Origin of the sequence: Cuspidothrix issatschenkoi CHARLIE-1, assembly GCF_002934005.1 — a bacterium.
GTDB lineage: Bacteria > Cyanobacteriota > Cyanobacteriia > Cyanobacteriales > Nostocaceae > Cuspidothrix > Cuspidothrix issatschenkoi.
This window is the reverse complement of the sequence record NZ_PGEM01000076.1, coordinates 1-57,671: the sequence shown is the minus strand read 5'-3', so window position 1 is coordinate 57,671 and position 57,671 is coordinate 1. Positions and strand designations below refer to the sequence as shown.

At 38.0% G+C, this 57,671-nt stretch carries 42 protein-coding genes, 2 tRNA genes and 3 pseudogenes (1 of these 47 running past the window's edge); 30 read left to right on the top strand and 17 right to left on the bottom strand.

The annotated features are described in order from the left end of the window. Together CUN59_RS11235 and CUN59_RS11230 are read left to right on the top strand one after the other, a co-directional pair. Positions 1–77 carry the final stretch of a Ycf46 family AAA ATPase gene (locus CUN59_RS11235; RefSeq protein ID WP_104387918.1) on the top strand. 1,441 nt of this gene lie to the left of the window's left edge, so only the last 77 of its 1,518 coding nucleotides appear in the window; its start codon lies off the left edge, out of view; the stop codon is at positions 75–77. Positions 78–293: 216 nt separating this feature from the next. Then, positions 294–707: an SH3 domain-containing protein gene (locus tag CUN59_RS11230; RefSeq protein WP_306460510.1), complete on the top strand. Its 414-nt coding sequence runs from the start codon at positions 294–296 to the stop codon at positions 705–707. A gap of 159 nt (positions 708–866) precedes the next feature. Here CUN59_RS11230 and hppD read toward each other — a convergent pair whose 3' ends face one another. Together hppD and CUN59_RS11220 are read right to left on the bottom strand one after the other, a co-directional pair. Then, complete coding sequence (hppD, locus tag CUN59_RS11225; RefSeq protein WP_207765414.1) at positions 867–1,922, bottom strand: 4-hydroxyphenylpyruvate dioxygenase; 1,056 nt, start codon at positions 1,920–1,922, stop codon at positions 867–869. Positions 1,923–1,970: 48 nt separating this feature from the next. After that, positions 1,971–2,678 carry an SDR family oxidoreductase gene (locus CUN59_RS11220; RefSeq protein WP_104387916.1) on the bottom strand — a complete coding sequence of 236 codons (708 nt, stop codon included), beginning with the start codon at positions 2,676–2,678 and terminating at the stop codon, positions 1,971–1,973. 101 nt (positions 2,679–2,779) lie between these two features. Between CUN59_RS11220 and CUN59_RS22005 the strand changes: the two are divergent. Next, positions 2,780–3,031, top strand: a pseudogene (locus CUN59_RS22005) (restriction endonuclease); the annotation flags it as partial. 142 nt (positions 3,032–3,173) lie between these two features. Here CUN59_RS22005 and CUN59_RS11210 read toward each other — a convergent pair. Together CUN59_RS11210 and xseA are read right to left on the bottom strand one after the other, a co-directional pair. Further along, entirely contained in the window at positions 3,174–4,523 is a 1,350-nt protein-coding gene (locus CUN59_RS11210) for an NYN domain-containing protein (protein WP_104387915.1), read from the bottom strand. Between the two features lie 75 nt (positions 4,524–4,598). Continuing rightward, positions 4,599–5,813: an exodeoxyribonuclease VII large subunit gene (xseA, locus tag CUN59_RS11205; RefSeq protein WP_104387914.1), complete on the bottom strand. Its 1,215-nt coding sequence runs from the start codon at positions 5,811–5,813 to the stop codon at positions 4,599–4,601. A 450-nt stretch (positions 5,814–6,263) separates the two neighbouring features. On the opposite strand from xseA, the gene plsX reads away from it, so the two are divergent. From plsX to nth, 6 genes and pseudogenes are all read left to right on the top strand, one after another. Then, positions 6,264–7,289 (top strand): phosphate acyltransferase PlsX, encoded by a 1,026-nt coding sequence (plsX, locus tag CUN59_RS11200; protein ID WP_104387913.1) that lies wholly within the window; start codon positions 6,264–6,266, stop codon positions 7,287–7,289. A 209-nt stretch (positions 7,290–7,498) separates the two neighbouring features. Continuing rightward, positions 7,499–8,500, top strand: a complete 1,002-nt coding sequence (locus CUN59_RS11195; RefSeq protein ID WP_104387912.1) for a beta-ketoacyl-ACP synthase III — start codon at positions 7,499–7,501, stop codon at positions 8,498–8,500. 72 nt (positions 8,501–8,572) lie between these two features. Continuing rightward, positions 8,573–9,454, top strand: a complete 882-nt coding sequence (gene fabD, locus CUN59_RS11190) for an ACP S-malonyltransferase (protein ID WP_104387911.1) — start codon at positions 8,573–8,575, stop codon at positions 9,452–9,454. Positions 9,455–9,559: 105 nt separating this feature from the next. After that, complete coding sequence (locus CUN59_RS11185) at positions 9,560–9,757, top strand: hypothetical protein (RefSeq protein WP_243406922.1); 198 nt, start codon at positions 9,560–9,562, stop codon at positions 9,755–9,757. A 150-nt stretch (positions 9,758–9,907) separates the two neighbouring features. After that, positions 9,908–11,435: pseudogene (locus CUN59_RS11180) on the top strand (IS5 family transposase). A 136-nt stretch (positions 11,436–11,571) separates the two neighbouring features. Next, a complete protein-coding gene (nth, locus tag CUN59_RS11175) occupies positions 11,572–12,228 on the top strand; it encodes an endonuclease III (protein WP_207765413.1) in 657 nt (218 codons plus the stop codon). Between the two features lie 180 nt (positions 12,229–12,408). Here nth and CUN59_RS11170 read toward each other — a convergent pair whose 3' ends face one another. Further along, positions 12,409–13,170, bottom strand: a complete 762-nt coding sequence (locus CUN59_RS11170; RefSeq protein ID WP_104387909.1) for an SDR family oxidoreductase — start codon at positions 13,168–13,170, stop codon at positions 12,409–12,411. A 77-nt stretch (positions 13,171–13,247) separates the two neighbouring features. Beyond that, entirely contained in the window at positions 13,248–14,060 is an 813-nt protein-coding gene (locus CUN59_RS11165) for a DUF8623 domain-containing protein (RefSeq protein ID WP_104387908.1), read from the bottom strand. An 85-nt stretch (positions 14,061–14,145) separates the two neighbouring features. Here CUN59_RS11165 and murG point away from each other — a divergent pair, with 85 nt between their 5' ends. The 7 genes from murG (at position 14,146) to CUN59_RS11130 (ending at position 22,108) form a co-directional block, all read left to right on the top strand. Then, on the top strand, positions 14,146–15,219 hold the full coding sequence (gene murG / locus CUN59_RS11160; protein WP_104387907.1) for an undecaprenyldiphospho-muramoylpentapeptide beta-N-acetylglucosaminyltransferase: 1,074 nt from the start codon (positions 14,146–14,148) through the stop codon (positions 15,217–15,219). 143 nt (positions 15,220–15,362) lie between these two features. Then, the gene (locus CUN59_RS11155; RefSeq protein ID WP_104387906.1) at positions 15,363–15,980 is read left to right on the top strand and encodes a hypothetical protein; all 618 of its coding nucleotides are present in this window, start codon (positions 15,363–15,365) and stop codon (positions 15,978–15,980) included. 499 nt (positions 15,981–16,479) lie between these two features. Further along, on the top strand, positions 16,480–17,265 hold the full coding sequence (locus CUN59_RS11150) for a DUF502 domain-containing protein (RefSeq protein WP_104387905.1): 786 nt from the start codon (positions 16,480–16,482) through the stop codon (positions 17,263–17,265). A gap of 67 nt (positions 17,266–17,332) precedes the next feature. Next, on the top strand, positions 17,333–17,968 hold the full coding sequence (nusB, locus tag CUN59_RS11145) for a transcription antitermination factor NusB (RefSeq protein WP_104387904.1): 636 nt from the start codon (positions 17,333–17,335) through the stop codon (positions 17,966–17,968). A 268-nt stretch (positions 17,969–18,236) separates the two neighbouring features. Continuing rightward, positions 18,237–19,700: a signal recognition particle-docking protein FtsY gene (ftsY, locus tag CUN59_RS11140; protein ID WP_104387903.1), complete on the top strand. Its 1,464-nt coding sequence runs from the start codon at positions 18,237–18,239 to the stop codon at positions 19,698–19,700. Between the two features lie 700 nt (positions 19,701–20,400). Then, complete coding sequence (locus CUN59_RS11135; protein WP_104387902.1) at positions 20,401–21,786, top strand: PP2C family protein-serine/threonine phosphatase; 1,386 nt, start codon at positions 20,401–20,403, stop codon at positions 21,784–21,786. Positions 21,787–21,901: 115 nt separating this feature from the next. Then, positions 21,902–22,108: a hypothetical protein gene (locus CUN59_RS11130; protein WP_207765412.1), complete on the top strand. Its 207-nt coding sequence runs from the start codon at positions 21,902–21,904 to the stop codon at positions 22,106–22,108. Between the two features lie 49 nt (positions 22,109–22,157). On the opposite strand, the gene CUN59_RS11125 is transcribed toward CUN59_RS11130, so the two are convergent. Further along, entirely contained in the window at positions 22,158–22,763 is a 606-nt protein-coding gene (locus CUN59_RS11125) for a Uma2 family endonuclease (RefSeq protein ID WP_104387901.1), read from the bottom strand. Positions 22,764–22,906: 143 nt separating this feature from the next. After that, on the bottom strand, positions 22,907–24,220 hold the full coding sequence (locus tag CUN59_RS11120; protein WP_104387900.1) for a hemolysin family protein: 1,314 nt from the start codon (positions 24,218–24,220) through the stop codon (positions 22,907–22,909). A gap of 270 nt (positions 24,221–24,490) precedes the next feature. Between CUN59_RS11120 and mfd the strand changes: the two genes are divergently transcribed. From mfd to CUN59_RS11090, 5 genes are all read left to right on the top strand, one after another. Continuing rightward, positions 24,491–28,030 (top strand): transcription-repair coupling factor, encoded by a 3,540-nt coding sequence (mfd, locus tag CUN59_RS11115; RefSeq protein ID WP_104387899.1) that lies wholly within the window; start codon positions 24,491–24,493, stop codon positions 28,028–28,030. A gap of 1,918 nt (positions 28,031–29,948) precedes the next feature. After that, positions 29,949–30,404 carry a helix-turn-helix domain-containing protein gene (locus CUN59_RS11105; protein ID WP_104387898.1) on the top strand — a complete coding sequence of 152 codons (456 nt, stop codon included), beginning with the start codon at positions 29,949–29,951 and terminating at the stop codon, positions 30,402–30,404. Positions 30,405–30,763: 359 nt separating this feature from the next. Beyond that, on the top strand, positions 30,764–31,048 hold the full coding sequence (locus CUN59_RS11100; RefSeq protein WP_104387897.1) for an HU family DNA-binding protein: 285 nt from the start codon (positions 30,764–30,766) through the stop codon (positions 31,046–31,048). Between the two features lie 26 nt (positions 31,049–31,074). Next, complete coding sequence (cobD, locus tag CUN59_RS11095; protein WP_104387896.1) at positions 31,075–32,148, top strand: threonine-phosphate decarboxylase CobD; 1,074 nt, start codon at positions 31,075–31,077, stop codon at positions 32,146–32,148. Positions 32,149–32,327: 179 nt separating this feature from the next. After that, positions 32,328–33,785, top strand: coding sequence for a dihydrolipoyl dehydrogenase family protein (locus CUN59_RS11090; protein WP_133164016.1), 1,458 nt, complete (start codon positions 32,328–32,330; stop codon positions 33,783–33,785). 190 nt (positions 33,786–33,975) lie between these two features. Here the strand turns inward: CUN59_RS11090 and CUN59_RS11085 are convergent, their stop codons facing one another. Further along, positions 33,976–35,688 (bottom strand): DUF3685 domain-containing protein, encoded by a 1,713-nt coding sequence (locus CUN59_RS11085; RefSeq protein ID WP_104387894.1) that lies wholly within the window; start codon positions 35,686–35,688, stop codon positions 33,976–33,978. Between the two features lie 226 nt (positions 35,689–35,914). Between CUN59_RS11085 and CUN59_RS11080 the strand changes: the two are divergent. Continuing rightward, positions 35,915–36,217, top strand: a pseudogene (locus CUN59_RS11080) (bifunctional hydroxymethylpyrimidine kinase/phosphomethylpyrimidine kinase); the annotation flags it as partial. A 277-nt stretch (positions 36,218–36,494) separates the two neighbouring features. After that, complete coding sequence (locus tag CUN59_RS11075; protein ID WP_104387893.1) at positions 36,495–37,127, top strand: hypothetical protein; 633 nt, start codon at positions 36,495–36,497, stop codon at positions 37,125–37,127. Positions 37,128–37,201: 74 nt separating this feature from the next. Here the strand turns inward: CUN59_RS11075 and CUN59_RS21430 are convergent, their stop codons facing one another. After that, positions 37,202–37,366 (bottom strand): hypothetical protein, encoded by a 165-nt coding sequence (locus CUN59_RS21430; RefSeq protein WP_165790186.1) that lies wholly within the window; start codon positions 37,364–37,366, stop codon positions 37,202–37,204. A 356-nt stretch (positions 37,367–37,722) separates the two neighbouring features. Here CUN59_RS21430 and CUN59_RS11070 point away from each other — a divergent pair, with 356 nt between their 5' ends. From CUN59_RS11070 to CUN59_RS11055, 4 genes are all read left to right on the top strand, one after another. Then, entirely contained in the window at positions 37,723–40,452 is a 2,730-nt protein-coding gene (locus CUN59_RS11070) for a type I restriction endonuclease subunit R (protein ID WP_104387892.1), read from the top strand. Positions 40,453–40,924: 472 nt separating this feature from the next. Beyond that, positions 40,925–41,392 carry an IS200/IS605 family transposase gene (tnpA, locus tag CUN59_RS11065; protein WP_104387891.1) on the top strand — a complete coding sequence of 156 codons (468 nt, stop codon included), beginning with the start codon at positions 40,925–40,927 and terminating at the stop codon, positions 41,390–41,392. Positions 41,393–41,547: 155 nt separating this feature from the next. Beyond that, complete coding sequence (locus CUN59_RS11060; protein ID WP_104387890.1) at positions 41,548–43,296, top strand: type I restriction-modification system subunit M; 1,749 nt, start codon at positions 41,548–41,550, stop codon at positions 43,294–43,296. A gap of 413 nt (positions 43,297–43,709) precedes the next feature. After that, entirely contained in the window at positions 43,710–44,858 is a 1,149-nt protein-coding gene (locus CUN59_RS11055) for a restriction endonuclease subunit S (protein ID WP_104387889.1), read from the top strand. Positions 44,859–44,860: 2 nt separating this feature from the next. Here CUN59_RS11055 and CUN59_RS11050 read toward each other — a convergent pair. The 5 genes from CUN59_RS11050 to CUN59_RS11030 all read right to left on the bottom strand — a co-directional run bounded on the left by CUN59_RS11050 (position 44,861) and on the right by CUN59_RS11030 (position 48,169). Continuing rightward, positions 44,861–44,934: transfer RNA gene (locus CUN59_RS11050), tRNA-Val, on the bottom strand. A gap of 235 nt (positions 44,935–45,169) precedes the next feature. After that, positions 45,170–45,242: transfer RNA gene (locus CUN59_RS11045), tRNA-Phe, on the bottom strand. A 75-nt stretch (positions 45,243–45,317) separates the two neighbouring features. Next, on the bottom strand, positions 45,318–46,151 hold the full coding sequence (locus CUN59_RS11040) for a metal ABC transporter permease (RefSeq protein ID WP_104387888.1): 834 nt from the start codon (positions 46,149–46,151) through the stop codon (positions 45,318–45,320). A 50-nt stretch (positions 46,152–46,201) separates the two neighbouring features. Then, a complete protein-coding gene (locus tag CUN59_RS11035; protein WP_207765415.1) occupies positions 46,202–46,984 on the bottom strand; it encodes a metal ABC transporter ATP-binding protein in 783 nt (260 codons plus the stop codon). Positions 46,985–47,185: 201 nt separating this feature from the next. Further along, on the bottom strand, positions 47,186–48,169 hold the full coding sequence (locus CUN59_RS11030; protein ID WP_104387887.1) for a metal ABC transporter solute-binding protein, Zn/Mn family: 984 nt from the start codon (positions 48,167–48,169) through the stop codon (positions 47,186–47,188). Positions 48,170–48,483: 314 nt separating this feature from the next. On the opposite strand from CUN59_RS11030, the gene CUN59_RS11025 reads away from it, so the two are divergent. Next, a complete protein-coding gene (locus tag CUN59_RS11025) occupies positions 48,484–50,064 on the top strand; it encodes an iron uptake porin (RefSeq protein ID WP_104387886.1) in 1,581 nt (526 codons plus the stop codon). A 177-nt stretch (positions 50,065–50,241) separates the two neighbouring features. Here CUN59_RS11025 and CUN59_RS11020 read toward each other — a convergent pair whose 3' ends face one another. Together CUN59_RS11020 and sbcD are read right to left on the bottom strand one after the other, a co-directional pair. Then, positions 50,242–51,168 (bottom strand): cobalamin-binding protein, encoded by a 927-nt coding sequence (locus CUN59_RS11020; RefSeq protein WP_104387885.1) that lies wholly within the window; start codon positions 51,166–51,168, stop codon positions 50,242–50,244. A 482-nt stretch (positions 51,169–51,650) separates the two neighbouring features. Next, positions 51,651–52,895, bottom strand: coding sequence for an exonuclease subunit SbcD (sbcD, locus tag CUN59_RS11015; protein ID WP_104387884.1), 1,245 nt, complete (start codon positions 52,893–52,895; stop codon positions 51,651–51,653). 144 nt (positions 52,896–53,039) lie between these two features. Here sbcD and CUN59_RS11010 point away from each other — a divergent pair, with 144 nt between their 5' ends. Next, positions 53,040–53,816, top strand: a complete 777-nt coding sequence (locus CUN59_RS11010) for a hypothetical protein (RefSeq protein WP_104387883.1) — start codon at positions 53,040–53,042, stop codon at positions 53,814–53,816. 590 nt (positions 53,817–54,406) lie between these two features. Beyond that, entirely contained in the window at positions 54,407–56,878 is a 2,472-nt protein-coding gene (locus CUN59_RS11005; RefSeq protein WP_104387882.1) for an ATP-dependent Clp protease ATP-binding subunit, read from the top strand. Positions 56,879–57,671: the final 793 nt, after the last annotated feature.

The window sequence follows — 57,671 nt, the reverse complement described above, 5'->3', positions numbered from 1 at the left end:
CAGCAGCCGGCAGAGCGCGTCTAGCATCTAAATATACACCTTTAAGTGAACGCATTCAACGTCAGGAAAAAAATTAAAACTTAAAACTTAAAACTTAAAAAGAACCCTGTTCTATTGCCTCTTGCCTCTGGTTACTGAGCGACTTGTACTGAGCTGGCGATGCCCTGAACTAGTCGAAGGGTCGAAGTAAGTCGAAGTATTCCCTGTTCCCTGTTCCCTGCTATATGTTGACAAACTTACTTAAATTTATACTTGGTTTTGTTTTAGCTCTTGCGGTTTTATTAGGTACTAGTTTGACAGTTGCCCTCTATTTTGTCAATCGTACCGCCGTATCTCCATCCAAACCGATCTTTGCCAATGATAATCCTTCCAGCCAACCCAAAAAGCCTAAAACCAGTCCTAAACCTCAATCTAAAAAATCAGCTACACCAACCCCAAAACCAACCCCAAAACCTACAGAAACTCCCACGCCAACACCTAAACCAACACCACCAAATGCTTACACAGGAAATATAACTTGGGCAGAAGGGCTAAGTATGCGATCCGAACCGAATACAAACTCTCCCACCATCGGTGGTGTTGGAGGTAATAAAAAAGTAATTGTTTTAGAAGAAAGTGATGATAAAAAATGGCAAAAAATTCGCATTGCTGATACAGATCAAGAAGGTTGGGTAAAAGCAGGAAATATTCAGCGTTCCGAACAATAAAATTCTTGTGGGGTGGGCATCTTGCCCGCAAGATGTGTACCTCATACCTTGGCAAACTGCTGTAAATTGATCACAGAAGTCAGGGATCTGGGTACAAACGGAAAACCCAAACGCCAACAGCAATACTATTTCACATCCTGCATCCTGCCTTCTCCTGTATTACACAAAACCACGTTTAATTTGTTCATTTTCAATAGCTTCAAATAAAGCCCGAAAATTACCCTCTCCGAAACCTGGAGCAAGAGAACGACGTTCAATAAACTCAAAGAAAAAAGTTGGCTCATTGAAAATTGGCTGGGTGAAAATTTGCAATAATAACTGTCCTAAAGGTGCATTTTCATGCCAATCTATGAGAATTTGTTGATCAGTAATAGCTTGTAATTCTCGTGATGAAAGAGGGAATTGATCACGCTGTTCTAATTGATAATAATAGTTTTCAGGCACAGATAGAAAATATAAACCAGCAGACCGAAAGCGACTGATAGTATCAACAATATGCCCCGTGTGTAAAGCAATATGTTGAATCCCCGCCCCTCGATTTACCTCTAGAAATTCTTGAATCTGCGAATTAGGTGAAGCTGGTTCATTAATAGGGAATTGCACATTCCCATCAGTAGAAATCATTACCTGACTATGCAACCCAGAACGGTCAGTTTTAATATTGAAAGTTTGCTGAGGTTGAAAATCAAATATGTTTTCATACCAATTAATAGCATTTTCTAACTCACCCATACCCACATTTAAAACCAGATGATCAATAGCAGTAATGGGAGCATGAAAGATATTTTCAACCTCTACTATTTTTGTCTTTTCTCTGGTAATTAATGTATGGTGCAAACTACCCCAAGCGGCAAGTTTTGCATACTTGTAAGATCCAACATCTTCAAGCGGATGCAGAACTGTTGCGCCATAGCTGATAGCCTTTGCCGTCAATGCTTCCACATCTTCAACAGCAAAAGCTATGTCAGCCACACCAGGAGGATGTTGACGCAAAAATTCCGCCACAGGGCTAGTCGGTAAAATGGCAGAAGAAAGTAAAAAGTAAACAGAACCACTTTTCACCACTTCTGTACAAGTATGCAAAGATTTGTGATGATGAAAAAGACTCCCCAAAATGCCATCATTTACAGCTTGGAAACCTAGACAATATACAAACCAATCTCGCCACTTGCGGGCATCTTCAACATAGAAATGAACGTGATCAATTCGCAGCATAATTTTTTCAAAATCCAGGATTAATGATCACAATTTATTTGTTACATACTAGAAAAATAAGTGACTATCCGGTTGAATATTAATTTCCATGGGTATGGCTTGGGGTTCGGCCGATAAAGCATAGAAAATCGCATTGGCGGCTGTTTCACAACTGAGCATTTTATTCCGATCTACTTTTAAATTTACATTGTCCCAAAAAGGCGAATCTATTCCCCCAAAATAAAAAAGCGTCATTTTCACACCAAACCGTTTTAGTTCTTCTGCCATACATTTACTAAAGCCAACAACACCAAACTTAGAAGCAGAATAAGCCGCAGCCATAGGCATAGAATGTTTACCCAGAATACCCACCACATTACAAATATGGCCAGATTTACGTTTTTGCATTTCTTTAGCTGCTGCTTGAGTCGTGTAAAAACAGCCCTTTAAATTCAGATCCAGCATTTTTTCTAAATCTGCTGGTTCAATATTGTTGTAGGCTTTGAGAATACCTGCTCCGGCGGCATTTACTAAGACATCAATCTGTCCAAACTGGGCTATTGTCCTTTGAATTAATGCTTCCACCTGTTGGGGTTGAGTTATATCTGTGGGAACTATCAGCACATTTGCCCTCAATTCATTTGCTAATGCAGCCAAATTTTCCCCATTCCTAGCAGCGAGTACCAACCGCGCCCCAGTAGGTGCTAATTGACGAGTTAAAGTTGCACCAATACCACCAGTAGCACCAACAATGACAATCACTTTATCTTGTAGCATCACAATATTTACATTTCTTTACAGACTATATTTATCATACCGTTAATCTCAGTGTTGTGGGTGTAATACATCTTTGAGCTTGCTGGAGTCATCTATAAAGGGGCAATTCAGCAAGTGGAATTGATTTCCCCGGGTTACTCGTTGATATCAAAGTAACCAGCGTTAAACAACCGCAGTCATCTTGTCCTTTCAAATCTGCGCGGCAGAAAATTTCCGGGTTGGGATATTCCCTCATTATATTTGTTTACGAAAAAGTAGATAACAGTACAAATCGGACTGCAACATTGAGTATTTTGAATACCATTTTTGTGAGTTCTGAAAGAACAGCATATTTTCAAATGATTCGCGGAATACTAACTTCACATTAGCAATTGATTTCTACTCTTCTTTGATTTTTTAGGACGAAAAACGCCCAATAAAAACTAGTATTTTGAATAGCTTAGACCTATCTATTTTATCAAAGCAGTTATCCACCTATTCTTAAAATCACACAAATCATAGTTCCGAACTTTTCATACTCACTTCCCATCTATTACCTACCTGCTGAATTTGCAAAGATTTACAAGAACGAATGAATTTTACAAAACTACCCCCAATATGTAATTCTTTAATTTGTTCAGTTATTGATTTATGATATTGCTGATAAAATTTACTGCCTAAAATGCTAATATCCACAGATTTATGATTATCTGTACTATTTGCCTCAAGCAAAATATTCCTAATTACTTTCTCTAAATCTGCGGCTGAGTTAATACTAGATAATTGTGGAGTTGTTGCTAATTGTGAATCATTCTCGACAGATTCTGACTTTTCTAGATGGTGTTCAAACAGTGTCACATATAATTCTGATTTTTCATCAATTTGATGAACTACAAAATCAGATGGATAGTTCATAAATACATCTTTAGCTTTTTGACCAGGGAAGTGATGAGCAATAATTTGGCTAATAGTTAATTGATATTTATTTTTAAATTGTTTAGATAGTAGAGAAAGTCTAATCCAATAATTGGCAGTTTGTTTCTGCTGTAGTTTAATTAAACTCTTAACCTGCATAATAAACTGCTCTATAGTTGGTATCTCTGGTAAAGGTTTGAGTGAATAATTAATAGTTGCACTGGTAGCAGTATTAAATATTTTCATATTCTCCCCTTGCTGAGTGACATGATAGACCAATATGCCATTTTGCTGTAAGGTATTGCATAAATTAGTCATTACTTTATCTGATGAACAAACAAAAACTTCTTGCACATGAGGATAACGTTCATGAATAGAAGAACCGACTGCAATCATTTTGCCATCAGCATTATCCCTACCCGCAGGAACATGAATTAAATCATAACCACGTTCATGTAATTCTATATCTAACTTACCGCGATTTGACCAATTAGCAAAAGCTATTTTCACTTGTAGGGGATAAGTACAAGTTGTAGTTAAAAACTTTTCTGTATGGGAATTAAGTTGTAAGTTTTCTGCATCTAAAAGTAAAACGGCCATGGCCGAAGATTGACGTAGAGGAGAATGGCTGGTATTTAATTGCTGATTTTCAGGATTTAACTGGTCAATAGAGGCAATTAAATCTAATATTATTTTTGAATCAAAAGCCCCAGCAACAAGAATTGCTTTGAGAGATAATTGCAGTTTTTGTAATAGTTCATCCCATGTTTGAGTTTGACTAAGTATGGTGATAAACTTGGTAATTAAAGCCGATTTATTTGCGGCTATTTGCCAATTAATAGTTCTATATTTTGCAATCAATAACTCTGGTTGCTGTTGTTGAATAGCAATAATTGATTGATAAATAGAGATAGAAATTTTTTGTAATAGGACAGAATCATGATAGGACATAGCTTACATCGTACCGTAGAGCATCCTGGACATGAAGTATAAAGTCTGAAAATATACTTTCTGATGACTTAGGCTTCAAGTAACTTCTATAACTTTAACTGTTACCTTACCCTGTGCCAACTGAATCACTAAATTTTCTCCTATGGTTAATTCTGCCCCAGAACGAGGAATAGTTCCATTCTCTGTTCTCACTACGGCATAACCACGCTGGAGAACGGCTTGGGGGTCAATACTAGCCAATTTTTGCCGTAACATTTCTAAATGTTGGCTGGCTTGTTGCAATTGTGTCGTTGTTACTTGTAGTAATTGCCGATGTTGCCAAGATAACTTTTCTCTTTCCTGTTTTACTTGTCTATCTAACCGTAATTGCCGCAGGCGGTTTTTTAATCCTTGTATCTGTTTTTCCCTTGCTGTTAATAATGAATTGACAGCTATAAATAAGGCTGTAATTCTCTGGTGGTGATGAATTTGTAAATCAGCAAGGGAGGGAACTACTGTTTCGGCGGCGGCTGTCGGTGTATGAACACATACATCTGCAACTAAATCAGTTAAGGATTCATCCCGTTGATGTCCAATACCAGTAATGACGGGGATAGAACAATTAGCAACAGCCATCACGACTCTTTCATCATTAAAACACGCTAGTTCCTCAACTGCTCCACCTCCTCTAGATAAAATTAATACTTCGGCGCGACCATCTTTAATCACTCTTTCAATGGCTTTAACTATGGATGTAGGTGCTTGTTCACCTTGGACTGTGGCAGGGGAAAAGAGGATGTGTAAGCCCGGATATCTTTGTTTGAGGGTTTTTTGAATATCACCCCAAGCGGCGGCCGTAGGGGAAGTAACTACAGCGATGGTTTGGGGATGTGGGGGCAGCGATCGCTTTCTAGCTGTATCAAATAGTCCTTCAGCCTCTAAGCGTTTCTTCAGTTGTTGATAGCGTAAAGCTTGTAAACCTACACCCGCTGGTAAAACTTGCCAAACAGTTAATTGATATTCGCCTCTTTGGGGATAAACACGGATGCTACCTAAAATAATTAACTGTTCACCGGCCACAGGCATTTGTGCTAATTTTGCTAGTTGACTATTCCAGGCGACGCATTTAATAGAGGCTGTACCATCAGTATCTTTTAACGTAAAAAATAACCCACTGCGGTGATGACTAGCACTGGAAACTTCTCCTGTTACCCACACTTGTCTGAGGATTTGATCTTGTTCTAATAGCAAGCGCAGATAGTCAGTTAAACCAGCGACGGAAAGGGTATGATCAGGAAGGTCAAAATTCATGGGATTTTAGATTCACCCAATGGATAAATCTAGAGGTAAGTTGTTATACTGAAATTAAAATCAAATCCCATACAAATGTCAATCAAAATTAATCCTAATACCATTTCTTTGTGAAGTTGCATATAATTTACCCCCCGGCTTCGCTGGATTCCAATTATGTGCATATTTATAGAAGATTAGTATATAGAACTTACGCAAAATATCTCTGAAACCCTCCTTCCTTCCTTTCCTCCGTTTATTCGTGGTTCATTATTTCGTGATTTGTGCGTAAGTCCTCATAATAAAAGACTTTCAACCCCGTTCCCTGCGATGCACTGAGCTTGTCGAAGTGTTCCCCGTTCCCTCTATTTCTGAAAACAAAACCCTAATTTCTAATTGTTTTTTAAGAATTGACAACTTTTAAGTGTTGCAATCTGATAAAATTTGTAAGGTTTCTTTGAGCTAGGAGCAATGGGATCGACTGGTGTAAGGATCGCAATTGACGCAATGGGGGGAGATCATGCACCCTCGGAAATCGTCCTCGGCGCACTGCGGGCGAAGGAAGAGTTGGGTGTGAAAATACTATTGGTTGGTGATCCCCAACAAATTGAGGCTGTGATACCGCCAAAAACGAATATGGCAAATTTAGAGATTGTTCCTGCCCAGGAAGCGATCACTATGGATGAAGAGCCTCTCAATGCAGTTAGACGTAAACGGCAAGCTTCCATCAACGTAGCGATGGATTTAGTCAAAAATAAACAAGCAGATGCCGTGTTTTCTGCTGGACATTCTGGTGCAGCAATGGCATCAGCCTTGTTACGCTTGGGAAGATTACCAGGAATTGATCGCCCAGCAATTGGTACAGTATTTCCGACCATCAAAGCTGGAAAACCCGTGATGATCCTCGATGTCGGTGCTAATGTAGACTGTCGCCCTAAATTTTTAGAACAGTTTGCAGTCATGGGTTCAATTTACAGTCAGTATGTTTTGGGGACAGAACAACCCAAAATAGGTTTATTGAATATTGGCGAAGAAGACACTAAAGGTAACGAATTAGCTCTCCGCGCCCACCAATTATTACGGGAAAATACTCAAATTAATTTTACTGGTAATGCTGAAGGGCGTGATGTATTATCTGGTGAATTTGATGTGATTGTATGCGATGGCTTTGTCGGTAATATTTTATTAAAATTTGCTGAAGCAGTTGGAGGCGTAATCCTACAAATTCTCCGAGAAGAATTACCCCAAGGGTTACATGGTCAAATTGGTACAGCCATTTTAAAACCCAACCTCAAGCGCGTTAAACAGCGCATGGATCATGCTGAACATGGTGGTGCTTTGCTATTAGGCGTTAGCGGTATTTGTTTTATTGGTCATGGCAGTTCCCAAGCACCATCTATTTTTAGTGCCATTCGCATGGCTAAAGAATCTGTAGATAATCAGGTGTTAGAAAGACTCCAATCCCAATATCAAATTCTACAAAAAGAAAGCAGTTAGCTATTACTTCTCCTATAGTGAAGATACTATGCTAACAGCCATTTGTCACTTGTCATCCAATTTTAGATTTCGGATTTTAGATGAATAAATACAATTTTTTATCAATCTAAAATCTAAAATTGGGATTGTCATTGGTACTCGTTATTAATGCTTACAAACAAGACAACTGACAATTAATAACTGACAATTGACAATTGAGGATATTAAGAGTGCAAAATTTTTTTCACAGTGGCCTAGCAATTACAGGTAGTGGTTCAGCAGTCCCAACCACCTGTTTAGATAATCAAGATTTAACCCTATTGGTAGATACATCCAATGAATGGATCACCAGCAGAACCGGGATTAAACAACGGCGGTTAGCATTACCCCCTGACTCCCTCACATCATTAGCTACTGCTGCTAGTCAACAGGCCATTGCATCCGCTGGTATTACCGCAGCAGATATAGACTTAATTTTGCTGGCCACCTCTACCCCTGATGATCTATTTGGAACAGCTTGCCGAGTTCAAGGGGAATTAGGCGCGACCAAAGCCGTCGCCTTTGACTTAACCGCCGCCTGTTCTGGCTTTGTCTTTGGTTTAGTCACAGCCGCACAATACATCAGGACTGGTGTTTACAAAACTGTACTCTTAATTGGTGCTGATATCCTCTCTCGTTGGGTAGATTGGCAAGATAGACGTAGTTGTGTATTGTTCGGTGATGGGGCTGGAGCAGTCGTATTACAGGCAAATACAAGCGATCGCCTACTAGGATTTGCCCTTAAAAGCGACGGTTCTCAAAACGAACATCTCAACGTAGCCTATCAGCCCTCAGCCAAAGAACTCACCCCAGAAATTGCCGTATCTCAAGGCAAATATCACCCCATCACCATGAACGGCAAAGAAGTCTATCGCTTTGCTGTGCAAAAAGTCCCAGAAATTATAGATAAAGCCCTATTTGCAGCTAACATTAAAGTTGAAAATATAGATTGGCTTGTATTACATCAAGCAAATCAACGTATTATTAACGCCGTTGCTGAACGCTTAAATATTCCTGGAAATAAAGTCATCAGCAACGTTGCCCACTATGGTAACACCTCCGCCGCATCTATCCCCCTGGCCTTAGATGAAGCAGTGCGAGCCGGGAAAATTCAACCCAATGATATCATTGCCACATCTGGCTTTGGTGCTGGACTCTCCTGGGGTGCAGCCATTTTTCAATGGGGAAGATAGGCAATTAAAAAATTAAAAATCAGACAACTAACAACTAACAACTGACAACTGACAACTGACAACTGACAAACAATGACTAAAACTGCTTGGGTGTTTCCCGGACAAGGTTCTCAAGCCCTGGGGATGGGCATAGACTTATTAAATCTACCATCTGCCAAGGAAAAATTTATTCAAGCTGAGGCAATTTTGGGCTGGTCTGTGATAGATATCTGCCAAACTGATATTGATACCTTATCACGGACACTTTATACCCAGCCTAGCTTATATGTGATCGAAAGTATTATTGCCGATATTTTGCGCGAAAGAGGACAACAACCGGATCTAGTTGCAGGTCACAGTCTAGGGGAATATATAGCTTTGTATGTCGCTGGTGTGTTTGAATGGTCTGCTGGACTCCACCTAGTCAAACGCCGCGCCGAACTCATGGATAGCGCTGCTGGTGGGATGATGGCAGCTTTAATGAACTTTAACCGACAAAAATTAGAAACCGTCATTAGTGCCACACCTGATGTAGTTTTAGCCAATGATAATAGTCCCGCCCAAGTCGTAATTTCTGGAACTCCTGATGCTGTACAAGCTGTAATTTCTCAAGTCAAAGCCAGGCGGGCTATCCCTTTAAAGATTTCAGGCGCGTTCCATTCTCATTTAATGAAAGCAGCAGCAACAGAATTTCAAGAAGTTCTCGACTCAGTTGTTTTTCAGTCCGCAGTTGTTCCAGTTTTGTCTAATGTTGACCCAGTTCCCGCAATAGCAGCAGACACTTTAAAACAGCGTCTTTCCCAACAAATGACAGGTTCAGTTCGTTGGCGAGAAATTTCATTACAACTAGCAGAAAATAGTGTGGAAAAAGTTGTGGAAATAGGTCCTGGTAATGTATTAACTGGTTTAATAAAACGGACTTCTCCTAACTTGATTTTGGAAAATATCCGTAATGCTGGGGAATTACCAAATTAGCATTTTCAACTATAACAATTCTGTTTGATTTGTGAACATGGACAGAGTTAGATCCCCGACTTCTCTAAGAAGTCGGGGATCTTGTCATTTTCAACAAATAGAAGAATGGAAGCAAGAAGGAAAAGAAGAAGGACAACTTTATTTGATAACTTCTCTTCTGGAAGTAGTTTGGATGCTGAGTTATCTGGTTTGGTAGAAAAGATTGCTAATATTGCCATTTCTGAACGCAGTCAGTTACTTCTTTCCTTGGGTAATTTATCCCGTGAGGAGTTGTTACAAAGATTGCAGAATGAGGAAGTTTAGGGTACATTTTTTAATGTGTTTTTTTATATAGGGTTTGCTGAACAAAGCGAAAAGCCAGATAAATCAAGAGTTTAAGGGTCAGAAAAAAGGAACAAAGTGGAAGGAAAAGGGGTAAAATAGGTAAAAATCCTTGCATCAAGGTGCATCAAAATGTATCGCAAACAAAAACAACAAGACACACTACCGGAAGAGTTTGAACTACCCTTTGGGGGGAAACTGGCAGCAGATAACCGTTGGGTAATCCTGGCGAAAATAATACCTTGGACAGAATTTGAAGCAGAATACGCAGCAATATTTACAGCAAGTATAGGCGCACCAGCCAAAACATTTAGAATGGCATTGGGAGCATTAATAATTAAAGAAAAATTAGGAACAAGTGATAGAGAAACAATAGAACAGATTAGAGAAAACCCTTATCTGCAATACTTTATAGGAATGTCAGCCTATAGTAATCAAGCACCATTTGACTCATCAATGCTAGTTCATTTTCGAGAAAGAATAGATATGAACCTAGTCAACAGGTTGAATCAGAAGATAGTTAAAAATGTATTAGAAAATCAAGAAGAGGAAGAAGTAAAAGCAAAAAAGTCAAAGGACGAGGATTTAAAAAGTGAGGTGACAAATCGAGGTAAATTAATATTAGATGCCAGTTGTGCGCCAGCAGACATCAGTTATCCTAGAGATTTAGAATTATTAAATCAGTCCAGAGAGCACACAGAAACAATTATAGATATATTATATAACTCTGTAAAAGTAAAAAATAGCAATAAACCCAAAACCTACAGAAAAATAGCCAGAAAAGATTATTTAGTAGTAGCCAGAAAAAAGAAAGTCAAATCCACTGAAAGAAGACAAGCTATCAAGAAGCAACTGCAATATATCAAAAGAAACCTAGGGCACATTCAACAACTAATGAATGGGGGTGCATCACTCTTAGAATTGAGCAACAGACAATACAAAATGTTGCTAGTAGTGGCAGAAGTTTATCGTCAACAACTATGGTTATATGAACATGAAGAACGGAGTATAGAAGACAGAATTGTCAGTTTAAGTCAACCACATATTCGTCCAATAGTTCGTGGTAAAGCCGCTAAAAACACGGAATTTGGGGCAAAGTTTTCAGCTAGTTGCTTCGATGGCTATGTATTTTTAGACCATATTAGTTGGGATAATTTTAATGAATCAGGGGACTTAAAATCACAGGTTGAAGCTTACAGAAATTACACCGGATATTATCCTGAATCTGTTCATGCGATGCACTGAGCGCAGTCGAAGTGTAGATAAAATTTATCGCCACAGGGAGAATCGAGCTTGGTGTCAGGAAAGAGGGATTAGAATCAGTGGTCCACCACTGGGTAGACCACCTAAAATTGTCAGCAAAGAAACAAAGAAACAAGCTATTGATGATGAACGAATTCGTAACTCTATTGAGGGGAAATTTGGACAAGGTAAACGAAGATTTAGCCTGGGTAGAGTTATGGCTAAATTGCCTCATACTTCTTTAACTTCTATTGCCCTAACTTTTTTGGTTATGAATCTTTCTACTCTGTTATCACGGCTTTTGTCGGGGTTTTTATGTCCATTTTTCAAAATTATGTCTTTTTTCCCTGGCTTCATTAGTGAAATTTATTATTTAGTAAAGTTTAGACAACAAAAACTTATCTTTATTTCTGCCTGACTACCCACTCAATTCTCCTCAAGGTTTTTTTCGACTTTTTCAGCAAACCCTAAGTAGTTACAATAAGTTAAACTGTAGGTTACGTTAGCGATAGTGTAACGCATCTTAATTATCTTCAACATTAAAAATTATCAGAGTGACTCGTAAATCATTAACTAAAAAACAACGCGCTTTAGAAATTCTTTCTCGTTTGCACAATCTTTATCCAGATGCAACTTGCTCTTTAAATTATGCAACTCCTGTACAATTATTAGTAGCCACCATTCTTTCTGCCCAATGCACAGATGAAAGAGTTAATAAAGTCACACCAGAATTATTTGGGCGATTTCCTGATGCGGAAAGTTTAGCAAATGCGGATATTTTAGAATTAGAAGAATTAGTCCGTTCTACAGGTTTTTATCGCAATAAAGCCAAAAATATCAAAGCTGCTTGTCAGATGATTGTCAGTGATTTTAACTCAGTTGTTCCTAACAAAATGGAAGAACTGTTAAAACTTCCAGGAGTAGCGCGAAAAACTGGAAATGTGGTTTTAGCCCATGCTTATGGTATTAATGCAGGTGTAACTGTAGATACTCACGTCAAGCGGTTAAGTCAAAGATTAGGGTTAACAAAAAATACTGAACCAATTGGAATTGAAAAAGATTTAATGCAATTATTACCCCAACCAGAATGGGAAAATTGGTCAATTAGATTAATATATCATGGTCGTGCTGTGTGTAAAGCCCGTTCTCCTGGTTGTGATGTTTGTGAGTTGGTTGATGTGTGTGATATGAAGATGGATAATGGGCGGTAGAATATTTGCTAAGATTCCCATTTTCATCTATGATTATGTAGAAATATTACAGCAGTTTGTGAAGGTATGATGTACGCATTTTGCGGGCAAGACTTGTACTGAGCTTGTCCTTCGCGTAGCTTGGCGTTAGCCATAGTATACCCGCACCACAAAAGTTTGATTATTCCAGGTTGTTGATCTTTATTTCCGCCGATTAACTAAAGTCGCGCTGGCTTGGTCAACTGGCATTAATACAACCTCATTAATATTAACATGACTAGCTCTAGTGGCACAGAAAAATATCACATCAGCCACATCATCAGGAGTTAGAGGTTTAACACCTTCATACACCTTTTTAGCGCGTTCCGTATCACCATGAAAACGCACTTCACTAAATTCTGTTTCTACCATCCCAGGATCAACCGAAGTCACCCGCACAGGAGTTCCTAATAAATCTTGTTTTAAGCCTTCGGAAATGGCTCTCACAGCCGCCTTTGTGCCACAATAAACGTTACCACCAGGATAGGTTTGATGTCCAGCAATAGAACCAATATTAATGACATGACCAGAATTTCTGGACACCATTCCCGGTACAACATAACGGGTGAGGTAAAGCAAACCTTTGATATTAGTATCAATCATTTCTTCCCAGTCTTGAAAGTCGCCTTGATACAATTTATCTAAGCCGCGACTTAAACCAGCATTATTAATGAGAATATCAATATTACACCAAGGGGAAGGTAAGTTATTAATAGCAGATTCTACTGCCAAGCGATCGCATACATCAAGTGGCAATAAATGAATTTTATCAGATGGAATATCTAAAGAATTAGCTACTTCCTGTAGCCTTTCCCAGCGTCGTGCCGCTAAAATTAGTTTTGCACCAGCATCAGCAAAAATTTTGGCACAAGCAGCACCAATACCGCTACTTGCACCAGTAATAAAAACAATTTGGTTTTGCATGGATAGGTAATTGGTAATGTTTTGATTCCTATTTTCTGCCAACAGTCAACAGTCAACTGTCAACTGTCAACTATTCCCTATTTTTTCACTACTTGTAACCGTTGAGTAATAATTGTCATATCTTCACCCCTGCGAATGACAGCAGAAACCCATTGAGTACCAGGATTAGAGGGTGCGCGTCCTATTTTAAAGAGTCCTCCAGCACTGAGAAACTCTAAATTTGCTATTGTTGGGTTAAGGAGTTTATTAACTTGAATAGGTTCTTCCATTGCTGCACCCAGCAAAAAGTCATCACCTAATGGTTCTTGAACAATGGCATCAAAGCTATATTTTTCACCAACTTTTACCTGTTGTGGTAGTTTTATCTCTACTTGGGGTGGTTTACTACCAGAGGTGAGTTGAGTCCGTTCTGATAAAATATCTTGATGAACAATTTTTGATCCTGTGATCCGTTGTCGTGATTTAATAGTAGATTGAAGAATTAAATTATTGTTATTCGGTGCAGCTAACCCGTTAATACTGGTCACTGTTTCCGCAATGATTGTATTACCTTCAGATTTCCAAGACTCTAGGCGGGTTGTATAACGCAATTTAGGATATCTTTTCCACAGTCTTGTTAAAGCTTGTTCCATGACTTTGCGGTTTAAACCATCACCATGAGTAAATGTGGGGCTGTAAAATTCCATTACCCCGTTGACATTGCCTTGGTTAGCAGCGTTGTTAATCTGTGTTAAAAGGTTGGTGAGTGTAGCGGGGGCATTCTGTGGTTCACCTGCTTGGGCAAATTGTCCCATACCAGAAAAACCAATTGCCAGTAAACTAGAGAGCAAGAAAACACCAAGCGGTAATGTTGTGTTACGTTTCATTAATAAAGGGATAGTTTTAGTCATTAATAAGATTTTACTGATTTGATGATAGAAAATAAGGAATTTGTTTTATCTTAATGAAGCTGGGAGATAAATGGTATAGCAGGGAATGATAAATGCACCAGGTAAATTACTTATAGCAGCTAGTGGGACAGGTGGACACCTGTTTCCAGCGATCGCATTAGCTGAAAAACTGCCAGAATTTGAGATTGAATGGCTAGGTGTGCCAAATAGGTTAGAAAATCAGCTAGTTCCAGAGACATATCCCTTAAATACTGTTGCTGTTGAAGGTTTTCAGCAAGGTTTAAGTCTTGGTTCTCTACGTATTTTGTTTAACTTGCTGGGTGGGATTCTGGAAGTAAGACGGATTTTAAAGCAGGGAAATTTCCAAGGAGTTTTCACCACAGGGGGGTATATTGCCGGACCTGCGGTAATTGCAGCGCGTTCTTTGGGTTTACCTGTAGTTTTTCATGAATCTAATGCTTTACCTGGTAAAGTTACCCGTTTTTTTGGTCCTTGGTGTGATGTCGTTGCTATAGGTTTTGATGTAGCTAGTAAATCCTTACCCAAGAGTAAAACTGTATGTGTGGGTACTCCTGTACGTTCTCAGTTCTTGGAACAAGGAGAGAATAATAGTTTAGACTTACCTATCCCCGATAATGTTCCCCTAATTCTAGTTTTTGGTGGCAGTCAGGGCGCTGTAGCTGTAAATAAGTTAGTACGACAATGTGCAGATACTTGGTTTAAGGCTGGTGCTTATATAGTGCATTTAACAGGTGATAATGATCCTGATATTAAAACTCTTCAGCATCCTCAATATATTGCTTTACCTTTTTATAATAATATGTCGGCTTTGTTACGAAGGGCGAATTTAGCTATTAGTCGTTCCGGTGCGGGTAGCCTGACAGAATTAGCAATTTGTGGTACACCAGCCATTTTAATTCCCTATCCCTTTGCGGCGGAAGATCATCAATCCTATAATGCAGAAGTGTTTACTAAAGCTGGTGCAGCTTTATCCTTTAAACAATCAGATTTAACACCAGAAATATTTACCTCTCAGGTTTTGAATTTGTTGCAGTCTCCAGGGAAATTGGCGAAAATGGCAGAGGCTTCTCAAGCGATCGCTGTTCCTGATAGTGCGGATAAATTAGCAATCTTGGTAAGAGAAGTGATGAAACATTAGTTTTCTATAGCAGGTGACAGGTGACAGAGTTGAAAAGATTTTGGGGTTCTCATTTAACTGCATACCGCTATTAAAAATGCCAGCAAAAGCTTATGAAATGAGCTTTTTTAATTTTTAATTCCGCTTAGATATCAGGAGATAATATGACTAAACAAAAAATTCTCCAAGAAGGACAATCTTACACTTTTCGCTCCTATTTTGAATTACCCTACGACATAGAAGAAATTCTAGCGGAGTTAGGTTATTCATTTATCAAACAAGCTATTAGTCTACCCAAGACTGCTAACCCATTACAAAACATTGCAGAACTTAAAAATAAAATCACATCGTTCTTACCATTGGTCAGCTTAAATAATGAAACAGCTAGACGAGAAACTTTAGTTTCACCTCTGCTTTTAGAAGTTATTACTTATTGTCAATGTCAGATGAAAATAGAATATCCAATTAATGTCAATAATTGGTTAAAAGGAAATCTAGATTACTTATTACGTTCTCATCAAAGTTTATTAGTAATTGAAGCTAAAAATGATGATTTAACAAGAGGATTTACTCAACTTGCAGTAGAGTTAATTGCTTTATCGGAAATTGAAGAAAATAAATCTGTGTTTTATGGTTCTGTAACTACTGGAGAAATTTGGAGATTTGGTAAATTAGATCGTCAACAACAACAAATTACCCAAGATATGACCCTTTTAAGAATCCCTGATGATATTGAAGAAATAGGTCATATATTAGTTGGTATTTTAGAAATGCAAGAGTGAACAACAAGTTTACTAAGTTGTTGCACCGTTAAATTCTGTAACCACAATTTATATTAACTTTGTGGTATAATACCGTTTATGGATGAAGATATGCTTTATTTTTCGTTGTAGAGACTTTCCGCCGGAACGTCTCTACAGAATTTATTTGGCACATCCTCACATAGAATTATACAAACTAAAAATAGTCATTGCCAAATTATGAGCATTTGGTGATATGGCGCGGTAGGATAGATAATATCTCTCAGACTTGCAACAATCATTTACAATTATTACAAAGATAAGTAAAGCTCTCATAGATTTACCAGCCGTAGCCACGGTGTAATGATGCCCATATTTATGTTGAACTAGAAAATGGCTAATTTTTGTACCAACAGGTTGTTTTTACACTATTATAAACGGGTACAAAAGGCATTTTCCAGGATGAGAAATAATCTGTTGCAAGATACTGATACTTGCTGTCATCAGTTTCTAATATTCCCAATGTGACTAATTTGCTCTTATGGACAATAATCACAACAGTTTTACTCAGCTAAACAAGGAGAATCAGGGTTTGGTAATGGAAAGGTTGAAACAGGACTTAAAAAATGACCTGATTGCTGGTTTATTGGTCATCATTCCCCTAGCAACTACCATCTGGTTAACAATTACCATAGCCACCTGGGTGATTAATTTTCTCACCCAAATACCCAAACAACTCAATCCCTTTGATGGCTTAAACCCAATTCTGGTAAATATACTTAATTTATTAGTCGGATTAGCAGTACCACTATTAAGTATTCTGATTATTGGCTTAATGGCCAGAAATATTGCAGGACGGTGGTTATTAGATGTAGGCGAACGCTTACTACAGGCTATCCCTCTCGCAGGTCAGGTATATAAAACTCTCAAACAACTATTAGTAACTCTCCTCAAAGATTCTAATGGCAAATTTCGCCGTGTCGTCTTAGTAGAATATCCGCGTCCGGGAATTTGGGCGATCGGTTTTGCTACAGGAGCAATTGCTACCGAAATCCAAAATCAACTCTCCCGTCCTGTCATTAGTTTATTTATCCCCACCACTCCCAACCCGACCACAGGTTGGTATGCAGTAGTACCAGAGGCAGAGGTAATTAGCCTAGAAATGTCTGTAGAAGATGCTTTCAAAATTATTATCTCTGGTGGGATAGTCGCCCCCAATGTTCAGTCTCCCCAACTAAATGCCGCAATAGCAGAATCAGACTTAGAAATAAAACACCGGGTAATGGAGATAATAGATCCGGAACTGGATACTAACCTAGCAAAGTGATCAAAAAATAGATAAGCTTATTGTTTAACTGTGCCATAACTCACATATTTTTATCTTTTCCAACTGTATGCAACGTCGTAAACCCCAACAAATAGCCCGTGAATTGGCACTGTTAAGCCTTAGCCAATTGCCCATCAACCCTAAAAAACTAGATACCCTATCAGATGAACAATTAGTTTCTAAGTTAGTTTTAGGCGCGGTTCGTAGCCTCACCTTAGAAGTACAGGATACATTGAACAATGCCGCAGGAGAACTACAACGCAGTAATGAACGAGTATTAACTAGCGAAACTAGAGCCTCTGACTTGAATACAGCTAGAACTATGCTAAAAGAGGCTATTTCCTACACCCAAACGGCTATTAATCAACTAGGTGCATCCGTTGACTTTCCTGAATTGATTCAATTAGCTAATCAAGATAAGGAAGTACGTAACTATGCTAAAGCTATTATTATTACCGTCAGCGAAAATCGCCAGGCAATTGAAGAATTTATTTCTCAGGCATTAGTAGATTGGCAAGTTACCCGTTTAGCCCAAATTGATCGAGATATCTTGCAAATATCCGTTGCCGAAATGAAATTCATGCAAGTTCCCCCAAGTATCGCTATTAATGAAGCCGTAGAGTTAGCTAAACGCTACAGTGGAGAAGATGGACACCGATTTATTAATGGTGTTTTGCGTCGTGTTAGTGAAAACAAAAAGTAATTGAAAGTATGGGGTCATTGGTAGCTGCTAATGGGAAAATTATTCCTTTGGGTGGGGAAACCCCGCCCCTGCTGACCGGAATTTTAGATTTTAGATTTTAGATTAAAAATTTAATATAGGTTCGGAGTCCTTGAGGATGGAAAAAAAAGTAATCCTAAATCCTAAATTTCCGAGCTTCTACACTTTAGGGTGTAGTCGATCCAAAATCCAAAATCGTAAATCCAAAATTGAGTGACTTCTAATTAAATTTTTATCTGAATCAACTGCAATGACTTTTAATTGGTTTCGTCGTCCAAATAGTGAATCTGCCGAAGTTCCTACTCCTGCAACTCAGGAAGAAACACCCGCACCAGAAGCAACCCCATCAGAAACAACAACACCGGACACGGCGGACTTGTTGGCATTTGCCAAGGCTGCTTATAAGAATATTCAAGAAAAACAGGTGGAAACAGAAACACCCGTAGCGGTGGAGGAAGAAACACCAACAACAACAGAAGAAGTGACTGCACCAGTGACAGAAATTACTGAAGATATTGTCACTCCCACGGAATCGGAACCGGAACAAATAGAAACCCCTGCCCTATCCTTCCTAGAACGGGCGGCGGCGGAAAGAGAAGCCAAGCAGGAGAAATTAATTGCTAGTGCCATAGAAACCCCTGCACCGGAAACAGCGATCGCTATTACAGAACCAGAACCCACGCCAGAAGTAGAAGTTATAGAACTGGAATTTGATGATGGTTTTGTGTGGTCTGCGGAGGTTTTAGCCGCCCAAGGTAGAAAAGCCGAAGATATTTCCATTGAAGAAATAACTTGGTTGAAAAAACTGCGTCAAGGTTTAGATAAAACCCGGCGAAATATCCTCAACCAAATAAAATCAATTGTTGGTCAAGGGCCTCTTAATCAAAATGCTGTCAATGAAATTGAAGCCTTACTATTACAAGCAGATGTAGGTGTAGAGGCAACCGACTATATTATTAATGCCCTACAGAAAAAACTTTTAGCAGAAGTTACCCCACCAGAACAAGCGATCGCCTATCTCAAACAAATTCTGAGGGATATACTAGATGCACCCCTAGCCCACAAACCACCATCTAGTTTTGCCCCCACAAAAGACACCCTCACTATATGGTTAATGACTGGCGTAAATGGCGCGGGAAAAACTACAACCATCGGTAAACTTTCTCACCTCGCCCAAAAATCCGGTTATAACTGTTTAATTGGTGCTGCTGATACCTTCCGTGCGGCAGCAGTGGAACAGGTGAAAGTATGGGGACAAAGGAGCGGTGTAGAAGTTATCGCCAATCCAGGTAAAAACACAGATCCAGCCGCCGTAGTCTTTGATGCCATTACAGCCGCCGAGGCCAGACAAACCGAACTACTGTTAATAGATACTGCTGGCCGACTGCAAAATAAGAAAAACCTAATGGACGAACTGAGTAAAATTCGGCGCATCATCGCCAAAAAAGCCCCCAACGCCCATGTTGAATCTCTGTTAGTGCTAGATGCTACCTTGGGACAAAATGGACTGCGCCAAGCAGAAGTATTTTCCCAAGCCGCTCAACTTAGCGGCGTTGTCTTAACCAAGTTAGACGGAACAGCCAAAGGAGGCGTAGCCCTGGCTGTTGTCCAGCAGTTAGGCTTACCCATCCGTTTTATTGGTGCGGGAGAAGGAATTGAAGATTTGCGTCCCTTCTCTAGTTATGAATTTGTAGAGGCATTATTAAGCGGTTAAATTATTCTTGATCATTGGTTTGACGGTTGACGGTTAACCGTTGACTGTCACCTGCTTCTTCACTTGTCAAAAAATCAAGAATTTTTTCATGAAAGAAATCTATCTAAGGAAACATTTCGAGAATTTGTGGTATATAGGTTAAATGTTTGCAGTCAATCTTTGGACATTTTCTATGAAAACCATAATCACAACCATGTTTTGAAGGATATCCTAGCCAGTGAGAAGTGATCCATCAGTTTACTAAAAATCTATCGAGTTTTTGGGTAAACGATGACCTAATATCTATTCTTGCAGCTACAGAGTCAAATTGGATAGCTGTAGACAAGATGATTAGGACATAGAAGCTGAAATTTAGATTTCTTAATGTCACCTGTTAACTATCACCTTGAATGTTTACCTTTTATTTCTCAAGATATATGAAGGACTCAGGGAGTTATGAAAAAATTAGAGGCTGCTAATTAATCATAAAAAATACTGATTGTCAAGGAACTATTTTTAACAAAAACTTAGCAAATTCATGATGATTGGGAATTAACTTAAAAAATGTCCTCAGCATCAGCTAATACTTAAAAATCACCTGTAACGGTTTTTCTACTCTTGCTAAAATCGTAAATCTCGTTCAATATGATTTAACAATTTATCAATTAAGAGTATTTATAAAGAATCACAAATTTGGTATTCTCAACTGCAATATTAACCTGTGTCCCAATATCCTTCCCATCCTACTGATAGTAATAGCAGTGCCGCAACAGATGTCACTCCTGTGGTGGCACTGAAAGAACTTGTGGCCAGGCTGCATCGAGAACAAAATAAAATTCAAGACTTACTGAGTTCTTTAGGGTTTGCCCTGAGAAGCTTTAATAACTTAAATCAATTTTTGGAACTAATTCCTCTCATGGCTACCAGAGTAACAGATGCAGAAGGTAGCGCACTTTTTCTTTATAAACCTAACGGACAAGTTAGATTAGAACAACTACATTGGCAAGATAGTCAGCAAAGAAAAAATATTAGAAAAGCTCTAGAAACTGCTAGTAGTCAAATTACACTTTTACCTAATTCTGTATCTCCAGCTATCTCTACAGGAATTTTAGATGAACAAATGCACCGTTATTTAGGTGCAGATGTGCAGGTTTTTGGTACAGCAATTTTAGTTAAACATACAGAACGGGGTTGGCTGTATGTTTTAAGTCGTGATCCTGAATATAGTTGGACAGAAACTAGACAAAAATTAGTCCGGTTAGTGGCAGATCAAACAGCAGTAGCTATTGACAATGATGAATTAGCTGTGGAATTGAGGAAAAAAGAACGGTTAGATCAAGAGTTAGAAATTGGTGCGGAAATTCAACGCCGACTTTTACCCCGTCAATGTCCTAATATTCCCGGTTTGGCTTTAGCAGCGCGTTGTAAACCAGCTAATCGTGTGGGTGGTGATTACTATGATTTTATTCCCACCCATCAAAACCAGTTAAAAGCCAAATCACAGGAAGGGAAAGAAAATGGTAGGTGGGGTTTGGTAATTGGGGATGTGATGGGTAAAGGTGTTCCCGCAGGTTTAATTATGACGATGTTGCGGGGAATGTTGCGAGGTGAAGTTTTGCATGGTAACTCCCCGGCAGGAATTTTACAAAATTTGAATCGGGTTATGTATGCGGATTTAGAAAATTCCCATCGCTTTGTAACGATGTTTTATTCTGAATATGATCCGAAAACACAGATTTTATCCTATAGTAATGCAGCCCATAATCCGCCTTTGTGGTGGCACGCAGCGACAAAAAGCGTCACTCGTTTAGATACATTGGGAATGTTAATTGGTTTAGATGCTAATAGTGAATATGAAGATGCTCAAGTTAAATTAGAATCTGGGGATAAGGTCATTTATTATACTGATGGTTTGACGGATGCGGTGGCGGCGGGGGGCGATCGCTTTGATGAAGATAATTTTGTTACTTCTTTCCGCACAGCTTGTAAATATTGCAATACTCCTCAAGAAATTGTGGAATATCTATTTGATCAAGTTGAACAATTTATTGGTTTTGATCGGCAAAATACCGATGATATGACATTAGTTGTGTTACAGATTGTATGAGGTAAAAGGTAAGGGAGAAAAGTAAAATTCATCACTGACTTTTAAAGAAATATCAGATTTGTGATCCATTTTAACTAATCAAAGTAAAATTTTAGAAACTAACTTTGATGTATTTATGAAAAGCCCTATCCAAAAAATATTATTTAGTTGTTCTGGTACTGGTAAAAGTTTCAAAATTGAACATACAATTATTACCAGATTAGGGTTAATTAATACTTCTCCTAATGTCATCAAAACAGTATTTCATCCTGAATATACCTATGGTGATTTTATGGGAAAATTAGTCCCCATAACAGAGGAGGAGGTTATTGTACCTCACTGAATTGAAAAATTCCATTAATTCAGCTAAAAATTTCATTCCCAACTAACATTTACCTTGGCATAACATCATCAAGACGCAGTTGCAGACTAGGTAAAATATGAGATTTAATAAACTCACCTAACCGATATTTTTGCTGGTTGTAATCTTCACCAATTAATTGACAAACTGTAAATGTTGGCTGTTTTGGTTTACCAATAAAAACAACACCACCTAACCCCCGATAATCAACAATCCAATATTCAGGAATTCCTAATAAAGCGTATTCTTCAACTTTACGTGCATAATCTGTTTCCCAGTTTGTGCTAACAACTTCAACTACTAATTTAATTGATTGTCCTAAAGCAATAACTGGTTCATGTTCCCAAAAAGGTTCATGGTGCAGCACAGTTTCATCTAATACTACAACATCAGGACGGCGGGCTGTGGCTGCTTCTGCGAAAGGACGGATTAGACAGGTACGAGGAATAAACCAAGGAAGTTTTTGGGCAGTTATAGTAATACCTATGTGAGTAGCTATTTTACCCCCAACAGTTTCATGAGGTCCAGTTGGTTCGATATCAATCAGTTCCCCATCTGCAAGTTCATAGTGGGGGTTATTACCATATTGGATAATAAATTCTTCCAATGTTAATGGTTTTGTTAATGCTTGAACCATAAGTCACCTGCATCTTTCGCTGTGCATTATTATAGCTAAATTTTACTAATATTTTGGCAAGAATTGAGGTGAGGCGATAAGATCCCCCACTCCTTTTATGTAGATAAAAAAATGCTCTTCATTCTAAGCTCCTTACTTCATTGCTAATTGTCATTACTAATTACCTTCGGTACTACTAGCACCTTATCAACCCGATTTCCGTCCATATCCATAACTTCAAACCGCATACCATCCCATTCAAAATGATCGGCGGCGGCGGGAATACGTCCTAAATGGGTGATAACAAAACCGCCCAATGTTTGATAATTTCCTCTTTCTTCAGTTTCTAATTCTTCGAGATCAAAAAGTTCTAAAAACTCTTCTATTCCTAACATTCCATCTACTAACCAAGAACCATCTTCTCTTTGTACTGCTTGGGGTTCTTCTTGTCCTGGTTCTGCGGGAACATCCCCAACTATTTCACTCATGATATCATTGAGGGTAACTAAGCCTTGAATGACACCATATTCATCTACCACTAAAGCCATGTGTGTGATGGTTTGTTTGAATAATTCCAAAACTTTTAAACCGCGTGTACTTTCAGGAACAAATACCGGTTGACGTAATCCTAGAGTCAGATCAAAAGATTCATTGCGTAAACTTCTAGCTAATAAATCTGTGACAGGAATAATACCCAGAACATTATCTAATCCTTCTTGACAAACAGGATAGCGAGAATAACCACTTTCTACCATTTTGTGGCGATTTTCTTCAGGGGAGTCGTCCAAGTCTAACCAAACTATATCAGGGCGGGGTGTCATTAAGTAGGTAACGGGGCGATCGCCTAACCGGAATACTCTTTCTACCATGTCTTGTTCGGCTTCTTCAAAAGTTCCCGCTTCTGTCCCTTGTTCGATTAAAATTTTAATTTCTTCTTCCGTGACTTGGGGTTCTTCTGAAGGGGTAATTCCCAAAACTCTTAATACTAAATCTGTCGATGCACTCAAAAGATAAACTATAGGTGAGGCTATTTTTGCTAAGGCCCGCATGGGGATAGCCACAAAAGCAGCAATTTTTTCGGGGTTATTTAAAGCCAGACGTTTGGGGACGAGTTCACCGACAATTAAGGAAAAATAGGTAATGAGTAAAACCACTATGCCAAAGGCGATCGCATTACTATAATTAGCTAAAATTGGAACTAGCTTGACATAATCTTCTAATCTTCTGGCAATGGTCGCACCACCAAAGACACCATTAAGAATATTAATGAGTGTAATCCCCACCTGGACGATAGATAAAAAATGGTTGGGCGATTCGGCGAGTTTTAATGCAGCCCTAGCATTGACATCTCCTTGGTTGGCTAACTGCTGTAGTCTGACTTTCCGGGCGGAAACTACGGCCATCTCCGACATCGAAAATAAACCGTTGGCAAAAATTAGGACTAAAATTGTTAAAAGCTCAAAACTGATGGAAGACATTTTTAAAATTGCTGGTATAAAGAGTAAAATTATACAGAGGTTGGCAATCTAGTTTATTTACACATTTTATTAGTATCCAGTATTTTAGGTGATTATCTAAATACTTTGACTATATACAAAGTCATAGTTATATTTTTTTGTCTATTAGCCGTTATGGTTTATTCTTGGGCATTCATGGTCAAGAGTAGGATTAAAACTTTTAAAATAGTTGATATAAACTGCTTTTAGATTTTGACATCACTAGCGACTTCCTTTTTTAACGTAAAACTTATGGCCTTTTCTTCTATTGTACGTGCTTTGGCGCGATCTCCTCTCACCGCAGAACTCATTACTAAACTCAACAAACAGCAGGAATTGCGGTTAAATGGTATTTCTCGTCTCCCCAAGGGACTGGTAGCTTCAGCATTAGCAAGTTATGAAGATCAGGATCTGTGTGTATTTTGTGCTACTTTAGAGGAAGCTGGCCGGGTTTTCGCCCAGATGGAAGCCATGGGATGGAAAACTGTCCACTTTTACCCCACTTCCGAAGCTTCTCCCTATGAACCTTTTGACCCTGAAAATGAGTTGAGTTGGGGTCAAATGCAGGTTTTAGCAGATTTGGTTAATGGTCAGTCGTCAGTTGTCAGTGGTCAGTTGCCAAAACAAAGAACGGCGATAATTGCGACGGTGGGGGCGTTGCAGCCACATTTGCCACCACCGGAGGCGTTTAAATCATTTTGTGTCACTTTAGAAAAGGGGATGGGATTTGATTTGGATGGGTTTGGAGAAAAAATCACGATTTTGGGATATGAACGAGTTCCCCTGGTGGAAACGGAAGGACAATGGAGTAGACGGGGGGATATTGTGGATGTGTTTCCGGTGTCCTCCGAGTTACCTGTGCGCTTGGAATGGTTTGGCGACGAAATTGAACAAATTCGGGAATTTGACCCCGCCACCCAGCGTTCAGCCTTGGATAAGGTAGGAAAACTTACCCTCACCCCCACAAGTTTTGCACCAATTGTTTTAGATGGGCTGAAAGATAATACAGCATTAGATGCTGACACTTTCCCCCCTTTGCTAGGTAATTCCGAAGGAAGTCGGCGATTTTTGGGGTTAGCTTTTACAAAACCCGCTTCATTACTGGACTATTTACCACAAAATACCCTTGTTGCCATTGATGAACCAGAACAATGTTATGCTCATAGCGATCGCTGGGTGGAAAATGCTCAAAGTCAGTGGTCATTAGGGGCGAAGCATTTGGAAGATAACTTATCGGTAGTCACAAAAAATAGTTCTGCAAATGCTTCGCCCGTACATTTATCAGTTGAATTACCTAAAATCCATCGCAATTTTGATGAGTGTATAGCAGAAATTAGTAATTTTAAAAAGTTATATTTATCGGAATTATCAGAAGAAAATAGTGGTCTGAATTTAGGGAGTAGACCTTTACCTGTTACACCCCATCAATTTGCCAAGTTAGGGGAAACAATTAGAAAGGAGAGGGAACGCAATTTTGCGGTTTGGATAATTTCGGCTCAACCTTCCCGTTCTGTTTCTCTGCTGCAAGAACATGATTGTCCTGCCCAGTTTATCCCTAATCCCCGCGATTATCAAGCTATTGATAAACTACAAATTAATCATATCCCCATCGCTCTTAAATATTCCGGTTTGGCAGAATTAGAAGGGTTTATTTTACCTTCTTTTCGGTTAGTAATTGTCACCGATAGAGAATTTTATGGACAACATTCCTTAGCTAATTTTGGCTATGTCCGTAAACGTCGTCAAGCCACATCTAAACAAGTTGATCCTAATAAATTACGTCAAGGAGATTTTGTAGTTCATCGTAGTCATGGAATTGGTAAATTTGTCAAATTAGAAAGTTTAACAATTAATGATGAAACCCGTGATTATTTAGTTGTGCAATATGCAGATGGTTTATTAAGAGTTGCTGCTGATCAAGTTGGTTCTTTATCTCGATTTAGAACTAATGCAGATAAACCTCCAGAACTTCATAAAATGACCGGAAAGGCTTGGGAAAATACTAAAAATAAAGTTCGCAAAGCCATTAAAAAATTAGCAGTAGATTTGTTAAAACTGTATGCCGCACGTTCTCAACAACAAGGTTTTTCCTATCCCCAGGATATGCCTTGGCAAGAAGAAATGGAAGATTCTTTCCCCTATCAACCTACCACAGATCAACTAAAAGCCGTACAAGATGTGAAACGGGATATGGAAAGTGAAAGACCGATGGACAGGTTAGTATGTGGAGATGTGGGTTTTGGCAAAACAGAAGTTGCAATTCGGGCGATTTTTAAAGCTGTCACCGCAGGAAAGCAAGTGGCACTTTTAGCACCAACAACAATTTTAACGCAACAGCATTATCATACAATTAAAGAACGGTTTGCACCCTATCCTGTGAATGTGGGTTTACTAAATCGTTTTCGTAGTGCGGAAGAAAAACGCAATATTCAAAAGCGTCTCGCAACGGGAGAATTAGATATAGTTGTCGGAACACATCAATTATTAGGAAAAGGTGTGCAATTTAAGGATTTAGGACTTTTGGTAATTGACGAAGAACAAAGATTTGGAGTTAATCAAAAGGAAAAAATCAAAAGTCTCAAAACCCAAGTTGATGTTCTCACTCTTTCGGCAACTCCTATTCCCAGAACCTTATATATGTCATTATCAGGAATTCGGGAAATGAGTTTAATTACCACTCCACCTCCCACCAGAAGACCAATTCAAACTCATCTCGCACCTTTAAATTCTGATATTGTCAGAAGTGCAATTCGTCAAGAATTAGATCGAGGTGGACAAGTATTTTATGTAGTTCCCAGAGTTGAAGGAATTGAGGAAACAACAACAAAATTGCGAGAGATGATACCAGGAGGAAGATTTGCGATCGCTCATGGTCAAATGGACGAAAGCGAGTTAGAATCAACCATGCTGACTTTCGGCAATAATGACGCTGATATTCTTGTTTGTACAACAATTATTGAATCTGGTTTAGATATTCCGCGAGTCAATACAATATTAATTGAAGATGCCCACCGTTTTGGTTTATCTCAATTATATCAATTACGTGGTCGGGTAGGACGTGCCGGAATACAGGCACACGCATGGTTATTTTACCCTAAACAAAGAGAATTATCCGATGCAGCCAGACAAAGATTAAGGGCAATTCAAGAATTTACACAACTTGGTTCTGGATATCAATTAGCAATGCGAGATATGGAAATTCGCGGTGTAGGAAACTTGCTAGGTGCAGAACAATCTGGTCAAATGGATGCAATTGGATTTGACTTATATATGGAAATGTTAGAAGAAGCAATTCGAGAAATTAGAGGTCAAGAAATACCCAAAGTTGAAGATACACAAATTGACCTTAATCTTACCGCATTTATTCCTTCAACCTATATTACCGATCCTGATCAAAAGATGAGTGCTTACCGCGCTGTTGCTACAGCAAAATCAAAATATGAATTAAAACAAATTGCTGCGGAATGGACTGATAGATATGGGACTATACCGGTACCTGCAAATCAATTATTGCGCGTGATGGAACTAAAACAATTAGCCAAAAATCTGGGATTTAGCCGTATTAAACCAGAGAATAAACAGCACATTGTTTTAGAAACACCAATGGAAGAACCTGCATGGAATCTATTAGCAGAAAACCTTGCTTCCAACATGAAAACCCGTTTTGTTTATTCTCCTGGAAAAGTAACAGCAAGAGGTTTAGGAGTCTTTAAAGCAGATCAACAATTGCAAACTTTAATAGATACTTTCATGAAAATGCAAGGGGCAATTGCAGAAACTACTTTAGTTTGATTTTGTAGGTTGGGTTAAATAATGAGCAATCATTGCTTTATTTTCGGTTCTTCGGTACTTGTTATCCTAAATTACTAATTGGGTAAGAGGGAGCGGGGAACAGGGGAAAAAATCTTTAATTTTCTAATTTTTTAATAAGGCTAATAATCATTCTGCTTTCTTCTTTTAAGAAGTTAAGAATCATTTCGGTTTTTCAGTACCTAATATGCAAAATCAAGTCCAAAAAATTTCGGAAAGCTTGCTATACATAAGAAATAAGCCATAATTTTGAACATTATCACAAAATATTGCCTCTTTACCCTGTTCCCAGTTAAGAGTTCCCTCTCCTCACAGACAACTTTTTCAGCAAACCCTAATTAGATTCACTCTCTAGGAAGATGTCAAAGTAGTAAAAGTAGATTTGAATTGACTTTGGTGTGTCGAATAACTGCTTTCTATAATGGTTTAGCTTCATGCTAAACCTTTTTTCTGATAAAAATTCATAAATTATAGTACATAGTATTCTCTAGATAGATGAATTGTCATTGCTATTAATCTAAATTAACCAGTTATGGTAAACACTTGGTATCCATAGGCTTGGCTATTTACCAAGCCTTTTTTATATTTACAGGACTTACGTAACTGACACATTGGTAGGGTATGGTTCGACAAGCTCACCAACCACGTCAGATATCAAGAATTTAGTTATTTACATGATTTATACTGTCTGACGCACCCTACAACAGATTTTTTGGTGTGACTCTTGCGTAAGTCTTAATTTAATATAACTTCTTATGTGCTCATCCACAAAATATCTGATTTAATTCTACTTTAGGTAGTAGAAATCTGGATTAAAATTGACTAGTCTTAAATACATTAATGCCTGAAAAACGTGTATGTACCCTGAAAATAATTTCAGGGTCTTTTTTTATTTGCCTGATATTAAATACTAATTGACTATGCCATAGCATATTTTAGGAAATTTGTACACACCTAATAGGATGATGAATACTAATAACCAAGGGTTTAAAGTAACTATATATGGTAAACACCTGGTATATACAAAGGCTTGGCTCACAACCAAGCTTTTTTCATTTTTAAGATTGCTATGAAATTTTTCATTTATAATTACTACAATTAAGTTTCATAGAACTTGAATAATATATATTGAATCGGCCTTATCATATTTAGAGAAGTTTGTATACAGTCTTTAGGAAGATGATCTGTAATCAGAGTATCACTAAATTAGTTAAGTACGTTGTTAAGCACAGCAATTATGGAGGTTTGGTGATTATGCCAAACCTTTTTTTTTGATAAGGAATTATCCAAATGTCACATTTAGAAATACATAATCATCTTTGGTGCTGATCTTTTTTCATCTACGGTTAATTTCCATGAATATAGAAATCCTCAATGATTTATGAAAAATACCTAACTCTTTTAGGGTAGATAATACCTAGTACCGCAGGGCGGAAGTCAAAACGAACACAGTATAGGCTTTTGGGAGATTTATAATTGTTGGTTTATTTACGCCGTGCTGTACTAGTATACGTATATGTTCAAAAATCAAATAGCAATCGTATATCTTAATCCTAACCAAAATCGTTTTAATTTGCTATGACTTAGATTACCAAATATAAAATATAATTAATAGTTATGTGTATTGTCGAAACAAGTTTATTTTCAGAAGATACGAAAACAACAGATATACTTAGAGTACCTCAAGCAACAAAGATAAATAGTAACTTGGGTAATTATTTAGATGTTGATATACTTAAAAAGCTCAGCATTATTGTCCAAAAGATTTGCGACTATACTCTAGTCAATTTAGTCTTTGTAATTTACCTGAGTTTACCGTGTTTTTATATACTCATTTTATTGTATAAACAAGAATACGGATCAGTATACACAATCATAAATTAATGAGAGAATAAGTTTTATGGGATGCAGACTGAAAATTGTTTTAACTGATGAGGAAAAATTAACTCTTGAAGAGTTGAGAAAAGCCAAGGATATTCCTCAACGAACTAAAGACCGCGCTCAAGTATTGTTATTAAATGCTCGCGGGTTAAAAAACGAACAAATTGCTCAAGGGTTAAACTGGGCAATTTCTACAGTCCGTCAAACCTTACATCGCTGGGAAAAGATGGGTTTAGCCGGATTATGGGATGCCCCAGGCCGAGGTGGCAAACCACGTTACTCAGAAGATGATTTAGAGTATTTAGAAAACTGTTTATTTCAGGACTCTCAAATATATAGCTCTAAACAACTGGCCAAAAAACTAGCGTCGGAAAGACAGGTATATTTAAGCCCTGACCGACTGCGTAGAGTTCTGAAAGCTAGAGGAAAAGTCATAAATATCCGGCAAAAATCTACCAAAAATGAGACTTCATAGTTTAGAGTGCAAGAAGCAGGGCGTAGGAAGGAGGTATAGGGAAAAATTTTCCTCATAACCAATGACCCATGACCAATTTAAGTATTTATTACTAAAAATAGGTAGTTTTGATTACAAAAAAGAGGTAAAAAACATTAAAAATCCTGAAATCTATATAAATTAATAGTTTCATCTATCCACTTCGGGCTACAACGCCTTAGAATGATTCATTGAAAAGTCGAGTCAATGGGATTTACGGCGATTTTGAGTGTAAATACTCTCAAGGAACGATTTTTGTAGTTGTACAAACAGAGATTTACGTAAAGATGTTCTTATAGTGCATCTTTAAAGAATCTCTAGTAAAACTTTAGGAGTTTGATATGAACAAAGGTGAATTAGTTGATGCAGTGGCGGAAAAGGCCAACGTTACTAAAAAACAAGCTGATGCTGTTTTGAGTGCTGCCATCGAAACCATTGTAGAGGCGGTTTCTTCCGGTGATAAGGTGACTTTGGTGGGATTTGGTTCTTTTGAATCACGGGAACGCAAAGCCCGCGAAGGACGTAACCCCAAAACGAACGAAAAAATGGAAATTCCTGCGACTAGAGTTCCCGCGTTTTCCGCTGGGAAACTCTTTAGAGAAAGAGTAGCACCCCCAAAAGAGTAATTTCTGTTATAGGGAAACTATTTTTGATGCCACAACAAGCACACGGGGGAAACTTAGCTTGGGCAGCAGCACTGGCTGGCTGTTCCCCGGATGCTATTGTGGATTTTTCCGCCAGTATTAGCCCGTTGGGTCCGCCAGACAGCGTTATCGCTGCGATTGTTTCCCAACTTGATAATCTCCGCAATTATCCTGACCCAGAGTATAGTGAACTGAGACTAGCTCTGAGTCAATTTCATCAACTACCCCCAGAGTGGATTTTGCCTGGTAATGGTTCGGCAGAATTGTTAACTCTGGTGGGTAGAGATTTAGCAAAATTAGCAGGAACAATTTTGCTGACTCCGGCCTTTGGCGACTATTACCGCACTCTTGCGAGTTATGGGGCTAAAGTTCTGGAGTTTCCTGTAAATTTGTCCCCAGAGATAGATGAGAACAGTTCCCTATTTCCACAATTCAGGCTAGAGAGTTCAGTATCGGGGTTACTATTAAATAATCCCCATAACCCAACGGGTAGGTTATTTTCACGGGAGTCTGTTTTACCCTATTTAGACAAGTTTGCTTTGGTGGTGGTAGATGAAGCGTTTATGGATTTTCTGCCACCCCAGCAAGAACAAAGTTTAATTGAGTTAGTACAGGAATATGAAAATTTAGTAATTTTAAGATCGCTGACGAAGTTCTACAGCTTACCAGGGCTAAGATTGGGATATGCGATCGCTCATCCCCACCGTTTAGCGACATGGAAGTCATGGCGAGATCCCTGGCCTGTGAATACTTTAGCAGCAGCCGCAGCGATCGCTGCTCTCCAAGACACAGAATTTCAAACTCTCACATGGAAATGGCTACCACAGGCAAGAAATCAATTATTTCAAGGTCTAACCTCAATTCCTGGTTTACGCCCCCTACAAGGTGCTGTTAACTATGTATTGGTAGAATCTACATCCTCTACTTCTGAGTTACAAAAAACATTACTACAGCAACATCAGATTTTAATTCGTGATTGTTTAAGTTTTAAAGAATTAGGCGATCGCTTCTTCCGTGTCGCCGTTCGGACTGAATCGGATAATCAACGCCTATTAAATGCACTGAAAACAATTAAAAATTAAGTAAGAATTCAGGAGTCAGCACTTCGGCTATGGCTACGCCAGGCAGGCTATCGCTCAGTGACCAGTCAGGTGACAGGTGACAAAGATTTCTTATGTTTTGTCTTTTCCAATTACGAATTCCAAATTACGAATTACGAATTCCAAATTACGAATTACAAATTCCAAATTACGAATTACCAATGTCCAATATTGATTATGATATCGTGATCATAGGCGGTACTCTAGCTGGGTATCACGCTGCTTTAATGGCAATAGGTTTTAAGGCTAAAGTAGCTTTAATTGCTGAGGAAAATTTTTTGACTCACTCTCACATCAATTATCAATATATCCTCAGTCAAATTAATCATCTTGAGAGTCAATATCAAAATTTAAGTAATTTTGGGAATTTGCCAAATCATATTCAATTAAACTCCCAAAATATGACTTGGGAAAACAGTTTATTTTATGCCCAAACAATTAATAAAAACATCAATGAAATTAATTCATTAGGTAATTTAGCAGTTCAAGGAGTGGATATTATTATTGGTAATGGAGAATTTCAAGCCCATCCTCACTTAAATTTTATAGTTAATCAAAGACGTTTATATAGTCGTACTTATCTACTCGCTAATGGTGCACGTCCTCTTATTCCCAACATTCCTGGATTAGATACTATTAAATATCTCACATTAGCTAATATTTGGTCATATTTAGAAACCACTCCCTTACCAAAAAAATGGGTGATTTTGGGCGGAGTTCACCAAAGTATTGAAATTGCTCAACTTCTAGCTAAAATTGGTTGTCAGGTAACTTTAATAGCTAAACATCCGCAAATTTTATCCCATCTTGATCCGGAAATCGCTCAATTACTCATAGCACAATTAGAAGTGGATGGAGTGCGGATTTTAAACCAAACAGAAGTTACTCAAGTCAGAATAATAGATAATAAAAAATGGCTGCAAGTAGGAAATGAAGCTATTGAAACTGATGAAATTTTAATTGCTATTGGCCAACAACCTAATTTAGAATATCTAAATTTACCAGCAGTCGGAGTCAAAGGGCATAGACATAACTTAGTTATGAATGAAAAATTACAAACTACAAACCATCGCATCTACGCTTGTGGTGATGTAATTGGTGGTTATGATTTACCCAATCTTGCTAATTATGAAGCTAATATTGCCGTCAAAAATGCCTTATTTTTGCCCACAGATAAAGTTAATTATGATCTTATACCTTGGGGCATAAATTGTCAGCCGATGGTAGGCCAAGTTGGTTTAACAGAAACTCAAGCTAAAAAGAGATATTCTTCCCGGAAAATTTTAGTTTTAAAACAATATTTTAAAACTGCTACCTCCGCCCAAATTAGAGGCGAAATAACTGGTATTTGTAAAATAATCGTCTTAGAAAATGGGCAAATATTAGGCGGTGCTATTTTCGGTCAAGCAGCAACAGAATTAATTAATTTAATCACTTTGGCAATATCAGAAAAGATCAACATTACAAAATTAGCACAGCTATCCGCAGTTTATCCTAGCTATACAGAAATTTTAGTCGCAACTAGTCGAGAATGGCAAACATTGAAACTAAATCGTAATCATAGTTTACAAGAATTGTTAATAAGTTTCTTTAATTATCGTCGTGATTGGAATTTATAGTAAATTATACTTAGGACTTACGCACGAAGCAATCAAAAACCTGATTCTTTCGTAGGGGTAATTCATGAATTACCCCTACTTTTGTATGTTTTGCGTAAGTCCTGATACTGATAAGTAGCCGTGTAATTCCTCATTAGAAATGTGTTTTATTACTTGTGATAAAGGTGTTATCGTAAAACCTTTATGGCAATTACTGATCTTTCCGTTCTCCTTTATCTGTTAAAGAAACGCTGCCAATTCCTTGTAAAATACCGCGACCGATTAAACCTAAACCTCTACCAATTACTTGAGTTAGGACAAAAACAATTCCAGTTCCTAAAAAACCTGCTAAAGATTTTATTCGTGGGGTAATGGCATCCCGGAATTCTAGCAATAATGTCACCCCTAAAGGAATACCAGCTAGTTCTGCTAACTCTTGATTACGAGGGGCATAAACTGATATTTTGGCAATACCACGAGGGGCAAATACAAATAATTCATAACGACTTTCAAAAATTGTTTGAGCTTCGATGATATATTGAGATAATTGATATTTCCAAGATAAATTATTGCGGAATTTTTCAATTTCTCTAGTGGAAATTATATGCCGATCATAAAAGTTTTGTTTAATAATTTCTGCATCCGCCAAGTAATTTAATAACGGCTGCATCACACGATTAGCTATATGAATAAATAAATTTTCTACAATAGCTAAGGCTTGAGATTGGGCTTCTTGACTTCCTGCTCTATAGGCAATATTATCAATATACAAATCTGTAAATAAAATTAAATAAGATAATAATTCAAAAAATAGGGGGACTTGCTGAATTAGTTGGGTTTGTAAGTCTGTAGTTTTATCTAATAAAAATTTAACCAAGTTAATTTCTGCTTTGTTAACAACAATTTGCCGATAATTACCAAAAAATTCTGTAAGCGTAAATTGCCATAGATCTACTAAAATCTGATCTTTTAAATTATATAATTGTTGTTTATCAAAATTAAAAGTACGAATTTCCGCCAACTGCTGAGAAAATTTATGGACAATAATATAAAGTAACTCTCTTTTTTTATCTTCTCTGAGAATATCAATTTCTAAAGGTGTATTTGTGAGATTATCTAAAGGGAATTGTAATTTATTTAAACATTGTGTTAATAATTCAGCTTGCAGTTGTTGAGAACTAACCACAGGTGGCATATTATATGGTGGTTGTGTATCTCCTGTGATCATACTGGGAGTTGCCCGAACATCTGCTGATCGTAACTGGAGTTCTGGTGGCGTTTTTTGTCTTTCCTGGGGTACTGTTAATAAATGATTTACACACCACCGCGCCGCTAAAAGTTCCCGTCGTCTTCCTGCTAAGATAACTTGATTTAATAGACTTATTCCTGGTAGTTTTAATTCTGCTGTAACTTGATGGAGAGTATGATTAATATAGTTATTTCCAGAAGCTTGTATACTCTGTCTCAACTTAGTAAATGGTAAAGCAGATACCACAGGCGGAAAAATTTGTGTCTCTACAGGCCAATAATAACCACCATTGGCTACTTGTTCCACAATTGGGACTAATTGAGAAATTGATATCCCTTTGGGACAATACCCATTTACCCCTGTTGCTTTTGCGTCCATCAGTAATTCTGGCTGAGATAGGTCAGTTAGGAGTAATATAGGTATGTGAGGATATAAAGATTTCAATTCCTTGCAGAATTGCCATCCTAGTCGTTCTTGATCTAATGCTAAGATAATTAATTTAATTTGCCGAGGGTTTCGCGCTAGTATTTCCGCTAACACTTGCAAAGCCGCAGTGTCAGTAGAAACATCAGCTACCACCTGTAAATTAGGAATAGCTTCCAGCGTTACCTTTAGTCCTAAACGGAAAATGGGATCTGGGTCAATTAATAAAAATTCTAAAGGGCGATCGCTCATTGGTGTACTCGAATATTTGCAATATTTACCTGTTTTATCCCAGCTAACGGAAAGTGTGTTAGTTGGTCTGAGTAAACAAAATGCGTTAAGACGCAATAAAGGAACATGATTAGCTTATCAAATTGCCTATCTTCTAGCCTTACCACAAGTGCTACTGCAAGAAGCAAACTTGAGTAGACAATAGACCTCTGGTGAGAAAGATTGTAGACCCGAGAATCCCTGGGACTTAGGAGTAAAGGCGGTTTTAGTTAAAGGTGGGGGAATGTCTGGAAGTTTGCGGGGTGTTGATGTTTGGTTTAATGGTGAAAAGTTTGAGGTTTTGACAACGGAACAAATACAGACAAAAAATACTCATGGTACAGGTTGTAATTTATCAGCCGCCATTACTGCTAATCTAGCTTTGGGTAATGACATCAGGACATCAGTGCAAACAGCTAAAGAATATGTAACAAATGCGCTCACCTATTCCCTCAATATTGGTAAAGGACAAGGCCCTGTAGGACACTTTTTCCCTTTATTAACAAAATAGATGGAATTTTAAAATAAGTTGCATCAATAACATATAATTATCTACTATACTGAGGGTAATATGTAGAGTCAGTCAAATATTGAACGTCTATAGATGATAACTGGATGATCAGGTTTGACATATCCTACTAAATTCTGACTTCTGATGACTGACTTGAGAAAATTGCAAATCTTTGCCTTTTGTGCATTTTTCCATTATTCTTGGGCATAATCTCACAAATAACTATACTCTGAGCTTTGTTGTCCCTACTCTAATTACCGTATATACTCATCTATCCATGAAAACATCTACAGGATCTAATTATAGTCAACCACCTAACAATTATTCTCCATCAGTTCCTCTTTGTGTTTATCGGGAGTTGACAGCGGAGTCACAGGCTATCCAATCTAAATTGGATGTTGTCACCAGTCACAATCAGAAATTAGTCGAAGAAAATCAACAACTGCGTCAAGAAATCAGAAAGATCATTCAGTCTTGTTTAGACCTGCAAAAGTTAGTTGATGCTCCAGCACCCAGTTCTCCCGCAGTACCTCATCATGAGGATGTACAACATCAACCCCAACCCATACCCAGTAGTCAAAATGAGGTCAGATATACAAATAACCCTCTAACTACTTCAGCACCTCCACGTCAACAAACACAGCGTCTTCGTAAAGTAAAGGTAAAAAAAGCTGCTTTTGCTCCTCGTCATCAGAAGTCTGCTGCACCTGTCAAGGATATGAATTTTCCAGTGACGGAAACAGTATTCATCGAAGAACAGCAAGTGAGATGTTCTCGTTCTCCTCAGTCAGAAAGTAAGGGATTAAATAGTTGGTGGTTAATAATTACTATTATATTAATTATGGTGACAGGTTTTGCTGCTGGCTATTTAATTGTGCGTCCTTTATTCCAAAATCAAATTCAAAAATAAATAGGGGTTGCTGAAAAAGTTGTCTGTGAGGAGAGGGAACAGGGAACATGGTAAAAGCACATGGCTATTATCTGCTAAATTTTGCCTGTTTTATCAATAGCATATTCACCTGTTTCTATATCAATAATTATCATTTTACCGATGTTTTCTTCGGTGTCTACTTGCTGACGAATGCCATTTTCATATAATTCTTTGGCACGTTTTGCGACTTCTTCGCTGCTGAGGAGAATGGCTTGCATTTTGTTTCATCTTTTTTCGTGATTAGTTTATGATACCTTATCAAGCGATACCTTTGGTCAGCGCTTCGCGATCGCCTTTGGTACTGAGTTCCGCACAATTGCACCTCTCCACCATAGTCTAACTAACAGCGATTCCTGCGGGGTGCTTTGCGATCGCACAACAACCAATACCAAAAACTCAGCAAGCTTTACCAGGTTTCTAGTTCTGTGAGAGCAAAAACTCACAGTATTAGTGATAATTTTTTACATAATTCCCGTTGGCTAACGCTAAAAAGCATACTATACTGTTACGGTATATCCAAATATAAACACAGTAAGACTGTGCAAACCAGGATATACAACAAAAGGATGGTGTAATGTCAGCCAGCGAAGCCAACACTAGGACACAATTAATTGATCCTGCTTTAACCCTAGCAGGATGGAACATCAAAGACCCCAACCAAGTGGGGTTAGAAATTCCTGTGGATGGTTATAATGCCGAACCTTGGAACGGTGTTACTGATTATTGCTTGTATCAACCCAATGGGGAAGTTATAGCAGTAGTAGAAGCAAAACGCCAAAGCAGTGATCCGAAAATTGCCCAAACCCAGGTAGAATACTACGTTAAAGAAATAGAAAAACATCAAAGTTTCCGCCCTTTTGCATTTATGACGAATGGGGAAGAAACTCATTTTTGGGATGTGGGAAATTCTGCAAAACGGCAGGTAGCTGGTTTTTTTTCGCCATCAGATTTAGAGAATTTACTGTATATTCGTCAAAATCAAATTGCGTTAAGTTCATTACCAATTAATACCCAAATTGCTGGGAGAGATTATCAACAGGAAGCTATTCGTCGGGTTTGTGAAACATTTGATGAAGGAAAACGCCGGACTTTGTTGGTAATGGCTACGGGAACAGGGAAAACCCGCACCGCAATGGCGATTATTGACTTATTTTTACGGGCTAATCAAAGTCGGAAAATCTTATTTGTTGCTGATAGGGATAATTTAGTTAAACAAGCTTTAGAAGATGGTTTTATGGAACACATACCCCATGAACCATGCGATCGCATTTTCAGCTACAACATAGATAAAACTAAACGGCTGTATGTAGTTGTGGAAAAGACTTTAAGAAATTCCTATAAAAAATTTAGTCCGGCTTTTTTTGATTTAATTATTTTTGATGAGGCACATCGTTCTATTTTTAACCTCTTTCAAGAGGTAATGGAATATTTTGATGGGCGGATGATTGGTTTAACTGCCACCCCCGCAGATTTTATTGATAGGAATACTTTTAATACTTTTCACTGTTTTGATGGTATTCCTAGTTTTCTCTACACCTATAAACAAGCAGTTGAAGAGAAAAATTTAGTTGATTTTAGTCTTTATCAAGCACAAACTAAATTTCAAAGTGAAGGTATTAAAGGCGCGAAACTTTCAGAAGAAGAACAGAATATATTGATAGCACAAGGACATGATCCAGATGATATTGATTTTTCCGGTACAGATTTAGAAAAAAAGGTGAGTAATAAAGACACTCTCCGCAAGCAATGGGAGGAAATTATGGAAGTTTGCCATAAAGATGAATCAGGGCAACTACCAGCGAAAACCATTGTATTTGCATTGACTCAAGAACACGCTTTACGGCTGTGTACAACTTTTGAAGAAATGTATCCCCAATATTCTGATTTGGTGCGAGTAATTACCCACAAAACAGAATATAAAGGCAAGCTAACAGGAAACTTTAAAAAAGAGGATATGCCCCGCATTGCTATTTCTGTGGATATGCTAGATACTGGGGTAGATGTACCAGAAATCATGAATTTGGTGTTTATGAAACCTGTGCAATCACAGATAAAATTATGGCAAATGATTGGACGAGGTACAAGAAATCAAAAGGCTTGTAAAAAGTTGGAATGGTTGCCAAATCGAACAAAAGAGGAATTTTTAATTATTGATTTTTGGGAAAATGAATTTGAAGATAAAGCACAAACAGAAGTAGCCCAAACTATTCCCGTATTATCTCGTATTTTTAACACTCGTTTGGATTTGCTAGAGTTATATTTACATGATCAAGAGTCACCAGATTGTCAAGCGGTAATTGCAAGTTTACGGGAACAAATCACCCAAATTCCGACAGATTCATTTACTGTCAAAAAGAAGATGTTTGATATTGCTGAAGTTTGGACAGATTTATTTTGGAATTACATTACTAAAGATAAATTGAAGTCATTACGGTTTAAAGTTGCTCCTCTTTTGCGATTTGTGCCAGGTGTGGAGATAGCAGCAGCAACTTTTACCAGTAAAGTTGAACGATTAAAGTTAGAAATTCAAACGCAAGGGGCAAAACCGGATACTGTACAATCTATTGCTGAAGATGTCAGTCTTTTACCTGAGTTTGTTCATCAAGATAAACGAAAACAAGATGCAATTAAGTTGTGTTTATCTTCACGGTTGAATAATGCGACGGTGAAAGAATTAAATCAGATCATAGCTGATTTGGCTGAAGAAATGAAATATCGAAAACGCCAAAATAGTTTTTTAAACTTAGATTTAGCTGATTTTGTGGCTACTCGCGGTTTTATTACTGTGGGTGAGGGTGGTGAACAAGTTTATGTAGAGGAATATAAAAAACGAGTTGAGGAGAAAATAAATGTAATTGTAGATGATCATCCTACTATTAAGGCTATTCAGGAAGGTGAAGCAGTTACAGATTGGCAATTGATTGAGTTAGAAAGAACTTTACGCCAAGGTTTAGGAGGTAGTAATATTCAGCTTTCTGAGTCGAATATTCGCAAGGCTTACGGGCTAAAAGCTAATAGTTTGTTGGCATTTTTGCGGCATTTATTGGATTTGGATGCCATACCAGATTATGATGAAGTGGTAAAGCGTCAATTTGAAGATTTTATTGCCAAACATCAGTATAATGCTAATCAGATTAATTTTTTAAGGGCTGTGCAGAGTGTGTTTTTACAAAAGCGGAGGTTAGAGGTGGCTGATTTGTATGAGGGGGCTTTGGCTAGGTTTGGGAAAAATGCCGTTGATAGGTTTTTTTCTGATGATGAGGTTGATGATTTATTGGCTTTTACGGAATTGTTGGCTGCTTAAAATTTATGTATTCATTTATCTATTTATTTATTTATTTATTTATTTATTGAGTTAGATTTAATAGCCAGGGAATAAATTCCCTGTCTAATAGCTAAAGTCGGTTAAAACCGACTAAATTGGGTTTTCATGTTATTCTTTTTTTGATTTTTGGGTAATAATGGAAATTTTATTTTTAATTTAATTGATTTTTTTGGTAATGTAATGTTAGACAGAGATAACAGAGCCAGGGAATAAATTCCCTGTCTAATAGCTAAAGTCGGTTAAAACCGACTAAGTTGGGTTTTTATGTTATTCTTTTTTTAATTTTTGGGTAATAATAAAAATTTTATTTTTAATTTAATTGATTTTTTTGGTAATATAATCTGAGTCCGTTTCAACGGACTTGAGCTTTGAGACAGGGAATTTATTCCCTGGCTGAATAATTTAGCTTATTGACAATTAGACATTTATTATTATTCTTTAAAAATTCATTATGGCTTTATGGCGGTTGTATTATCATATTGTTTGGGCTACGAAAAAACGTGAGCCTTTAATTACCAATGATATAGAGGAAAAATTTTATGGTTATTTAATTGGGAAGGCGGATCATTTAGGGTGTATAATTCATGCTATTGGTGGAATGGAAGACCATATTCATTTTGTGGCTTCTATTCCTCCAAAACTGTCTATTGCTGAATTTGTGAAAATTTTAAAAGGTAGTAGTGCTTATCATTATAATCATACTTTAGGTAAAACACAACAATTCGCTTGGCAGGAAGGATATGGAGTTTTTTCTTTAGGAGGTAAACAATTACAAGAAGCTATTGAATATGTAGATAATCAAAAAATACATCATCAAAATAAAACAACAGTTCCATTATTAGAACAAGAAACAGATTTCGATAAACCACCGGAAAATAAAATAAAACCCAAAAACCCAGAAAATAAATTTCCTAGCTAAAAGCTAAAATCCGTTACAACGGATTAAATTCAAAAAAAATAGTCGGTTTTAACCGACTTTAGCTATAAGACGGGGAATTTATTCCCCGGCTAAAATGAATGGCTAAATAAACAGCTAAATAAACAGCTACATTAAATCAAAAACCCTAATTACAAATGCTAACCGACCCCAATTTAAAATCAAAAGTAGACTTACTGTGGGATAAACTCTGGACTGGTGGCCTATCCAACCCAATGGATGCTATCGAACAATTCTCATTTCTCCTTTTCCTCAAACGCTTAGACGAAGCCGAAGATTTAAACGAACGTCAAGCCAAACGCCGCAAAGAAGATTATCAGCCCAAAATTCCCCTAGAAATGCGTTGGCGACATTGGACACAGATGAAAGCTGAGGATGCTTTAAATCATGTCAAAAATAAAGTTTTCCCCTGGTTGAAAGAAATGGGTAATTCTGACAACGAGGAAGAAACTGAGGAAAAAAAAGAGAAAGAAACCGATGAAAATCAAAGTTCCTTTAGTGAGTATATGCAAACTGCGGAATTTAAAATTAATAAACCCAGTTTGTTAATTGAGGCTTGTAAATCAATTGATGAAATGAAAATTTCTGAACAAAATCAAGATGTTCAGGGTGATTTATATGAGTATTTATTAAATAAATTAAGTATTGCTGGACGCAATGGCCAGTTTAGAACACCCCGCCATATTATCCGCATGATGGTGGAAATGGTAGAACCTAAACCTACCGATAGAATTGGTGATTTAGCGGCAGGTACTTGTGGTTTTCCGGTGAATGCTTATCAGTATATTTTAGAAAAATACACCAGTCCAGAAATATTATTTGATGAACAAGGTAATAAACATTTAGTTGGTGATTTACTCACACCAGAACAACAAGAATTTCTGCAAACGGAGGCGTTTACAGCTTATGATAATGATTCGGGAATGACGATGTTACGCATCGGTTCTATGAATTTCATGCTGCATGGTATTGAACAGCCTCGGTTTTTTGCTAAAGATACCCTTTCTAAAAGGTTTGATGATGAAAATACCCTCGATTTAGTATTAATGAATCCACCTTTTAAGGGTGCGGTTGATGCGGCAGATGTACATCCAAAATTGGCAGGTTTAAGCAAAAAATCCGAGTTGTTATTTCTACATTTGATTTTGCGGGTTTTAGATATGGGGGGGAGATGTGCGGTTATTGTCCCGGATGGGGTGCTGTTTGGTTCTAGTAAAGCGCACGTGGAGATTCGCAAAAAGATTATAGAAGAAAATCGCTTGGATGGGGTGGTTTCTATGCCTAGCGGGGTGTTTAAACCTTATGCGGGGGTGTCTACGGCGGTGCTGCTGTTTACTCGTGGGGGAACGACTGACCGCGTTTGGTTCTATGATATGGAGCATGATGGCTTTTCTCTGGATGATAAGCGTCAAGCTGTGACTGAAAACGATATTCCTGATATTTTGGATTGTTGGAAAAATCGGTTTAATGCTGATGTTACTCAACAAAATCAGGAACGTTTAGCGGATTTGAAAATGCAAATTGCACCTTTTAAAGCGGAACGTTTGTTATTACATAAGGAAATTAACCGTTTAACTTTTGAAAATGCTGTTGCACCGGCTGATGATGAAGCAACTCGTCAGGCTTTGGAAACGGATAAACAAAAGTTGGCGTTATTACATGAAAAAATCTCACCGTTGCAAAATGAAATTAATCGTTTAAATCGTCAATTTTGGGTGACAAAGGCGCGGGTAAAGGGGAATAAATATGATTTATCTGCTAGTCGTTATCGTCAGGTGGAACAGGATGAGGTGTTTTATGATGTTCCCCAGGTGACGTTAGAAAGGTTGTTGAAATTGGAGGATGTTATGGGCGCTGAGGTGCGAGAATTGGAGAGGTTGTTATAGATTTATCGGTTTATCCATTTTATCGGTTTTGTTGGGGAATAAATGCCGGGGAATAAATGTTAATAAATGTCAACCAATGCCAATCAATGCCAGGGAATAAATGTTAATTAATGCTAATCAGTGCCAATCAATGCCAGGGAATAAATGTTAATAAATGTCAATAAATGCCAGGGAATAAATTCCCTGTCTTATAGCTGAAGTCGGTTGAAACCGACTGAATATTATTTGGATGTTGATTTGATTGTTTTTTTGGGGAATAATGGTAATTTTATTTGGCAATTAAACCTGATTTTTTGGTAATCTCATTCTAGTCCGTTTTAACGGATTTGAGCTTTTAGACAGGGAATTTATTCCCTGGCATTATTGATGGTAACAGATCAACAAAAAACAATAAAATTAAAAGAGTTAATAATGTGAAACAAGCGTGTTTAGGAGATTTAGTTAAAATTGTTGGCGGTGGAACACCATCACGTGCAAAAGATGAATATTATAACGGTTGTATTCCTTGGATAACCGTGAAAGATTTTGGTGATGAAATATTTTTAAGAAAATCTCAAGAAACTATTACCAAATTAGGTTTAAAAGAGTCTTCAACTAATTTAATTCCTGCTGGAAATATTATTCTTATCACTCGTATGGCAGTTGGTAAAGTTGCCATAAATCTTATAGATGTTGCAATTAATCAAGATTTAAAAGCTTTAATTTGTAAACCAGAATTATATCCTAAATATCTCCTATTTTTTCTACTAAGTCGTAGTGAATATTTAAATTCTCAAGCAGATGGAGCAACTGTAAAAGGAATTACAGTTAATACTGTAGAAGAGTTAAAAATACCTCTCCCACCATTACCAGAACAAAAGCGAATTGCCGCAATATTGGAAAAATGCGATCGCTTGCGTCGAACCCGTCGTTACTCCCTACAACTCAGCGAAACCTTCCTCCAATCCGTCTTTCTGGAAATGTTCGGCGATCCTGTTACTAATCCAAAGAACTGGAAAGAAGCATCTATAAGAGAAATAGCAGATATCATCGTACCCACTAGAGATAAACCTAAACATTTTCGTGGTGATATTCCCTGGATTACATTACCTGATCTAAACAGCTTTTTTATTGGTTCTGCTAGAAATTTACTTACACATGAAGATGCAGCAGAGGTTGGTAATCGTTTAATGCCAATTAATACCGTACTTTTAAGTTGTGCTGGAAGCTTGGGTAAAGTGGTAGTTACAACAAGAGAAGTTTATGCTAATCAACAATTTTATGGTTTAGTAGCAAAATCTAGCTTAGTAAATCATTTATTTTTAGCTATCAGCTTGATCATCCTTGGTGAAGATTTTTTCTTTCAATTAGCAGGAATATCTACTATTGGTTTTTTTAGTAAAGACAAAGCTTTAGAAATTAAAATTCCTCTTCCCCCCCTTCCCCTACAAGAAAAATTTGCCCAAATAGTCCAAAAACATGAACGCTTCCGCACACAACAACGAGAAGCAGAGCGCCAAGCAGAACATTTATTTCAAACCCTCCTACATCGCGCCTTTCGTGGAGAACTCACAGACAAATAAAATGGACAGTATTGGACTCGAACCAACGGCCTCACCCATGTCAAGGGTGCGCTCTAACCAACTGAGCTAACCGTCCATGACCATATAAACCATCGGCTTTTCAGCTTTTTAGTTATAGGGGTAACATTACCTCACCTTTAATATTATGGCAGATTATACAAATTAAGTCAAGAGAATTGTATTCAAAAGTATTTAGCTGCTTAACAGCTTAAGATCATTCCCGTATCCTATTATTTTCAGTCATGAAAAATTTAGATTTTCCAAACTCGTAATCAAAATTCAGGCAAGGTTAGCGTTTAATTTTTTAGGTATGCCAGGAACGAGACTTGAACTCGTGACACGAGGATTTTCAGTCCTCTGCTCTACCAACTGAGCTATCCCGGCTTGTGGTTTTTTTCACCACTGTTACTAAATCTAGCATAGCAAAAAAAATTAGTCAAGTAGAGTTTCCAAAAAATTTTAACTTGCCCTCTTGCTTAACTTTACCCAGGTAAACACAACTACAAATATCAGAAATTGGACAAACACAATACTCGGTCCAGAAGCTAGGTTAAACAGCCCAGAAACGACCATACCAGCGATGCTAGTGCTACAACCGACAACTAAAGAGAAAATGAGAAAACGGTTAAAATGATGACTCATCAGTTTAGCTGTAGCCGCCGGAATCACTAAAAACGCATTTACTAGCAAAACACCAACAGCTTTAATGGCAACAGCAACCGCTAGAGAGAGCAAAACAACGAAACTATAACGATATAATTGCACAGGTACGCCTTGAACTTGAGCAACATCAGAATTAAGGGTTAATAAAATTTGTTGTGGCAGAGTTGATAATAAAAAAACGCTACTAGCCATTAATATCAACAGTGTTAAAATTAAATCTGTGTTATCTATGGCTAAAATATCGCCAAACAGCACAGCCATTAAGTTACCGCGATATCCTTTAATAAAACTGGTAAGAATTACACCAATGGCTAAAGCCCCAGATAGGACGATACTGAGAACGCTATCAGTTGCCAAATCAGTTTTATCAATTAGATAAAGCACAACAACCCCAAAAATCAAAGTAAATGGCAGTAACATCCAGGTAGGATTAGTATTTAGTAATATTCCTAAGACCACACCTACTAAGGCCGCATGGCCAACAGCATGACTAAAAAAAGATAATTGGCGTAAAGTGACAAAACTACCCAATAAGCCGCCTAGTATACCCATTAATACAGCGCCGATAATGGCACGCTGCATAAAAGGAAATTGCAATAAATTCACGAAATCATGATAACTAATGGTCATATAGGAGGAGTTAAGGAGTTAATAGTCAACCGTCAACCGTCAACAATTCCCTAATGATGATGTTTATAGCGACTAAAACCTGGCCCATAGGTAGCGAGAAGATTTTGCGGTGAAAGGGCTATTTCTGGTTTACCAGCACAGACAAGGGTTTGATTCAGACAAATGACGCGATCGCAATGACGGCTTACCATATCAATATCATGGGAAACCTGCAAAATAGTCCAATTTTCTTCTCGTTTTAATTCATTTAACAAAGCATAAAAATCCGTTGTCCCTTGGACATCAACCCCAGCAAAAGCTTCATCCAATACTAACAATTTTCGGGGTGTGACTAAACAATAAGCTAATAAAACCCGCTTAAGTTGACCACCGCTAAGAGTTCCAATCGCTTGATTTCGCAAATTATAAGCGTCGGTACGATGTAAAGCTGCGTTAACTGCTGCTGTTGTTTCTCTTGTTTGCTGCCAAAATTTAGAAAAAAATGAATGTTTTCTGTTACCTATTCCCAAAGCTACTAATTCAGTCACCGAAATGGGAAAACTACGATCAAAAATAAAATTTTGTGGCATATATCCCAAGTAGTTACGCAAATTTCCTAATCGGGAAATTGGGCGGCCAAAAACTTCAATTGTCCCGGTGCTACGAGGAATTAAATCTAAAATAGCTTTGATTAAGGTACTTTTACCAGCACCATTAGGACCAACTATTGCCGTATCTGTTCCTGGTAATAATTCAAAGGAAACATCTCGCACCGCTAGATAGCTGCTTTGGTAGACTGTTAACCCGGAAATTTTTAATATTGGTAATGTAATTTCTGCTTGTTCGTCAGTCATGGAGGTTAGGATTTGAGATGCTAATAATTGATAGTGATATCTAGCATTTTGATTGATTTGTTCTATCATACTTGTTATGCTTAGGACTTACGCACGAAGTAATTAAAAACCTGATTCTTTCCTGGGGTTAATTCATGAATTAACCCTACTTTCCCCATATTTTGCGTAAGTGCTGAAGGTTTTAGCAATGCTAAACCCCTCTCATTTGCAGCCAGAGGCTAAACTCTGCAAATTAGCTTTCATTGCTTTAAAATAATACTCTGGATTGGTATCACCAGTTTCTAAAGAATCTAAAGTTTGTACTTTTAACTGCAAATCCTGGGAAATACTAGTCAGTAATTTATTATCTAATCCTGGTTCGCTAAATAAGGCTTTAACTTTGTATTTTTTGACTGTATTCATCACCTTTTGTATATCCGTGGGTGCAAGTTGCTTTTCAGGAATTTCCACTACTGCAACTTGTTTGAGATTATAGCGTTGTGCTAGGTAGGGAAAAGCATCATGAAAGGTGATGAAGGTACAGCTTGGTGTTTGTTGAAGAGTTTGTTGAAATTCATTATTGAGATTGTCTAATTTCTGGATATAGGCGGCTGCATTAGCTCGATATGTATCTTTATTCACTGGATCTGCTATGATTAAACCATCACGAATATTTAATATTTGCTGTTTTGCTAAAACCGGATCTAACCAAACATGGGGATTACCAATTTGGTGTTTATGATCATGTTTATGTTCTCCTGCGGCCGTTTTATCTATCTGCGAAATTTTATTAATAGCTGAAATACCTTTACTCGCATCAATTTTCACTAATTTAGTGTTCTCGGCATTTTTAATAGTATCTGCTAAAAACTCCTCTAATCCTAAACCATTTTTGATTAATATGTTTGCTGTAGCGATCGCTCTCACATTAGCCGGTGTTCCTTGGTATTCATGTATATCCGTACCAGGTGGAACTAAAATCTTTACATCTGCTACATCACCAGTCACAGCCTGAGTAAATAAGTAAACTGGTAAAACTGTGGTGACAACTTTGATTTTGTCTAATTTTATCTCTGGACTTGGATCTGTATTCACCACCGAACTATTACTATTAGTATCACATCCATAGGTCGCCGACAACAGAACTAACAGGAGTAAAACCAAGAAATTTCTGTTTTTCCGATCTGGTTCAATGTGTCTCAACATTTTCATCACTCCATGACTACGGTTTGTGGTGGAATCTGCAAGTTTATGGTTATGATATTATCATAATGAGACTCATTCTCATTTTTTGATTAAAAAAAAGCCAAAAGTAGTTAATGTATCAAAGATAACAAAACATTTGAGAATTTCAGGTAATACTGCTCTATGCTAGTATTTCCCAATTCATAAAGATTTATTAACCTTTCTGGGTGAAAAATCTGATCGGAAATTCTAGTATACTGATAATTGTCGGCAATAAAATAATAGCTTGATATCAAGCTATAGGGTAATCAATTGAAAATATGGGTGTGAGGAACATGAAAAAATTTTGGAGATATCTAGTTGCTAGTCCTGCCATGATTGGTATTTTATCTATGGGATCTGCGGGGTGGTCTCAAGAAGTACCAGCAGGTAATCAACCTCTGCTTGTGTCTAATTTAGAAGCAGAAAATAATAATAATCAACAAGATATAATATCCCAAGTTACCTCAGTATCTCAGTTATCTGATGTACAACCTGGTGATTGGGCATTTCAAGCACTACAATCCCTAGTAGAACGCTATGGATGTATGGCAGGTTATCCTAATGCTACCTATCGTGGTAATCGTGCCTTGAGTCGTTATGAATTTGCCGCCGGTTTAAATGCCTGTTTAGATCGAGTTAACGAACTAATTGCCACAGCTACAGGTGATGCAGCGACAAAACAAGACTTAGCAACAATTCAAAAACTGCAAGAGGAATTTGCCGCAGAATTAGCAACCCTACGGGGACGTGTAGATGCCCTAGAAGCTAGAACTACGCAGTTGGAGGCTAATCAATTTTCTACCACTACTAAGTTACAAGGGCAAGTGGTAACAGTCGTGAGTGGTATTGGATCAGGTAACAACGTAGCTGGTAATAATATTACTAGTAAAAATACCACTTTAGGCGCAAGAGCGCGAGTAGAGTTAGTAAGTAGTTTTACAGGCAAAGATACACTTTTTACCAGAATCCAAAGCAATAACATTTTTAGCCCTGGCATTGATAGCACTACAGAAGGGAACTTGTTTTTTGCAGCAAATACTGGTAGTAATGCTGCTGGCATAGATGCCCTATTCTATGCCTTCCCTCTGGGGAAAAATACCCAAGTTAAACTCATTGCTAATGCTGGTGCAGCAGACGATGTTACCAGTACAGTGAACCTATTTGATGGAGATGGTGCGTTTGGCGCTGTATCTACCTTTGGTACAAGAAACCCAATTTATGGACAACTCGGTGATAAAGGTTTAGCCATTAACCATCAATTTAACAACCAATTAGGACTAAGTTTAGCCTATTTGAGTAGTACGGCTAATAATCCCACCTCTGGAAATGGTTTATTTAACGGGAATTATGGTGCTTTAACGCAGTTAACTATCAAACCAAGCGATCGCATTACCTTCGGTTTAACTTACATCAATTCCTATAACCAACGACTACTCACAGGTAGCAATCAGGCTACTTTCAATGGTTTGGCTGATCCATTTTCCAGTAATTCCTACGGTATCCAAGCCTCAGTAGGTATTAGCAAGAACTTTGTTCTCGGTGGTTGGGCTGGATATACCAACAGTCAAATTTTAACAGGAACACGCGGAGAAGCCGATATTTGGAACTATGCTGTTACCTTGGGTTTCCCAGACTTGGGTAAAAAAGGTAACTTAGCTGGTATCGTAGCTGGTATGGAACCAAAAGTCACAAGTTCTAACATTCCTGGACGCCAAGACCTAAATACCTCCTATCACATAGAGGCATTTTATCAATATAAAGTTAGCGACAATATCAGCATTACCCCGGCTTTAATTTGGTTAACTGCTCCAGATCATAATAATACCAGTGATGATGTCATCATTGGTGCGTTAAGAACTACCTTTAGTTTCTAAATTTTCTCAGTCACAACTTGATTTTTGTGCAGGGGTAATTCATGAATTACCCCTACAACTTGGGTTAATATTGGATATATGAAGCGTAGGGTGTGCTAGCAAAGCGTAACGCACCTTCCTCAAACCGTTTGGTGCGTTACTACCATGATCTTTTACTAAAATCCAAAATCCAAAATATTACAAAACCTGCCAACCAGTATTTTTGTAACCATAATCAAAGATATCGGGATGTAATATCTCCGCTAAAATTTCCACAGAATCAACTAAACGGGGTCCAGGACGATGAAAATAAGCGTTACCATCGGTGATGAAAACCCTCCCACTTTGTACAGCATGGAGATGATCCCATTCTGGACGCTGAGTTAATAATTTTGCTTCTTGCTGAGTCCGTTGTAAATCCAACCCACGAGGCATAAAAATAATCACATCTGGGTTACTAGCTACCAATGTTTCCCATTTGACATGGGCAGGAGGTTTACCAATCACGCAAAATAATGCTTGTCCTCCAGCTAAATTAATTAATTCAGGAATCCAATTTGCAGCAGCCATTAAAGGATCAACACATTCCATACAAGCAACTCTGGGCATTTCTGCGAGAGATAGCCCTTTTAGCCTGCGTTGACAAATCTTTACACGCGCCTCTAGATTTTCCAGTATTTCTACTGAATCTACCCCAAATGTGTGACTAACTCGTTCAATGTCTTCCCAAACATCTTGTAATGTGTTAGGTTGTAAGGAAATAATCTGGGGAGTTCTGTGGGTAATTTCAGTAACAGCTTTCTGGAGATCAGGCAACATGACCGCACAAGTATTAGATTGATCTTGGATAATAATGTGGGTAGGCTGTAATTTTTCTAAAACATCAACTTTGATTTTGTAGGTAGTTAAAGCAGATTGCAATATTCCACTCACTTCATCATGAATAGTATTGCTGCCATGATTACCATTAGAACTTGCTTGGGTGCAAATAGGACGATTGGCTATTTCTGGAGGATAGTCACATTCATGCGATCGCCCAACAATAGCATCTGATAAACCTAGTTTAGCGATTATTTCCGTAGCACTAGGAATTAAAGAAACAATTCTTATATCTTTATCGATCATAACTTTCACCTCCTGGGAAGAGGAGATCAAGGAGTTACATCATTTTTCTGTCAAGATGCGCCGAATTTTGTGATCTTTCCTGCCTCCGTTTTCTCCGTGCCTCTGTGGTTAGTTAATTTTTATTCAGCGCATCTGCATACAGAATTGATATCAGGAGTTACAGGAATATCGGTTTACCATGACTAAACCCTTAAATGAGTCAAGATTTAAAAATAGAAAATAGTGTCAAATTTTTTTAACAGATATTTCTACCCTTATTTTTGCATATCTTCTTAGGGAGGGTATCTATCTTGAGGATGTCAGCATTTTGAAGTTTTAACAAAAAACAAATACACAAAGTTTGATTCTAGATACTGAATAGATAATAGCGTTATGAGTGAACAAACCAATCCCAAGTAACAAAAAAATGCTGGCAATAAAGGCATAAGTAGGAATCATAAATATCTGTCCTGACTCCTTGACACCTCTGAGATTGGCCAGCATTAATAAGAAGCTAACAAAATTCCCTCATCATCTGTTAACAAGTTCTGGGCAGCTTCTAGCATAAAGGGGGCAATCTCTTTTAAATCTTCCCGATTATTTAAGTAAGTTTTTAAAGCTTCCATGGGGTCAATACTACTACTAGCATTTAATTCAGGAATTCGGGGTTTTGCTAACTGACTAATTAATTCTGGTTGAATGGTATAAGTGTGTGCTGTGGTTAAAGCATGATGTAGGGAGGAATTATCAATTAAATCCAATTGTTCTGGGCGTAATTTGTAAATTAATCGCACCACATTATCTTGAATATCATATTTAGCAATTCCTTTTAATAAGGCTGTTTGCGGATCTTCCTGTTTGGATAAATCTATTTCAATCGTCCGAAATACCCGCACAGATAAGGGACAAAATTCCCAATTTGTTTTTCCTTTGGCCAAATCTATCATTACATAGCCTTTATCTTCCTTCTCTTCGCTAAAATCCACCCTTTCAATACTGCCAGGATAAATGACTGGTGGGTCATTAGATTTATTTAAGTTTTGATGTTTATGAACATGACCTAAAGCCACATAATCAAAACATGGTCGAGTTAACAAAGATAAAGGAATAGTAAAACCCTTACCTACTGCTAATAAACGTTCCGCGCCTAAAGTTGCATTATCAGCCATCAAATGGGCTAATAGTACCGTGGGTATATCTGGATCAAGACGGCGAATTTCCCCTTCTATCGCTATCTCTAGTTTATCCGTTAGGAGTTGATTAACTTCCGCCAAAGAAGAACCATGGGTTTCTTGACGAGTCATTAAAGTAGAACGAGTTAGCCAAGGTAGAGTCATAACTTGGATATCTCCACTACGGGTAGAGATGCGATGAGTAGTTAAGGTATCACCCACCAAAAACCCTGGTACACCTAAAGTTCGATAAATATTTAAACTTGCACCGCCCAAACCTTGGGAATGTTGGTCATGATTTCCTACTAATAATACTGTGGGAATACCTGCATCTACCAAACGGCGAAATTGATTAGCAAAGGCTTCTTGCACATAGGGTGCAGGTGTGGCATTGGGAAAAGCATCACCACCGAATAAAACCAAGTCTACATTATCACTCAACGCTCTGTCAATACACACAGATAATGTCTTGACAAAATCTTCTAGCCTGGTGTTTAAACCTGTGAGTGGATTAATTTTTCCGTGGCAAAAACCGCTACCAATATGGATATCTGAAAGATGGAGAATTTTGATCATAATTTTAATTTAGTTGTGATAGAAGTTGTTAAGGAAATTTTGAGAATTTAATCTTTTTTTTAGAAAAAATATTGATTTTTGTCTGTATTGTATCAATCAGACTGTATTTAGTTCTACTTGATCCAAGATTTTGAGAATATTAATATGAATGTCAAAAATTCCAGTGGTAAAGCAACACCAAACTATGCTTTTTCTTTGAGGTTTAATCCAGAAATACTGAGGATTATTTCCTATGTTGCATTAATTATTATCCTGCTTACCGGAGCTATTTTGACTGCAACAGTGGTTAAAGTTGATCCCCATACTACCGCAATCTATAAACTCTTTGGGTTTAATCATGCCTGTAATATGTTGGATCATGAGCCAAGTCGAACCATTTCGGCTATGCTGTTACCATTGTGGGAAGTTCCTTTTCTGCTGTATGTGATTTTCAATTTTTTGAGAATTCAAGATGCTTATAAGGAAAAAAAAGCTCCAAAATATACCTACACTGTGGCGGCAATTTTCTTGCCCATTGAAATTTTGTTGACTGTCTGGTTCAGAATGGTATTTGTCTGGAATCCAGAAGTCAACTTCTTAAATCATTATCTGCCTTACATCGGCTTTCAGTTTCTTTTGTTCTTGGTTGCCTTCGAGAATGTCCTATACTTTTATGCCATGAAGGCACTACCCTTCAAGAATAACCGCACAATAGGCGTTGGATATCTGATTTTGTTGTTTGTGGTTACAGTTTTATACACAGTAATTGGACTATCTGTCGCCCTGGGACACCCAGTTCTCGACCTAGTAAACAATGAGGGGCAAAGACAATTGTTTCAATCACTGACAAAATTATATACTGTTTTAGTCATACCCGTACCTCTCATTGTCTCTATATTTGAATTGAAACGATCACCCAGTCATAAACTATCCTTTGATTAAGTTTTCACCAGATAGTTAATTTTGTAGGGTGCGTTAATGTAACGCACCTTTTTATTTAATTAATTGAATACAGACACACACAGATATATATAGATAATTTATATCAATATTTGTGAAACTAAGTATAAACGAATCAATATATATTTTGTCTTGCCATATCTCGCTGTTATATTTAACTCCAAGTTTGAAAAAGTAATCTACTGCAAACCACATTTGTGAAGATAAAATAAATTTTTTCTATCGATCTTGGATCACAATATTTTGTTTTGTATCTTTCTTTAATAAAAAAAACTTATTAAAAATACAAAAATATTGACATTGGTACATCTTTCATGATATTTAGGTTTACTTGGGAGCAATAACCAAAATCTCAACATCTATAGTCTATAGTTTGGATTTATTCCCTAAAATGCTGGTAAAATCACTCTCCTCAGTACACTAGCCCGAAAAAAATTAACTAATAGCTACTCATTAACCTATCACCCTGTGTAAAAGAGATTGGATATCTAAATTGTTTATATGGATATCCAAAATTTTAGCCTGTGCTAAAATCAGCATACCGGCACGACGCAGGTGATGGGAAAAATGCCATGTTTGAACGCTTCACAGAAAAAGCCATTAAGGTAATCATGCTGGCCCAAGAAGAGGCCCGCCGTTTAGGTCACAACTTTGTCGGAACTGAGCAGATCCTCCTGGGTCTGATTGGCGAAGGTACAGGAGTGGCCGCCAAGGTGCTGAAATCAATGGGAGTTAATCTTAAAGATGCTCGCATTGAAGTTGAAAAAATCATAGGCCGAGGTTCAGGCTTTGTGGCCGTGGAAATTCCGTTTACACCACGGGCAAAGCGGGTTTTAGAACTATCCTTGGAAGAAGCACGCCAATTGGGGCATAACTACATTGGTACCGAGCATCTGCTGTTGGGCCTGATCCGTGAAGGGGAAGGTGTAGCAGCCAGGGTGCTAGAAAACCTCGGTGTAGATTTGACCAAGGTGAGAACCCAAGTGATTCGGATGTTGGGAGAGACGGCGGAAGTTACGCCGGGTGGCCCCTCTGGTCGCACTAAAACCCCAACTCTCGATGAGTTTGGCTCAAACCTGACCCAAATGGCCATAGATAACAAGCTCGATCCTGTGGTGGGACGCGCCAAGGAAATTGAGCGAGTGATTCAAATTTTGGGTCGCCGGACTAAAAACAATCCAGTTTTAATTGGTGAACCTGGTGTTGGTAAAACAGCGATCGCTGAAGGTTTAGCTTCACGCATTGCTAACAAAGATGTCCCCGACATCCTCGAAGATAAGCGTGTAGTTACTCTAGATATTGGTTTGCTGGTAGCAGGAACTAAATACCGGGGGGAATTTGAAGAACGTCTGAAAAAAATTATGGATGAGATCCGCTCTGCGGGTAATGTCATCCTGGTCATTGACGAGGTTCACACCTTAATTGGTGCAGGTGCGGCTGAAGGGGCGATTGATGCGGCAAATATCCTCAAGCCAGCTTTGGCACGGGGTGAATTGCAATGTATCGGTGCCACCACTTTAGATGAGTACCGTAAGCATATTGAACGCGACGCAGCCCTGGAAAGACGCTTCCAGCCTGTGATGGTAGGTGAGCCAACTGTTGATGAAACAATAGAAATTTTATATGGTTTGCGCGATCGCTACGAAGCACACCACAAGCTAAAAATTTCCGATGAAGCATTGGTAGCAGCAGCCAAGTTGTCTGATCGTTACATTAGCGATCGCTATTTGCCAGATAAAGCCATTGACTTGGTTGATGAAGCCGGCTCACGGGTGCGCTTAATTAACTCCCAACTGCCTCCAGCAGCGAAGGAATTAGATAAGGAACTACGGCAAATCTTAAAAGAAAAAGATGATGCAGTGCGTTCCCAGGACTTTGATCGAGCAGGAGAACTGCGCGATCGGGAAATGGAAATCAAAGCCGAAATCCGCACCATTGCTCAAACTAAGAGTAACGGCGCTGGTGGTGATGGTATTGAACCTGTAGTTACAGAAGAAGACATCGCCCACATTGTCGCTTCCTGGACAGGTGTACCGGTGAACAAACTCACCGAATCTGAGTCCGAGAAGTTGCTGCACATGGAAGACACCTTACATCAGCGCCTCATCGGTCAAGATGATGCTGTGAAGGCAGTTTCCCGCGCTATTCGCCGCGCTCGTGTCGGTTTGAAAAATCCGAATCGGCCGATCGCTAGTTTTGTCTTCTCTGGTCCAACTGGGGTAGGTAAAACCGAATTAGCCAAATCCTTGGCTTCCTACTTCTTCGGTTCGGAAGAAGCAATGATTCGCTTAGATATGTCCGAATACATGGAGCGTCACACCGTCAGTAAATTGATCGGTTCACCTCCTGGTTATGTCGGTTACAACGAAGGTGGTCAGTTAACGGAAGCTGTCCGTCGTCGTCCTTACACCGTGGTGTTATTCGACGAAATTGAAAAAGCACACCCTGATGTTTTCAATATGCTGCTGCAAATTTTGGAAGATGGTCGTTTGACCGATGCCAAGGGACGCACAGTGGACTTTAAGAACACATTGTTAATTTTGACATCTAACATTGGTTCTAAGGTGATTGAAAAGGGTGGTAGCGGTATCGGCTTTGAGTTTGCTGAAGATGCGACTGAGACACAATACAACAGAATTCGCTCTTTGGTGAATGAGGAACTGAAGCAATACTTCCGTCCTGAGTTCTTAAACCGGTTAGATGAAATTATCGTCTTCCGTCAGTTGAATAAGGTTGAAGTTACCCAAATTGCCGAAATCATGCTCAAGGAAGTGTTCGGTCGGTTGACGGAAAAAGGCATTGTCTTAGAAGTCACAGACCGCTTTAAGGATCGCTTGATCACTGAGGGTTACAGTCCTAGCTATGGTGCAAGGCCATTACGTCGGGCAATTATGCGCTTGTTGGAAGACAGTTTGGCGGAAGAAATTCTGTCTGGACGCATCAAAGATGGCGATACTGCTCTTGTTGATGTTGATGAAAATGGCATTGTGCAAGTTAGTTCTCAACAAACACGGGAGTTATTACCCCAAGGTGTTGAGTCTTAGTTGGGTTGTTTTAATTGTTAATTGAACGGTGGAGGATTTCGGTTCTCTGCCTTTTTTTGTCTCATGCAAAGGCGCAGAGTCGCAGAGAGGAGAAGGAGATTTTTGTAGCGGACTTAGAGATTAAAACGAACAGTTCGTTGAGAAACTTCCAGGCGCGGAGAGGGGAAGGATGTTTTCGTAAGTATGAATTAGTATATAAGTTTACCTATTGCTTCAATAAACCAATTCATTGTATTTTTTATTTGTTGATAATCTTGTTTTTCAAAAAAAATCTTAAGTTCATTGGGAAATTGATTATTAGATGCAATAACATCCACACGATTTCCAAACTGATATTGTAATAACTTTAAATCAGTTTTACTCTTATCTATAACTTTTTCAACAGTCAGAGAATGATCTATTAGCCCACATTCCGCACTTCAAAAAGTAGCATAATTAAACTACATCAACAGTCAATCAAAACTTATGGTTTGAACAATTACGTATCAATAGCAAACAAAATTATGAACGCAAAAAGTTAAGCTTTTATGGGTGTTTAAAAGCTGTTTCAAAAACAATATTTAATTGAAGGTGTGTAATAAGTTATAAAAAAGATAACCGATAAAATCGTAAAACTATAGAGAATAGTTAAGTTGAAAAATAATATTTTTGACAAGCATTAGGTAAAAATTGCAAGATATGACAGTGTGACTCCGTTAAGTTCAGAACTCGTTGAAATCCTTGTATCATCAAAAGATGAATACCTTGGAAGCACTGAAATATCCATCTTAATGTGGGAGATTCTGTTGGTTTA

Excerpts from the sequence above, each read along its gene's own strand:
- cobD (WP_104387896.1), top strand. The coding sequence starts at position 31,075 with ATGCCACAACAAGCACACGGGGGAAACTTAGCTTGGGCAGCAGCACTG.
- CUN59_RS11020 (WP_104387885.1), bottom strand. The coding sequence starts at position 51,168 with ATGATCGATAAAGATATAAGAATTGTTTCTTTAATTCCTAGTGCTACG.
- CUN59_RS11085 (WP_104387894.1), bottom strand. The coding sequence starts at position 35,688 with ATGAGCGATCGCCCTTTAGAATTTTTATTAATTGACCCAGATCCCATT.
- xseA (WP_104387914.1), bottom strand. The coding sequence starts at position 5,813 with ATGAATTTTGACCTTCCTGATCATACCCTTTCCGTCGCTGGTTTAACT.
- CUN59_RS11220 (WP_104387916.1), bottom strand. The coding sequence starts at position 2,678 with ATGCTACAAGATAAAGTGATTGTCATTGTTGGTGCTACTGGTGGTATT.
- nusB (WP_104387904.1), top strand. The coding sequence starts at position 17,333 with ATGCAACGTCGTAAACCCCAACAAATAGCCCGTGAATTGGCACTGTTA.
- CUN59_RS11185 (WP_243406922.1), top strand. The coding sequence starts at position 9,560 with ATGGAAGCAAGAAGGAAAAGAAGAAGGACAACTTTATTTGATAACTTC.
- sbcD (WP_104387884.1), bottom strand. The coding sequence starts at position 52,895 with ATGATCAAAATTCTCCATCTTTCAGATATCCATATTGGTAGCGGTTTT.
- plsX (WP_104387913.1), top strand. The coding sequence starts at position 6,264 with ATGGGATCGACTGGTGTAAGGATCGCAATTGACGCAATGGGGGGAGAT.
- CUN59_RS11130 (WP_207765412.1), top strand. The coding sequence starts at position 21,902 with ATGAAAAGCCCTATCCAAAAAATATTATTTAGTTGTTCTGGTACTGGT.
- CUN59_RS11030 (WP_104387887.1), bottom strand. The coding sequence starts at position 48,169 with ATGTTGAGACACATTGAACCAGATCGGAAAAACAGAAATTTCTTGGTT.
- CUN59_RS11120 (WP_104387900.1), bottom strand. The coding sequence starts at position 24,220 with ATGTCTTCCATCAGTTTTGAGCTTTTAACAATTTTAGTCCTAATTTTT.
- CUN59_RS11035 (WP_207765415.1), bottom strand. The coding sequence starts at position 46,984 with ATGACTGACGAACAAGCAGAAATTACATTACCAATATTAAAAATTTCC.
- CUN59_RS11090 (WP_133164016.1), top strand. The coding sequence starts at position 32,328 with ATGTCCAATATTGATTATGATATCGTGATCATAGGCGGTACTCTAGCT.
- CUN59_RS11105 (WP_104387898.1), top strand. The coding sequence starts at position 29,949 with ATGGGATGCAGACTGAAAATTGTTTTAACTGATGAGGAAAAATTAACT.
- CUN59_RS11210 (WP_104387915.1), bottom strand. The coding sequence starts at position 4,523 with ATGTCCTATCATGATTCTGTCCTATTACAAAAAATTTCTATCTCTATT.
- tnpA (WP_104387891.1), top strand. The coding sequence starts at position 40,925 with ATGGCTTTATGGCGGTTGTATTATCATATTGTTTGGGCTACGAAAAAA.
- CUN59_RS11025 (WP_104387886.1), top strand. The coding sequence starts at position 48,484 with ATGAAAAAATTTTGGAGATATCTAGTTGCTAGTCCTGCCATGATTGGT.
- mfd (WP_104387899.1), top strand. The coding sequence starts at position 24,491 with ATGGCCTTTTCTTCTATTGTACGTGCTTTGGCGCGATCTCCTCTCACC.
- ftsY (WP_104387903.1), top strand. The coding sequence starts at position 18,237 with ATGACTTTTAATTGGTTTCGTCGTCCAAATAGTGAATCTGCCGAAGTT.
- hppD (WP_207765414.1), bottom strand. The coding sequence starts at position 1,922 with ATGCTGCGAATTGATCACGTTCATTTCTATGTTGAAGATGCCCGCAAG.
- CUN59_RS11075 (WP_104387893.1), top strand. The coding sequence starts at position 36,495 with ATGAAAACATCTACAGGATCTAATTATAGTCAACCACCTAACAATTAT.
- CUN59_RS11040 (WP_104387888.1), bottom strand. The coding sequence starts at position 46,151 with ATGACCATTAGTTATCATGATTTCGTGAATTTATTGCAATTTCCTTTT.
- CUN59_RS11070 (WP_104387892.1), top strand. The coding sequence starts at position 37,723 with ATGTCAGCCAGCGAAGCCAACACTAGGACACAATTAATTGATCCTGCT.
- CUN59_RS11010 (WP_104387883.1), top strand. The coding sequence starts at position 53,040 with ATGAATGTCAAAAATTCCAGTGGTAAAGCAACACCAAACTATGCTTTT.
- CUN59_RS11170 (WP_104387909.1), bottom strand. The coding sequence starts at position 13,170 with ATGCAAAACCAAATTGTTTTTATTACTGGTGCAAGTAGCGGTATTGGT.
- CUN59_RS11155 (WP_104387906.1), top strand. The coding sequence starts at position 15,363 with ATGACTAAACAAAAAATTCTCCAAGAAGGACAATCTTACACTTTTCGC.
- CUN59_RS21430 (WP_165790186.1), bottom strand. The coding sequence starts at position 37,366 with ATGCAAGCCATTCTCCTCAGCAGCGAAGAAGTCGCAAAACGTGCCAAA.
- CUN59_RS11060 (WP_104387890.1), top strand. The coding sequence starts at position 41,548 with ATGCTAACCGACCCCAATTTAAAATCAAAAGTAGACTTACTGTGGGAT.
- CUN59_RS11100 (WP_104387897.1), top strand. The coding sequence starts at position 30,764 with ATGAACAAAGGTGAATTAGTTGATGCAGTGGCGGAAAAGGCCAACGTT.
- fabD (WP_104387911.1), top strand. The coding sequence starts at position 8,573 with ATGACTAAAACTGCTTGGGTGTTTCCCGGACAAGGTTCTCAAGCCCTG.
- CUN59_RS11150 (WP_104387905.1), top strand. The coding sequence starts at position 16,480 with ATGGACAATAATCACAACAGTTTTACTCAGCTAAACAAGGAGAATCAG.
- CUN59_RS11165 (WP_104387908.1), bottom strand. The coding sequence starts at position 14,060 with ATGACTAAAACTATCCCTTTATTAATGAAACGTAACACAACATTACCG.
- CUN59_RS11125 (WP_104387901.1), bottom strand. The coding sequence starts at position 22,763 with ATGGTTCAAGCATTAACAAAACCATTAACATTGGAAGAATTTATTATC.
- CUN59_RS11005 (WP_104387882.1), top strand. The coding sequence starts at position 54,407 with ATGTTTGAACGCTTCACAGAAAAAGCCATTAAGGTAATCATGCTGGCC.
- murG (WP_104387907.1), top strand. The coding sequence starts at position 14,146 with ATGATAAATGCACCAGGTAAATTACTTATAGCAGCTAGTGGGACAGGT.